This window comes from Desulfitobacterium sp. THU1 (genome assembly GCF_038181555.1).
GTDB lineage: Bacteria > Bacillota > Desulfitobacteriia > Desulfitobacteriales > Desulfitobacteriaceae > Desulfitobacterium.
Genome location: NZ_JBBWUA010000026.1, coordinates 1 through 43,397, shown reverse-complemented (window position 1 = coordinate 43,397; position 43,397 = coordinate 1). Strand labels below are relative to the sequence as shown.

General features: G+C 43.2%; 40 protein-coding genes. 33 read left to right on the top strand and 7 right to left on the bottom strand.

Going from position 1 to position 43,397, the window contains the following annotated elements; genetic code table 11:
* The first annotated feature begins 233 nt into the window (after nt 1–233).
* From AAC978_RS15150 to AAC978_RS15120, 7 genes are all read left to right on the top strand, one after another.
* Nucleotides 234–977 carry an ABC transporter ATP-binding protein gene (locus tag AAC978_RS15150; protein WP_341548903.1) on the top strand — a complete coding sequence of 248 codons (744 nt, stop codon included), beginning with the start codon at nt 234–236 and terminating at the stop codon, nt 975–977.
* Nucleotides 946–1,698, top strand: coding sequence for an ABC transporter permease (locus AAC978_RS15145; RefSeq protein WP_341548902.1), 753 nt, complete (start codon nt 946–948; stop codon nt 1,696–1,698). The genes AAC978_RS15150 and AAC978_RS15145 overlap by 32 nt, the downstream gene beginning before the upstream one ends.
* Before the next feature lie 8 nt (nt 1,699–1,706).
* Complete coding sequence (locus AAC978_RS15140) at nt 1,707–3,161, top strand: sensor histidine kinase (RefSeq protein ID WP_341548901.1); 1,455 nt, start codon at nt 1,707–1,709, stop codon at nt 3,159–3,161.
* On the top strand, nt 3,158–3,856 hold the full coding sequence (locus AAC978_RS15135; protein ID WP_341548900.1) for a response regulator transcription factor: 699 nt from the start codon (nt 3,158–3,160) through the stop codon (nt 3,854–3,856). Before AAC978_RS15140 ends, AAC978_RS15135 begins: the two co-directional genes overlap by 4 nt.
* Before the next feature lie 194 nt (nt 3,857–4,050).
* Nucleotides 4,051–4,818 carry a nickel pincer cofactor biosynthesis protein LarB gene (gene larB / locus AAC978_RS15130; RefSeq protein ID WP_341548899.1) on the top strand — a complete coding sequence of 256 codons (768 nt, stop codon included), beginning with the start codon at nt 4,051–4,053 and terminating at the stop codon, nt 4,816–4,818.
* Between the two features lie 252 nt (nt 4,819–5,070).
* Entirely contained in the window at nt 5,071–6,039 is a 969-nt protein-coding gene (locus AAC978_RS15125; protein ID WP_341548908.1) for a (Fe-S)-binding protein, read from the top strand.
* Entirely contained in the window at nt 6,036–7,265 is a 1,230-nt protein-coding gene (locus AAC978_RS15120; protein ID WP_341548898.1) for a lactate utilization protein B, read from the top strand. The genes AAC978_RS15125 and AAC978_RS15120 overlap by 4 nt, the downstream gene beginning before the upstream one ends.
* A gap of 86 nt (nt 7,266–7,351) precedes the next feature.
* Here the strand turns inward: AAC978_RS15120 and AAC978_RS15115 are convergent, their stop codons facing one another.
* The gene (locus tag AAC978_RS15115) at nt 7,352–8,710 is read right to left on the bottom strand and encodes an MATE family efflux transporter (protein WP_341548897.1); all 1,359 of its coding nucleotides are present in this window, start codon (nt 8,708–8,710) and stop codon (nt 7,352–7,354) included.
* 111 nt (nt 8,711–8,821) lie between these two features.
* On the bottom strand, nt 8,822–9,418 hold the full coding sequence (locus AAC978_RS15110; RefSeq protein WP_341548896.1) for a hypothetical protein: 597 nt from the start codon (nt 9,416–9,418) through the stop codon (nt 8,822–8,824).
* 168 nt (nt 9,419–9,586) lie between these two features.
* On the opposite strand from AAC978_RS15110, the gene trkA reads away from it, so the two are divergent.
* The 3 genes from trkA to AAC978_RS15095 are packed head-to-tail and all read left to right on the top strand — an operon-like array spanning nt 9,587 to nt 13,890.
* On the top strand, nt 9,587–10,939 hold the full coding sequence (trkA, locus tag AAC978_RS15105; RefSeq protein ID WP_341548895.1) for a Trk system potassium transporter TrkA: 1,353 nt from the start codon (nt 9,587–9,589) through the stop codon (nt 10,937–10,939).
* Between the two features lies 1 nt (nt 10,940).
* The gene (locus tag AAC978_RS15100) at nt 10,941–12,398 is read left to right on the top strand and encodes a TrkH family potassium uptake protein (protein WP_341548894.1); all 1,458 of its coding nucleotides are present in this window, start codon (nt 10,941–10,943) and stop codon (nt 12,396–12,398) included.
* 34 nt (nt 12,399–12,432) lie between these two features.
* Complete coding sequence (locus AAC978_RS15095) at nt 12,433–13,890, top strand: TrkH family potassium uptake protein (RefSeq protein ID WP_341548893.1); 1,458 nt, start codon at nt 12,433–12,435, stop codon at nt 13,888–13,890.
* Between the two features lie 499 nt (nt 13,891–14,389).
* Here the strand turns inward: AAC978_RS15095 and AAC978_RS15090 are convergent, their stop codons facing one another.
* A complete protein-coding gene (locus tag AAC978_RS15090) occupies nt 14,390–15,226 on the bottom strand; it encodes a CvfB family protein (RefSeq protein WP_341548907.1) in 837 nt (278 codons plus the stop codon).
* 12 nt (nt 15,227–15,238) lie between these two features.
* Nucleotides 15,239–16,468, bottom strand: a complete 1,230-nt coding sequence (locus tag AAC978_RS15085) for an aminopeptidase (RefSeq protein WP_341548892.1) — start codon at nt 16,466–16,468, stop codon at nt 15,239–15,241.
* A 339-nt stretch (nt 16,469–16,807) separates the two neighbouring features.
* Between AAC978_RS15085 and AAC978_RS15080 the strand changes: the two genes are divergently transcribed.
* The 20 genes from AAC978_RS15080 (at nt 16,808) to AAC978_RS14985 (ending at nt 40,120) form a co-directional block, all read left to right on the top strand.
* Nucleotides 16,808–17,398 (top strand): DUF1836 domain-containing protein, encoded by a 591-nt coding sequence (locus AAC978_RS15080; protein ID WP_341548891.1) that lies wholly within the window; start codon nt 16,808–16,810, stop codon nt 17,396–17,398.
* Nucleotides 17,399–17,443: 45 nt separating this feature from the next.
* On the top strand, nt 17,444–17,920 hold the full coding sequence (locus AAC978_RS15075; RefSeq protein ID WP_341548890.1) for an NfeD family protein: 477 nt from the start codon (nt 17,444–17,446) through the stop codon (nt 17,918–17,920).
* A gap of 47 nt (nt 17,921–17,967) precedes the next feature.
* Nucleotides 17,968–18,963, top strand: coding sequence for a flotillin-like protein FloA (gene floA, locus AAC978_RS15070; RefSeq protein WP_341548889.1), 996 nt, complete (start codon nt 17,968–17,970; stop codon nt 18,961–18,963).
* A gap of 15 nt (nt 18,964–18,978) precedes the next feature.
* Nucleotides 18,979–19,638 carry a hypothetical protein gene (locus AAC978_RS15065; RefSeq protein WP_341548888.1) on the top strand — a complete coding sequence of 220 codons (660 nt, stop codon included), beginning with the start codon at nt 18,979–18,981 and terminating at the stop codon, nt 19,636–19,638.
* Nucleotides 19,639–19,909: 271 nt separating this feature from the next.
* Nucleotides 19,910–20,992, top strand: a complete 1,083-nt coding sequence (gene rsgA, locus AAC978_RS15060) for a ribosome small subunit-dependent GTPase A (RefSeq protein ID WP_445900317.1) — start codon at nt 19,910–19,912, stop codon at nt 20,990–20,992.
* A gap of 146 nt (nt 20,993–21,138) precedes the next feature.
* The gene (locus AAC978_RS15055) at nt 21,139–22,011 is read left to right on the top strand and encodes a DUF6544 family protein (RefSeq protein WP_341548887.1); all 873 of its coding nucleotides are present in this window, start codon (nt 21,139–21,141) and stop codon (nt 22,009–22,011) included.
* 202 nt (nt 22,012–22,213) lie between these two features.
* Nucleotides 22,214–23,563: a D-serine ammonia-lyase gene (locus AAC978_RS15050; RefSeq protein ID WP_341548886.1), complete on the top strand. Its 1,350-nt coding sequence runs from the start codon at nt 22,214–22,216 to the stop codon at nt 23,561–23,563.
* Nucleotides 23,564–23,594: 31 nt separating this feature from the next.
* Nucleotides 23,595–24,602, top strand: a complete 1,008-nt coding sequence (locus AAC978_RS15045; RefSeq protein WP_341548885.1) for a lipoate--protein ligase — start codon at nt 23,595–23,597, stop codon at nt 24,600–24,602.
* A 386-nt stretch (nt 24,603–24,988) separates the two neighbouring features.
* Complete coding sequence (locus AAC978_RS15040) at nt 24,989–27,100, top strand: sigma 54-interacting transcriptional regulator (RefSeq protein ID WP_341548884.1); 2,112 nt, start codon at nt 24,989–24,991, stop codon at nt 27,098–27,100.
* A 455-nt stretch (nt 27,101–27,555) separates the two neighbouring features.
* Nucleotides 27,556–28,395: a 3-hydroxybutyryl-CoA dehydrogenase gene (locus AAC978_RS15035; RefSeq protein WP_341548883.1), complete on the top strand. Its 840-nt coding sequence runs from the start codon at nt 27,556–27,558 to the stop codon at nt 28,393–28,395.
* A 42-nt stretch (nt 28,396–28,437) separates the two neighbouring features.
* The gene (locus AAC978_RS15030) at nt 28,438–29,580 is read left to right on the top strand and encodes an acyl-CoA dehydrogenase (RefSeq protein ID WP_341548882.1); all 1,143 of its coding nucleotides are present in this window, start codon (nt 28,438–28,440) and stop codon (nt 29,578–29,580) included.
* 57 nt (nt 29,581–29,637) lie between these two features.
* A complete protein-coding gene (locus AAC978_RS15025; protein ID WP_341548881.1) occupies nt 29,638–30,411 on the top strand; it encodes an electron transfer flavoprotein subunit beta/FixA family protein in 774 nt (257 codons plus the stop codon).
* 33 nt (nt 30,412–30,444) lie between these two features.
* Nucleotides 30,445–31,434, top strand: coding sequence for an electron transfer flavoprotein subunit alpha/FixB family protein (locus AAC978_RS15020; RefSeq protein ID WP_341548880.1), 990 nt, complete (start codon nt 30,445–30,447; stop codon nt 31,432–31,434).
* 237 nt (nt 31,435–31,671) lie between these two features.
* Complete coding sequence (locus tag AAC978_RS15015; RefSeq protein ID WP_341548879.1) at nt 31,672–33,729, top strand: heterodisulfide reductase-related iron-sulfur binding cluster; 2,058 nt, start codon at nt 31,672–31,674, stop codon at nt 33,727–33,729.
* A gap of 259 nt (nt 33,730–33,988) precedes the next feature.
* Nucleotides 33,989–34,618 carry an acetate uptake transporter family protein gene (locus AAC978_RS15010; protein ID WP_341548905.1) on the top strand — a complete coding sequence of 210 codons (630 nt, stop codon included), beginning with the start codon at nt 33,989–33,991 and terminating at the stop codon, nt 34,616–34,618.
* Nucleotides 34,619–34,677: 59 nt separating this feature from the next.
* Nucleotides 34,678–36,018, top strand: coding sequence for an acetyl-CoA hydrolase/transferase family protein (locus AAC978_RS15005; protein ID WP_341548878.1), 1,341 nt, complete (start codon nt 34,678–34,680; stop codon nt 36,016–36,018).
* A gap of 29 nt (nt 36,019–36,047) precedes the next feature.
* Nucleotides 36,048–37,232, top strand: coding sequence for an acetyl-CoA C-acetyltransferase (locus AAC978_RS15000; protein WP_341548877.1), 1,185 nt, complete (start codon nt 36,048–36,050; stop codon nt 37,230–37,232).
* Between the two features lie 4 nt (nt 37,233–37,236).
* Entirely contained in the window at nt 37,237–38,019 is a 783-nt protein-coding gene (locus AAC978_RS14995; protein ID WP_341548876.1) for an enoyl-CoA hydratase-related protein, read from the top strand.
* Nucleotides 38,020–38,185: 166 nt separating this feature from the next.
* Entirely contained in the window at nt 38,186–39,325 is a 1,140-nt protein-coding gene (locus AAC978_RS14990; protein WP_341548875.1) for an FUSC family protein, read from the top strand.
* Nucleotides 39,326–39,730: 405 nt separating this feature from the next.
* Entirely contained in the window at nt 39,731–40,120 is a 390-nt protein-coding gene (locus AAC978_RS14985) for a rhodanese-like domain-containing protein (RefSeq protein ID WP_341548874.1), read from the top strand.
* Nucleotides 40,121–40,134: 14 nt separating this feature from the next.
* On the opposite strand, the gene AAC978_RS14980 is transcribed toward AAC978_RS14985, so the two are convergent.
* Nucleotides 40,135–40,419, bottom strand: a complete 285-nt coding sequence (locus tag AAC978_RS14980; RefSeq protein ID WP_341548873.1) for a DUF1294 domain-containing protein — start codon at nt 40,417–40,419, stop codon at nt 40,135–40,137.
* Nucleotides 40,420–40,423: 4 nt separating this feature from the next.
* Nucleotides 40,424–40,726, bottom strand: a complete 303-nt coding sequence (locus AAC978_RS14975; protein WP_341548872.1) for a carboxymuconolactone decarboxylase family protein — start codon at nt 40,724–40,726, stop codon at nt 40,424–40,426.
* Between the two features lie 175 nt (nt 40,727–40,901).
* Here AAC978_RS14975 and AAC978_RS14970 point away from each other — a divergent pair, with 175 nt between their 5' ends.
* The 3 genes from AAC978_RS14970 (at nt 40,902) to AAC978_RS14960 (ending at nt 43,292) form a co-directional block, all read left to right on the top strand.
* On the top strand, nt 40,902–41,039 hold the full coding sequence (locus tag AAC978_RS14970; protein WP_341548871.1) for a hypothetical protein: 138 nt from the start codon (nt 40,902–40,904) through the stop codon (nt 41,037–41,039).
* A 271-nt stretch (nt 41,040–41,310) separates the two neighbouring features.
* Nucleotides 41,311–43,095, top strand: a complete 1,785-nt coding sequence (locus AAC978_RS14965) for an ABC transporter transmembrane domain-containing protein (protein ID WP_341548870.1) — start codon at nt 41,311–41,313, stop codon at nt 43,093–43,095.
* On the top strand, nt 43,092–43,292 hold the full coding sequence (locus tag AAC978_RS14960; RefSeq protein ID WP_341548909.1) for a hypothetical protein: 201 nt from the start codon (nt 43,092–43,094) through the stop codon (nt 43,290–43,292). Before AAC978_RS14965 ends, AAC978_RS14960 begins: the two co-directional genes overlap by 4 nt.
* A 17-nt stretch (nt 43,293–43,309) precedes the next feature.
* Here AAC978_RS14960 and AAC978_RS14955 read toward each other — a convergent pair whose 3' ends face one another.
* A complete protein-coding gene (locus AAC978_RS14955; protein ID WP_341548904.1) occupies nt 43,310–43,387 on the bottom strand; it encodes a hypothetical protein in 78 nt (25 codons plus the stop codon).
* Between the last annotated feature and the right edge of the window lie 10 nt (nt 43,388–43,397).

The following is a 43,397-nucleotide window of genomic DNA, read 5'->3' as shown; positions in this document are numbered from 1 at the left end:
CCGATCCACACTGGCTGTAATTCGGAATCATGTCAAATTCCTTGGCGATTGAGATGGCAATCTGATTATCTTTACCCAAGTTAGACACAATACATTGGCTGTGAACGTCGCAATTTTGTTCTGAGCTGTGTATCAATTGCCTAGAATAGAACAAATAAGCTTTCCACTATGATAAGGCTGCCGGGGGTTACTCCGGCAGCTCCTTTTAAGACTTTTAGATGGAGGATCATCCAATGGAAAAAGTCATCGAGATTCAGAATCTCACAAAACTCTATAAAAATGGACGTGGTGTTAACGATTTGACCCTCGATATCTACCGTGGGGAAATTTTTGGCTTCCTCGGGCCCAACGGAGCGGGTAAGACAACGGCTATGAAGATTATGACTGGATTAATTTCCGCCGATCGGGGAGATGTGAAGATATTTGGTCATAGTATTCGTGACGAGTATGAGAAGGCGATGGCCCAGGTGGGATGTATCATCGAAGTTCCGGAATCCTATCCTTATCTAACAGCCTACGAAAACTTAAGGCAGCTTGCTCGTTTTTATCCTGAGATTGATAAAAAGAGAATCGAGGAAGTTTTAGAGTTAACAGGCATGCTCCGCTACAAAAATGAGAAGCCACAGCGTTTTTCCCTAGGCATGAAACAACGCTTAGGAATCTCGGCCGCCATTTTGGCGCGTCCCCAAGTCGTCATCCTCGATGAGCCCTTAAATGGACTCGATGTGGAAGGAATGATTGATATCCGCAAGCTTATTTTACATTTAGCTGAAACGGAGAAAACCACCTTCTTTATCTCCAGTCACTTAATTCACGATGTGGAGCTTACCTGTAATAAAATTGGGGTCATCTATAATAGTATGCTTCTCAATGTCCAGAGTAGAGAGGAGATCCTCAAGGATTATGCCACCTTGGAAAATTATTTTGTGAGTGAGGTAGAACGAAATGGCCGTCTTTCAAGCAGCCTTTATCAATGAGCTGGAAAAGCTCTGTAAAAAGAAAAAAGCTGTCGTAGCCATCATCCTTTCCTTGCTAATTATCGTCGTCGGACAGTTGATGGTCCTCGGAGTAAGGACAGGGTTTGGTATACGCGGTGCTGGCAGTATGGATTTCCCCATGTTGGTTCTGTCAGTTGCGATCAACACCGTCATTCCTTTGTTTACAGCTTTGGTTGCTATCGACAGCTTTTCCGGAGAATTCGCTCAAAATACCATGCGGATAACTCTTACGAGACCTGTAAGCCGTTTTAAGCTGTTCACGGCCAAGGTATCGGCAATCGGACTTTTTGTCTTAGCTAATCTTGCCCTGCTGCTGGTCTTCTCTGTGCTCGCCGGATTACTTTTTAGTGGGGATGCGATGACCTGGGGCGGATTTTTTAAGACGATCGTAGCCTATGGAGTCAGCTTTCTGCCAATGTTTATCCTTGCTTTGGGCATCGTTCTTTTGGCAAATATTTTAAAAAGCGGAATCTCGGTCTTTTTTGTAACGATCTTACTCGTTCTTGTCTGCAAGGGGCTAGGATTGTTTTTTAGTCAATACTCAGGCCTTTTGATCACGACCTATTTTGATTGGTATAGCCTTTGGTTGGCGAATTCCGTTCCCTTACTGAAAATTCTCCGCCAGTTTTTCTTTATGCTGGGCTATGGCATGATGTTTTTTACTGGGGCCTTTTATCTGTTTGATAAAAAAGAATTCTAGGTGGTAGCATGAATCTGCAACGAAGACTTATTTTTGCCAACGCTTTAACCGTAATCATTCCTTTATTGATTACGGTTCTTTGCGCGTGGACTTATATATACGTGACCGGGAAGATTGTCGGTACGGAACAATCTCTCAAAAATACCCAGGAGATCACCCAGCTGACATTTGACCTTGTAGGCAGTGAGCAAAGCATTCTTCGTAAATATCCGGAGAGAATCGAGGATCCCGGTTTTCAGAGTCAGATCATCAATCGCATAGCCGCTGTTGATGGAGAAGTGGCTGCCCTTCAAGGAGACACAGTATTATTTTCCTCACATAATCTGACGAAGATTGATGTGGTAAGGTTGTTAGGAAGCTCAGGATGGTTTAAAAAGGATACCATAACCCTCGGTAGCGAAACCTATAGTGTTCAGCCTATTGACTTAAGCTTAGCCACAGATAATCAGGAAAGCACAATTCTGTTTTTTTTAGTACCCTTTGACCCGGCTTCTTTTAACCTTACGAACTTCATCACCTTTTGTGCCATTATTTTTGTTCTTACTTTTATTGCAGCTAATGTCTATATGTCCCGTTATTTCTCTCGTGGCATTATCTTTCCCCTGAATAATCTGCGTAAGGCTGCTAAGGAAATTACCTTGGGCAATCTTAATCATGAGATTGTCAGTGAGGGAGATAAGGAACTGCGTGAGCTCTGCTACGACCTTGAGCGGATGCGCATCCAATTGAAAAACTCAGTCCATAACCAGCTAAAATATGAAGATAATCGCAAAATGATGATCACCAGCATATCTCATGATTTAAAGACTCCGGTCACCTCCATCAAAGGGTATGTCGAGGGGTTATTAGATGGCATCGCTAATTCGCCGGAAAAGAAAGAGAAATATCTACGGACAATCTATCGTAAGGCGGAACAGATGGATACGATGATTGATGATCTGCTGCTTTATGCAAAATTGGATCTCAATCAAATCCCCTTTAATTTGCAAATTACCAATGTAGAAGAATTTCTTAGGGATGGGTTCCGAGAAATTGAACCGGAGATGGAACGCAACGGAATCATCATGCACTTTAATAGTGAACTCAAAGAAGCGTGTGCAATTCCTCTGGACCGGGAACGCATGATGCGTGTTATAATGAACATTATCGATAACTCGCGTAAATATATGAATAAGGAAGAGGGAAGGATTACTCTTTCTGTTCGCGAAACCCATTCCAGTGTCATCATCGAAGTTCAAGACAATGGTAGTGGTATTCCTGATCTAGAAGTGAAACAAATTTTTGAACGTTTTTATCGGACAGATCGAGCACGCAGTGAGATAAAGGGCAGTGGTCTGGGGTTAGCCATTGCCAAGCAAATTGTGGAAGGTCATGAGGGACGTATTTGGGCTATCAGCAGGTTGGGAGAAGGGACCAGTATAGTTATCTCTCTTCCAAACACAATCAGGGGGGCAGATTCATGAAACGAATTCTCATTGTTGAAGATGACTCCAGCATTGCCGAGTTAGAAAGAGATTATTTAGAGGTGGCGGGCTTTGCGGTCTCTGTTGCCACGGATGGTGTTGACGGTCTGCGGGCGATTCAGAATAATGAATACGATCTTATCATTCTTGATATTATGTTGCCAGGATTAGATGGACTAGAAATTCTTAAAAGCATGAAGGAAGATAAAGACATCCCGGTACTCTTAGTTTCAGCCAAGAAAGAAGAAATCGATAAAATTAAAGGATTAAGCCTAGGGGCTGATGACTATATTACCAAACCATTTAGCCCGGGGGAACTCGTTGCTAGAGTTAAGGCCCATATCGAAAACTATGAACGTATCAAGGAACGGTTTAATGCCGGAATGAAAAAGCGCCAATCGATAACGATTCGCGGGCTTAAAATTGAAAAGGATTCCCGCAGGGTCTTTGTCAATAATCAAGAGGTTAACCTCGCTCAAAAGGAATTTGATTTGCTAATCTACTTAGCTCAAAATCCCAATCGTGTCTTTGGTAGGGAAGAGCTCTTTGAAAGAATCTGGGGACTCGAATCCTTAGGAGATTCGGCAACCGTAACGGTTCACATCGCGAGAATCCGAGAAAAGATTGAGATCGATCCCTCCAAACCACAATATATTGAGACCGTTTGGGGGGCAGGCTATCGTTTCCGAGTGTAAATTCCATTTAATCTATGATGGTCCTTTCAATAAGGAGAGTGGACAAGGCTAGTGTTTTCTGCTCTCCTTATCTATGTTCATTAAACTTGTACTTTGCCAAAATTTAAAGTGTTTGGATAATCTTATTGATTTTAATGCCATAACTATTGTGCTATAATCTACAATTATGTGTTATGGAAGTTATGGAGGAAAGAATGAACCAAGAGCAGTTGTTGGCCTTACTTCAAGGAGTAAAAGAGGGATCTATTTCTCTTGATAGCGCCTTGAATGAACTGAAAAGCTTACCTTATGAAGATTTAGGCTTTGCTAAAGTGGATCATCATCGAACCATCCGCAATGGTTTCCCGGAAGTCGTTTTTTGTCACGGAAAGACTAAAGAGCAGATCGTGCAAATTTTGATGAATCTTGCAAAGTACGATAATAATATCTTAGCAACACGGGCAACCCCAGATGACTTTGCTAGTGTTAAAGAAGCGATTCCCGAGGCGGTCTATTCTGAGCTTGCTCGTGTGATTACAATAATTAAGAAACCCCTTCTCAAGCGAGGGAAGGTCCTCATCCTTAGCGCCGGGACAGCCGATTTACCGGTAGCTGAAGAGGCGGCAATGACCGCAGATATCATGGGCTGTCAGGTCGAGCGACTCTATGATGTGGGTGTAGCGGGGATTCACCGTTTACTCGATAATACTGACCGCTTTAAAGATGCTCAGGTGCTTATCGTGGTCGCCGGTATGGAGGGTGCCTTAGCCAGTGTCGTAGGCGGGCTGACGGATAAACCGATTATTGCCGTGCCTACAAGTGTTGGTTATGGTGCTAGTTTTGGTGGTCTTGCTGCTTTATTGGCTATGCTAAATAGTTGCTCCGCAGGCATTGGTGTTGTCAATATAGATAATGGCTTTGGCGCAGGGGTCTTAGCTAATACAATCATTAAAGCGATTCACGCTGCGAAGTATGATGAATAATTAATTGAATAAGATATACTTATTGGTTGAAAAGAGCTAATCAGCATAGTATAATTCTCCTTGTGTCCTTTTTCTCTCACATTATGTAGGTATTAGTACGGCATACTTTAAAAATAATACATAATACATTGAGAAATTGTGTTTACAAGGATATCTTTTATTCAGTAATCTATAATTATACGTATTTCGAAAAAGGCGGTGAATTTTGTGGCAATCAACCCTATTGACAAGCTAACTACAGTGGAACGCAAGATGCCACCTGTATTAGAATTAATTCGCGGAAATATTATTAAGTATGGTAATCCTTTAGCACTTAAGGGCAGTGAAATATCTGCTTGGGCCAAAGGACTTAATCTGCCTAAAACTGGAGATCTTCTTTTTTACACAGGCGGGGAATATCAACTTCTTCCTTTTATTGATTCCTTAGTGAAAACTATGACCGTCATGGATCCTAACAGTGCCACATTCTCAGCACTGCTCGGGATACGCAATATTGTTAACAGGACAGGTCTTGCACCGGAAAAGATTTATGCCTCTCTATTAGCTCAAGACAAGGATCGCTTTAATGCCGTTTCCTATAAAGCAGCGCGGATTCTCCAAAGCTTGGGTTATGATTTTTGTTATTCTGGGGAGGATGAATTATATAGCGGTGCCCTACTTTATGAACTGGGATACTGGGATGACCTCGCTGAATACGGAAAAAGAGTGGCTAAGGTTTTTCAGGAGAGTCAAGCCAAGACCATCGTCTGTCTTTCGCCACATGCCGCGGAAGTTATTAAAATCATCTACCCCAAATTTGGCATTCACCATGATCTAGAGGTTAAGACCTTTGTGCAACTCGTATGGGAACAAAGAGACAAATTACCTAAGCTCAATACGAAGGAATCTGTGGTTATCCATGATTCTTGTCGTCTTGCTCGTGATTTGGGTATCACAGAAGAGATTCGTGAGATCCTGATGGCGATGGGGGTTGAATTTAAAGAACCTTATCGTAATCGTGCCTGGACGACCTGCTGTGGTGGGCCCAATAAATTTATGTTCCCAGAGCTATCCCATACCATCGCTGAGAGACGCGTTGGCGAACTTCAGGACACAGGCGCAGATCTTATTCTTACCTCCTGTCCCTATTGCCTTTCTTCCTTGAAGGGCGGAATCAAGAGCAAGGACAAGGATGGGATTGCTGACTTAATTGAATTCTTATATAAGGGGATAGTGGGATGAGTGAAAAATCAACCTCAAAGGTACAAAAGGAGTTTAAAACATACTCCAAAGAAATAGATCGTTCACAGCATGATGAAAATATCCGCAAAGCCATTACCAGGGCAGTGAAAGCTTATCGTGAGACCACGGATGCCACGATGGAACGTTTTCCCCATACTCCGGAGCTGGCGGCTGAAGTGCGTGAAATCAAGCGCCGTTCCGTAGAGCAGAGAAAAGAGCTGCTTGCTCAAGCTATGGAGTCCGTAGAACGGAACAAGGGCAAAGCCTTTTTTGCCAAGGACCGGCATGAGGCCTTGGTCATGGCCAGTGAAATTATCGGCAAAGGAAAAACTATCGTTAAAGGGAAAAGTATGTTAGGTGAAGAGCTTCATCTTCGGGAATATCTAGAAGAAGAGGGGAACCAAGTTTGGGAAACCGATCTGGGAGAATTCATCCTTCAACTTAAAAAAGATCGCCCCATGCATATTCTTTCCCCGGCTATTCATGTACCGCGGGAGAAAGTGGCGGAGATCTTTACCGAATTTTTCGGTAAGGAGATCGAGCCGGATATTGCCAAAGAAGTGGCGGTCGTTCGCGATTTTATGAGGGAAAAGTATTTTACAGCCGATGTTGGAATCAGCTCCGCAAACGTGGTGGCTGCCGATACAGGGGCCTTTGTTATTATTGAAAATGAAGGAAATGTCCGACTTTGTACAGCTGCTCCTCCGGTTCACCTCTTGATTGTCGGAACAGAGAAACTTGTCCCTACCTTCCAGGAGGCCATGAAAGTGGCTGAAGTGACATGGCGTTATGCTCAGTACGGTGTTCCTTCCTATGTAAATATAGTCACCGGCCCTAGTAAAACCGGGGATATTGAGAAAGTCACGACCTATGGTGCCCATGGCCCTAAAGAGTTCTATGTGATTTTCGTAGATAATGGACGGTCAGAGATGGAGGCTGATGATGATTTCAAGCAAGCTTCCCACTGTATGCGTTGCGGAGGCTGTATGTATGAATGTCCTGTCTTCCAAATCACTGCAGGGAGTTTCGGTGAAACCTATCTTGGCGGTATCGGCACCATCTGGAATGTCTTTACCTCGGGAGGCCTAGAAGCTACAGCCCCGCAAATTCATACCTGTCTTCGTTGCGGACGTTGTGTAGAACGCTGCCCGATGCAGATTGACGTGCCCAATATGGTGGGTGAGCTAAGAAAGCGGTTGGCCAACGGAGAAGTTATGGATAAGTAAGTTTTTGATAAGTAATAGAAGAGCGCCCCTTGGTTTATGGAATTTTCCATTGCCGAGGGGCGCTTTTACTTTTGCATGTCAGACTTTTAACCAGAAGATAGTGCCGCTTGCTTTCCTTGTATGAATTTTAGCCTGAACAATAAGCAGAAGGCATTAAGGGTTATGCCGGTGATTAAGCCAAGCCAGAATCCAAAGGCGCCTAAGGAAGTCGTGGTTGCTAGGAAGTAACCCGTGGGAAGGGCGACCAACCAATAGGAGACGAGGGCCGTAATGAAGGGCATATTAACATCTTTATACCCTCGCAAAATTCCTTGAATAGGAGTGGCAAGGGAATCTGAGAATTGAAAGAAGATAGCATAGATGAGAAAGTGTTGGGCAAGCTGAATGACGTCTTGTTCTTTTGAATAAAGTCCGGCAACTTGCTCTCTAAAGAGATAGAGGAGAAAGGCGGTGAGCAGAGCCATACTGAAGGAGAAGCCAAGACCAATGAATGAATAGTGACGGGCATCGCGATATCTTCGGGCACCTACCTCAAAGCCCACCAAAATGGTTAAAGAAATTGAAAAACTCAGGGGCACCATATAGATCATGGAAGCAAAATTCATAGCGCTCTGATGAGCAGCAATGGTCAAGGTATTAAAGCTACTCATCAACAGGGTTACTGCGGAAAAAATACTTGTTTCAAGAAAAATTGAAAGGCCAATGGGAATACCCATGGTCAAATGTTCCCGCCAAGCTCGCCAGGAGTAGGTAGGGAAGTGGCTAAAGAGTTTGTATTCTGAAAAATAAGGATGACGATGAAGGGTGAATATAGCAATAATCGTCAAGCAATAATAGGTTATGGAAGAAGCAATACCAGCACCAATTCCGCCTAAGCTAGGGAAGCCCAGTTTACCAAATATTAATACGTAATTAAGACCAATATGGATCGGCAAGGAAAGGAGGGTGATGACCATGGTAATGCGAGTGTGTCCCAGTGCATCGATAAAACCTCTTAGTACTTGATAGATAAAATAGGGGGGAATTCCAAAGGCAATGGCCATTAGATATCCACGAGCAATATAAACAACTTGAGCTTCTAGATTCATTCTTGAAAAGATCCATTCTAAGCTATGCATTCCCATGAAGATAAGCAGCCCAGAGATGGTCAATGCCAAATAAATGCCTTGCATGACTTTCCCAGAAATTTCGGATTTGCGCTGGGCCCCAATTAAGTGCCCGACAATGGGGGTTATCGCAATCAATATTCCCCCGATACCTGTGCTGATGGGCGCCCATAGATTACCACCAATAGCTACACCGGCAAGATCAAGGGAGCTGGCTTGTCCGGACATCATGGTATCAAAAAACGTCATCGAGAATAATGCCACTTGAGAGATCAATATGGGAAAGAGAATACGGATAAATAGCTGGATTTTCTGTCTGATTGAATGGGTTTGTTTCATAATAATCCCTTCGCAGATGGATTTTCTACCGCATGTTGAATATCTTATCAGATGCAGGGTGAAAATCAAGGTCTCTGCGACACCAAATTAACAAGAGAATTTTGCAATTACCTAATCAAGGGGAGCTAGATTTCTTTCTTTAATGTATTGGATCACCCGATCTTTTTCGCCTGCTTCCATGTGAATCAAGGGCTGGACTCGCTCTTGATAGACACCAGGCCATTTAATGAAAATCGTTTGAGCAAAGGAATCTTTGAGGATCGGATCCCAATAATCCAAGCGAATGACGATATAGTAAGCATCTAAATCCGGATAATTGGCATCAACATCATTGGCATCAACATCATTGGCATCAAGATAGAGGAGAAGGCTCGCTGCCGTATCGCGAGGAATATCATTGACGACACGATAAGTATCAATTAAAATTGGATTTTCAGTTAAATTCTCATGAAAAACCATGGTTTTACTAGTGAGTTCAGTGGCAGGATGGGTGCCGACGTTAAAAAATCTAAACTCTAGACTTACTTCATCCGCTAATTCAATACGCGGGGATTCTTTAAAAGTAAAATAGGGTCGTGATGCCTCACGCTGAGTTTGCCAAGTGTTAATGGTGATAAAAACACTGATCAAGGAGATGATAGCAAAAACTGCTGTTGATCCGGATACTAAAAATGTGGACAAGGTTATTTTTTTCATTTTTTCTAACATAGTCCCCCCAAAAGAAATTGCTGCAATAAAATTTATGAGCACAAAGGCGGAATCATTCATAGTACGGGGAATTTACCACCTATAAAAGTTTCAGCTTGATTGAAATATAACATTGTACTATGATGGTATGAAGGAAAAAAGAGTTGTTAGGCTTTGGAGGTAATACAAGTGCGTGTTGTAATCGTTGGGGCTGGTAAAGTGGGTTATAGTTTAGCTCAATATCTGACCCAGGAAGAACATGAAGTTATCGTCATTGAACAAGATGAAGAGCGTCGCAGTATTGTTCAAAATACCTTGGACGTGATGACGATATCGGGGAATGGTGCCAGTCCAGGTATGCTTTTGGATCCCGAAATCCGTAAAGCAGATCTCATGATCGCTGTCACGGATATGGATGAGGTCAATATGATTGCCTGTATGGCAGCTAAGCAAGCTGGTATACAACGAACGATTGCCCGCGTTCGCAACCAAGAATATGCCGAAAAGGATAAAGTGAAATTTAATGAGGCTTTAGGCATCGACTTAACGATTAATCCGGAGATGGTTACCGCTCTTGAAATCAAGCGTATCCTCCTGACTCCTGCCGCCTTAGATGTGGAGGATTTTGCTGACGATCGGGTAAGGATGATTGAAGTCAAGATTCCGGCGGATTCTAAACTAACTAACATCCCTTTGAAAAGATTGGATTTACCCTCCCATACTTTAGTAGCGGGAATTCTCCGCAATGATCGGATGCTTATCCCTCATGGAATAGATATGATTTTGCCTAATGATTGTGTCTTTTTTGTCGGCGAGTTTTCTTCCATAAAAAAGATCGAAGAGCATTTCACGGTTCGCAAGTCCAAGATTGAACGGGTGTTAATTATTGGGGCCGGAAGAATTGGTAGGCATTTAGCAATTATGCTGGAGAAAGTCGGTATCTCAGTTAAGGTCATCGATAAAGATATGGAACGATGCCAAGAATTGGCCGAAATTCTGGATGAGGGACTGGTTCTCTGTGGCGAAGGAACCGATATTGACTTATTGACAGAGGAGGGGGTAGGTGAAGCTGATGCAGTCATGTGTCTTACCGATGATGATAAGCTGAATTTACTTATTGCTCTTCTTGCTAAACACCTAGGTGCGCCGAAGACCTTTGTTCGTGTCGGGCGCTCCGATTATATATCCCTGATGGAGAAGGTCGGAGTTGATGTGGTGCTCTCGCCGCGTATCCTGACGGCAGGGGTTATACTACGCCAGGTCCGCCGCTCTGATGTGGTATCAGTCTCCCTGCTTGAGGGAGCAAAGGCCGAAGCCATGGAGATCATTGTTCCCGCTTCCAGTCCTGTGGCCAATAAGAAACTCAAGGATGCGAAGCTACCAAATAATTCACTGATCGGTAGTATCGTACGGGGCGCTGAAATCATCATTCCGAATGGTGATACAGTACTGATACCGGAAGACCGGGTTATTGTTTTTGCACTGCCGGATACAGTTCCCACTGTTGTTCGGTTGTTCGAGAATAAATTAGGGAGCAAATAAGATGAACATTCCCGTAATTTTGGGGTTGCTCGGAAGACTTCTCATCGTATATGCCGGTGCCATGAGTATTCCCTTGGTGTTGGCACTTGCCCTGGAGGAATGGAGTAGACTTGCCTTCCTCCTTTCTGTATTTCTTACCTTATTGACGGGATTAGTCTTTGCCCGACAGGCCAAGCTAACTGAGATGAAAATTGGGGTGCGTGAAGCTTTTGGATCTGTGGTGGGAGCTTGGATTCTTGCCTCTTTATTTGGGGCGTTGCCCTTTCAATTTGCTGATGTGGTGCCAACTTATATCGATGCGGTTTTTGAGACTGTATCAGGACTTACGACCACAGGCGCCAGCGTCATTCCCGATGTGGAGAGCTTGCCACAATCAATTCTGTTGTGGCGGAGTCTTACCCATTGGCTAGGTGGCATGGGAATTATCGTACTCTTTATAGTTTTACTTCCCAAAACTGATTTAGGAACGGTGCTCCTTTTTAACGCCGAGGTACCTGGCCCCACCCATGATCGTGTGATGCCGAGAATTCGTGATACGGCGATTACCCTGTGGAAAATTTACCTCATCTTTACGGCCATTTGCACACTACTCCTTTGGTCGGCGGGGATGACCTTTCTGGATGCGGTGAACAACTCTTTTGCGACAATTGCTACCGGGGGGTTCTCGACAAAAAACACGAGCATTATGTTTTATGATAGCCTAGCCATCGAGATGATTCTATCGTTCTTTATGATTGTCTCCGGAGCGAACTTCGTTATTTATCTGACGATTTGGCGCAAAAAAAGTCTTAAACCCTTCCGCAATACAGAACTAATAACCTATCTACTCATCATACTAGGTTCGACCTTGGTGATTGCGGGCAGCTTGTGGTTTAATATCGGCGAGTCGCCTTTATTGGCCGTGCGGCATGCCTTATTCCAAGTATCCTCAATTATTACGACTACTGGTTATGCCTCAGCAGATTTTGACCTATGGCCTTCGATGACGAAAATCATCTTATTTCTCCTCATGTTTATCGGCGGTAGTGCCGGATCAACTTCAGGAGGTATTAAGGTTTCTCGAATCATCCTGTTGGCAAAAAAGACTTGGGCTGAACTCAAAAGGGGAATTCATCCCCGAGTTATTTCCGGAATTAAACTCGATGGCAAGGTTATTGACACAGAGACCCTGAATCGTGTGGGGATTTTCTTTTTCCTTTATATCGTGACCTTTGCCGGAGCCAGCATTCTGATTGCCGGAACGGGATTAAAGCCCTTTGATGCGATGAGCGCTGTAGCCGCCACTCTCGGTAATGTGGGCCCCGGCTTTGGATTTGTCGGACCGACGACAACCTTTGCCGGTATTAACCTTTTCGGGAAAGCCGTCCTGACCGTTTGTATGCTAGTGGGACGTTTAGAATTCTTTACTTTGCTGATAATTTTCCGTCGTGAATTTTGGCGAAGACAAAAAACTTGGTAAGAGACTGGTATCATGAACGAGGAGCAAATCAAAGATGAATTATTCGCTGGTGCGAGGGATAGTAGGAAGACTTCTGATCGGCTATGCCTTGACAATGCTCATTCCCTTTATTCTTGCGGTTTTTAACAGAGAAAGCAGTAGTAGTGCGTTTTTATTATCCCTCACGATTACTGCTGTTCTTGGCTTTTTGATGTATCGGTTACGGGAATCAACTGAAGGAAAAATGGGAATACGCGAGAGCTTTGTCATTGTTGCCGGAGCATGGTTCTTCACGTCTCTTCTCGGTGCCTTGCCCTTTTGGATATCAGGCAGTGTCCCTACTTATATCGATGCCCTTTTTGAAGCCGTATCGGGCTTAACAACAACGGGTTCAAGTGTTATTGATGATGTTGAGATATTGCCCATGTCAATACTACTTTGGCGCAGTATCACCCATTGGCTGGGCGGCATGGGGATTATTGTCCTCTTCATTATTTTGTTGCCCAATACCGGCTTTGGGGCTGTGCAGCTTTTTAATGCGGAGGTTCCGGGTCCTTTAAGCAAGCGGATCATGCCCCGCATTCGAGATACAGCCATATCTCTTTGGCGGATCTATACATTTTTTACTTTAGTATTGATCGGGTTGCTCTTAGCCGCAGGATTGGATCTATTTGACGCTGTCAACAATGCTTTTTCGACGGTATCAGCCGGAGGATTTTCAACGAAAAACGCCAGCATTATGCACTACAACAGCCTAGCTATTGAAGGTATCATTATTGTATTTATTATTATTGCTGGGGGAAACTACCGCCTTTATCTCGAGGCCTGGACAAAGAAAAGCTTGAAACCCTTTAGGAATACCGAGTTTATTACTTATCTCAGCATTATTTGTGTCAGTACCGTGCTCATCATGGGAGGATTGTGGCTGACGCACGATAAGCCACCGGATTATGCCCTGCGTCACGGACTATTCCAAGTGGTCTCCATGGTTACGGGAACGGGTTTCGTTTCTACTGATTATGATCTGTGGCCGGCAATAACAAAGTTAATTTTGTTTGTGCTGATGTTTATTGGGGGATGCGCCGGATCAACAACCGGAGGCATAAAAATTGCTCGAATTATGCTTCTCACTAAACATACTTGGTCAATGCTGACGCGAGGATTACATCCTCAGGCAGTATCGAGTATTAAATTAGATGGGAAGCCGATTAATGCTGCAGCGGTCAATATGGTCAGTTTATTCTTCTTTCTTTATGTAGGGATTTTTGCTATAGCCACTATTCTAGTTGCCGGAACAGGGCTTGAGCCGATGGATGCAATGAGCGCTGTAGCAGCCTCCCTGGGTAATGTTGGACCCGGTTTTGGAATTGTCGGGCCGACGACTACTTTTGCCAGTGTCACTATATTTGGAAAGTCCGTTTTGATACTTTGCATGTTGCTTGGTCGATTGGAGCTTTTTACTTTGCTGATTTTATTGCGGCCTGAGTTTTGGAAGACGAAGAATAGATGGTAATTGGAAAAGGGGGCGTGAAATTAAGATTTCACACCCCCATTGCATATTCTTGAAAGATTGGGGTCGGGTAGCTTCTCACACATCGCTCACTCAGTAAGCTGCGCGCACCCGTTCTAACGCTCAAGCACTTCCTCCGTCGGGTGCTTTTCGCGAAGAACGGGTAGCTGCTCGCTTAAAATCGTTCACTATTGTGTGAGAAGCTACACTAATGGGTCTTTGCAAGTTGGATTTATTATATTTGAAAAGGTGCTGTGAAATCGTAATTTCACAGCACCTTTTACTTAAGTCTATTCAATTAATATTACTCTGTTCACTGAAATTTCTATAAAGCAACTCATACTTTCTGGTATCTAGTATAAATCTCTATGTCAAATTTGGCACTGGTGCAAAATTTGACATGCTAACTCGTCCAAGTAGCCTTGTTTCATACTCTTCAAAAAAGGAACAATGGGGTAGTGTTTTTACACTGAACCCCTTATTGATTTTATGGAAGTTAAACTTAAGGGAGCCTTAATTCGTCTCCCGACTTTTTGATGCGGCCGTTCTTTAGCAATACACCTACGGCGCGTTTAAAGGCGGCCTTGCTCATATGGAAGGTTTTTTCAATTTCATCCGGATCGGATTTTTCATTAAGAGGTAAGACGCCCCCATGAGCATTCAGGGCATTGATGAGAAGCTCGGCATCCACATTCATTTGTTGATGGGAAAGGTTACGTGGGGAGAGGTCTAGCTTGCCATCTTCGCGAACACGAATCACACGAGTCTGAACCCGATCACCCCACCGGAGATCTGAGTAGTTTTCTGAACGAGGAATGAGGCCCATATATTGGTTGTCTACGGCTACAAATACCCCGATTTCCGGATTGATTTGGTAGACTGTGCCCATGACATTATCGTTTTTCTGATAAGGAGAATCGGAGCGGAGAAGGCTATAGATATCTGTGGTGGCAGATATCCGTCCGCTCTTATCGAGATAAAGATAAACAAGATAGCTATGATCTATCTCAAGAGGGTGCTTTTGTTCGCGGAAGGGGAGAAAAAGGCCCCTTTCAATACCGAAGTCAAGATAAGCACCGAATTTTGTCTTGGCAGTCACCTTTAAGTAGGCAATTTCCCCCACTAAGGCTAAAGGTTTTTGGCGGGTAGCAATCAAACGATTTTCTGAATCATGATAGACAAATACTTCAAAAAGATCACCTTCTTGGACATTGTCGGGGCATTCATTGCCCGGTAGGAGCACATTGTCTTGGCGATTACCCGTCTCCGCATCAAGATAGGCTCCAAAAGAGGCTAGATTAGCGACCTTCAGTTGATTTATTTTTCCAACCTGGATGATGGTAAACCCTCCCTAAAACGCAAAATTTCCTTGGCTAAAAACTGGAACCTCATCACCTGAAGAGGTAATTCCGGTAATCTTTAAATCAGGTGTACCAATCATAAAATCTTCATGGACCATGGATTCATTCACACCGGCGGTTGTTAATTCACTTTCACTGAGCTTATCGCCGTTTTCGAGGCAGACAGGATAGGCTTTCCCGATTGCTAAGTGGCAAGCAGCGTTTTCATCAAAAAGGGTATTATAGAAAAGGATTTTCGAATTAGAGATGGGAGAATTGTCGGGAACTAGGGCTACTTCGCCTAGATAATGAGATCCTTCGTCAGTGTTAATTAAGGCCGCTAAACTCTCTAGCCCTTCTTCAGCACTAAAATCGATAATTCGACCGTCTTTAAAGGTCAGAGAAAAATTCTTGATGAGGCTGCCGTTGTAATTTAAGGGTAAAGAACTAAAAACTTTTCCATTCACCCCGGCCCTTTTAGGAAGGGTGAAGACCTCTTCGGTAGGCATATTAGCTATGAACTCGATACCTTCAGGTGTAATGTCTGCCCCCGCTACCCATAGATGACCCTCGGGCAACTCAATCCATAGATCTGTACCGAGGGAATTTTCAAAATGTAAGGTCCGGAATCGATGAGTGTTTAGGATATTCATGGAGCGATTTAAGTTCTCTTTGTGGATTTGCCAAGCCTTAACAGGATCTTCCTGATCAGCTCGAACTGATTTAAATATGGCGTCCCAAAGTTTGTCCATAGCTTCATTTATACTGACATTCGGGAAGACTTTCTTTGCCCAAGCCTGAGTAGGCACAGAAACAACGCACCAAGGATTATGATTGCTCATCAAGCGATCGCGGTATTCTTTGAGAGCGGTAGAGGATGCTCTTTGTGCTCTGACAATGCGGTCTGGATTGACCTCTTTCATTAGTTCGGGATCGGAGGCTGAGATGCTTAAAAAGGCCGCCCCTTGACGAGAATAGTCCAGATAAAAGGCTTTCTGCCATTCCGGAAATTCATCAAAGATGGCATCCGGTGCTTGCAGAAAACGTATTTTCGACATCAGTTCATCCTTCCAAAAAATCGCTACATCCTTGGCGCCTACTTGGTAGGCGATCCCTGCAATTTTCCGTGTAAACTCAGCGCACTCAAGAGGAGAGTTTATAACGAGTATCTGATTAGGTTGGAGATTGACTCCGGATTTAACAATAAGTTGAGCATATTTTTCAAGTAATTGATCATTCATTAGCGAGCAACTCCTTTACAAACCGATTAGTGTATTAATTACCCTCTAAAGATAAATTATAGCATAGCGGAGCCTTGGAGATAAAGCATGGGCTATACCATTAGTTATTCGCTAAAAAATATGTGAAGAAAAGCTAAAAATACATTGACATATGATCAAAGTGAACATATAATAAAATCATAAAGAATATATAAAGTAATTCTATGAATGCTGTGATATGTTCTAAAGGATGCCATGATGCCTTGACTTTGATAGGCTATCCCATATTAAAAATCGAAGGACAACACCCGATTTAAGTTTAACAGTGAAAAGCGAAATAATAAAAAGGAGGTGATATTCATGAATTCTTATCTCAAGGAAATTAGCGAGATTGCAAATCGCTATGAACCCAAAAAGAAGGCTTTACCTTATTTAGAGCTGGATTCCATGATGTTATCCCAAGTCGTCGAGGTCGCTCAACGAGTGAGTCATAATGATATAAATAACACGCATATTCAAAATTGGGTAAGAAGAGAATATTTGCCGCACCCTCAGAAAAAAAAGTATACCCGGGAGCAGGTTGCCAATATCCTCTTGTTGAATGATTTAAGAAACATCCTTTCCTTAGAGGATGCCTCTCAGTTATTAAGGTTTGTTAATTTAGACCTTAGTGATAATACAGATGACCGGATTAATCCGGCGAAGTTATATCGCTATTACAGCGAAATCTTTGATCTTACTCAAGCGGATTGGGTGACTTCCCTCGAGCAATTACCGGAAGAAGTTAATGAGGCACTATCTGGCGAAGAACTTAACCCGGAGGATAGAGATAAGGTAGCGGCTACCTTGGTTATTCTCAATCTTCTAGCGCGGGCTAATCTATATAAACAGATTGCCCAGGAGTGGTTGAAAAATATTCCTCAGCCAAACAATCCTCAGGAGAAGTCTTGATTAAATAGCATCTGCATTATAATAGAGGAGAGGAGGGAAGAATTTATGGTGACAAGTGGGATTGTGGCTCTGGTTATTTTAGGTTTGTCCTTTTTATTTCTAGAAATATTTATCCCCGGTGGAATTCTGGGAATAGTAGGATTGATCCTTTTGTCGGCAGGGATATTCCTGACCGCAGATTCGGTACTTCAAGGTGTTGCTTATGTGAGCAGTATGTTTCTCATCTTAGGTGTTCTCGTCGCTTTAAGCTTTCGCATTCCCCGTACAAGACGCTTTTGGCAACGTTTTTCATTAAACACCAAACAATCGAATCAAGAAGGCTATGTAGCCCCCACCGCAGATCTGGAAAACTATGTAGGGTGTGAAGGGGTTGCTCTTAGTCCCTTGCGTCCTGCTGGTACAGCTGAGGTCAATGGCCACAGACTGGATGTGGTTACGGAAGGGGGATTTATCGAAGTTAACCACCGTGTAAAAATTATCGCTGTCGAAGGAACTCGCGTCATAGTTCGGCAAATTTCCTAAATCAAATAATATAATTCGGGAGGTGGAGCCCCTAGGGGCGAATAAAAATGCTAATTGGAAACTTAATACCCATCATTCTTCTGGCGATAGCCTTTATCGTAATCAGTATACTGTTGACCTTTATTCCGGTAGGCCTCTGGATTTCTGCGCTGGCAGCTGGTGTAAATGTAGGAATCTTTACATTAATCGGGATGCGGTTAAGAAGGGTTACTCCTGCCAAGATTGTTAATCCCTTAATTAAAGCTCATAAAGCAGGTTTAAACGTAACAACGGCAAAACTAGAGGCCCATTATCTTGCGGGTGGTAACGTCGACAAAGTCATCAATGCTTTGATTGCAGCAGAGCGCGCAGCAATTCCTCTTCAGTTTGAAAGAGCTGCAGCCATCGACTTAGCTGGCCGTGATGTACTGCAAGCGGTCCAAATGTCCGTAAACCCAAAGGTTATTGAAACACCGATTGTTTCTGCGGTGGCTAAAAACGGAATTGAGCTTCGTGTAAAAGCACGGGTAACGGTTCGTGCTAACCTCGACCGTCTTGTCGGGGGAGCGGGGGAAGAAACCATCATTGCCCGTGTCGGGGAAGGTATCGTAACTAGTATCGGTTCGTCTCAATCCCATGAGCAAGTTTTGGAAAATCCCGACATGGTATCTCGTACTGTATTATCTAAAGGGCTTGACTCAGGAACAGCTTTTGAAATTCTTTCCATCGACATCGCCGATGTGGATGTAGGTAAGAATATCGGTGCCCAACTTCAAACAGATCAGGCAGAAGCAGACAAACGCATTGCCCAAGCAAAAGCAGAAGAGCGTCGTGCTATGGCTGTAGCTAGAGAGCAAGAGATGGTTGCTTATGTTCAAGAGATGCGTGCGAAGGTTGTTGAAGCGGAATCCGAAGTACCTAGAGCGTTATCGGAAGCTTTAAAAGAGGGAAAATTGGGAGTCATGGATTATTACAATATGCAAAATATTATGGCTGATACAAGTATGCGCGAAAACATTGCACGTACGGGCAATTCACAACAAGACCCCAACCCGAAAAAGTAGGGCGGTGAGGACTTAATGGATTTTTTTTCTTGGTTACCCATTATCATATTCATCTACGCAGCATCCACGATCTTTGGCACGAACCAGAAGAAACCACAAAACCGCCGTCCACCCTATAATCGACCACAGAACGGTCCCCAAAATAGTCGTCCTACCTCCTCTCAGCAGGAAACCAAGCAAAGCCGCCCACAATGGCGAGAGATGTTTGAGGAATTAGAACGAGAATTATTCCCTAAGGAAGTGCAAACAGACACCTCCTCCCGAACCTCTACGACCAAGCGTTATCCAACCTCCTCCCAAAGGTATGATAGTGAAGGAACTTCCGGGACAGAGGGATACGGCACCGAAGGTAGACCCAGTGAGGATTACTTGAGTGCTGAAGGTTCATGGGGTGTCGAGGGAACAAGTGGCAATGAAGGCAGTACCAGTAGGGAAGGTGCTTTAGGTAATGAGGGAACAAGCGGTAGAGAGGGTAACTTGGGCGTCGCTGGGGCAAAGAAGCCACAACTTGAATTGGTAGGCAAGCAAATATCCAATGTCGGCTATCCTCAACAACAGGCTGGATTTGCTTTTCCTAGCCAGGCTGTAAACCCACTGATCCAGGGTGTTATCTGGGCTGAAGTGCTGGGCAAACCCCGGGCACATAGCAAATTGGCCTATAAAAGAAGAGCCTAATAGAAAAGCATTCTAAATAGCAAGGTAATCGCCAGAGTCGTAAGAAACTCTGGCGATTTTTTATGGTTGATTTTGTTACCAACAATTGTATAATATGTGTAGATTACAGATTGAGAGGTGTTGAATTATGGAAAATAAAGAGTCGGTCATTGTAGCTAGATTAATTCAATTTTGTCAACGTCACGAAAGACCTATGTTTAGTTGACACTCTCATCTAAAACGGGACTTCCGTGACACACTACGTCAAGGAGGGTTCCATCTGATTTGTAAATTGGATCTTAAAGAACTTGGTTGGAATGATTGTCTGCAAGAACAATTCCAACCCTATTTAGCAAACGGCTTCCAAGCAGGCCGTGTATTAGCAGAGTATCGCAATCGATTTAAGGTAGGGATACCATCGGGTGAAGTATGGGCAAGTGTATCAGGAAAAATGCGTTATTCAGCCATGGAGCGTCGCGATTTTCCGGCCGTAGGGGATTGGGTTATCCTTGGTTCTCCGGAGACATCTGCATCCATAGGCTCCGAAGAAGCACTGATTCAAGGTATACTGCCTAGAAAGAGTAAATTCTCCCGTAAGGTTGCCGGCAAGACCACAGATGAACAGATTATCGCCACGAATATTGATAAAGTTTTTCTCGTCAATGCTCTAAATATGGATTTTAATGTGCGAAGAATCGAACGCTATCTTACCCTAGCTTGGGAAAGTGGAGCAACTCCAGTTTTGGTTTTGAGTAAGACGGATCTATGTAATGATGTTCAAAGCAAAATCCGTCAAGTAGAAGAGGCGGCCCCGGGGGTAACTATTTTCTCGATAAGTTGTTTAACGGGAGATGGGATCGAGGAAATAACAGACTATGTACGACCGGGTGATACGATTGCCTTGCTCGGATCGTCCGGAGCTGGGAAGTCAACACTTGTTAATCATCTCTTAGGGCAAGAGGTGCAGGAAACCCAAACGGTTCGAGAAAATGATAGTCGAGGACGCCACACAACCACTTCACGAGAACTTTTCCTTTTACCTCAGGGAGGGGTATTGATTGATACCCCGGGTATGCGTGAGCTTCAACTCTATGGTACAGGAGAAGGTTTAAGTGAAGCCTTTGAAGATATCTTTGGTTATGCTGAGCGCTGTCGATTTTCTGATTGCCAACATGATGGAGAACCGGGCTGTGCGATACTACAAGCCATCAGCGCTGGTAGCCTAAGTCAAGAGCGCTACACTAGCTTCAAAAAGCTGCAACGAGAGTCTCAGTATATCGTGCGTAAAACCAATCTCTATGAGCGGCTTGAAGAAAAGAAGAAATGGAAGAAAATCAATCAACAGATCAAAGAGCACTATCGGAATAAATATTGATTTAAAGTGTTTAGGGTAAGTGGCACAAAGCCGCTTACCCTCCATAGCTTGTGATTATTTGAGCATGTTTGCCAATTTGCTGATTAAGCGCTGACTCATATGCGAGATTAAGCTTGAAGCCAATAGTAAGGGAGGTAGACTCCGCAGTGGGAAAAGTATTAATGATAATTTTACTGGTGATAGTGCTTATTGTGGCCGTTTTTGCTGTCATTACAGTCATTGCCAAAATTCAGTTTAAGCAAATGGTTTCGGAAGAAGTCACTCAGTTTTATGAGGGGATAGAGAACCCAGGTGGGACAGTACAACCTTCGGATCTAGAAGGACTCCCCCTGCCTGTACAGAATTGGCTTCGGCAATCCCATATTGTCGGTAAAGAACGAGCTATCGCTACGAGAACAAGGCAGGACATAACCTTAAGGCTCAAGCAAGAACAGGCATGGATGAAGGGTCAGGTAGAACAATACTTTAGAATCGATGATCCTGGGTTTATTTGGTATGCTGATATAAAAATGGCGCCCTTCTTCCACATATCCGGAAGAGATCTATATATCGATGGTCGTGGACATATGCTTATTAAAGCGCTTTCTTTGTTTACTGTAGCTGATGGCCGAGGGAAAGAAATTGATCAAGGGACGCTGTTACGATATCTTGCTGAGATAATGTGGTCTCCCTCGGCTGCTTTAAATGACTATATCCAATGGGAAGAAATCAATGATACTTCGGCTAAAGCCACCATGACCTATGGAGGAGTCACGGCTTCCGGGATCTTTACCTTCAATGAGCAAGGAGAGCCCCTTAACTTTGAAGCCAAACGTTATGGCGAGTTTGAAGGTGAATACCGTTTAGAGACTTGGTCATGCGTTATCCAAGAATATCAAGAGTTCAATGGAATCAAGGTACCCTCACGAGGGGAACTCATCTGGAAGCTTGATACGGGTGATTTTCATTGGTACCATTTTGAGGTAAAAGAGTTAGAATATAATATGCCTGAAAAGTATAAGAAGATAAAATCTATATAGTAAAGAATATATGCGTGCCTGAGTTGAAGCAGATTAGGGTATAAACCTAGTCTGTTTTTATTGTTCCAGGCTTTGCTGTGACTTTATGAGTCGTAATTTTCCATAGCGAAAAAACAAATCTCTTTTGCTATAATATAGTGTGACTGATTAAGGTGCATTCAAGGAAAAACAGGTGCGTACACGTACCAAGGAGGCAGTTAGTTTGCGTAAGCAAGGACCTGGTACCAAAGACTCTGATCTCCTGTGCCATATTCCTATTATGCAAGATTTAATGGCAGCTCGTGAGACTTTTTGGATCAATACGCAATATGGAACAGCCCAGAATAATCGTAGTCGACAAGCTATGATGTCTGCCAAGGAAATCCTTGCTGCGGAGAAAAGGCTACAGCGTTTTGCACCCTATCTTGCTAAAGTTTTTCCCGAGACTAGGCCAAATGGGGGCTTAATCGAGTCCAGTCTTGTTCCAATTGAAAACATGCAGAGATATTTAGAATCCCGTTTTGGCGTTCAGATCCGGGGTAATCTATGGCTTAAATGTGACAGTCATCTGCCGATTTCCGGATCCATCAAGGCACGAGGTGGGATATATGAAGTCCTTAAGCTTGCGGAAGAACTCACCCTAAAAGAAGGGCTACTCACCACAGAAAACGATTATTCTATCTTAGCTGATCCTTCTTTTAGGGAGTTTTTTTCCACCCATACGATTGCTGTGGGCTCCACAGGAAATCTTGGATTAAGTATCGGGGTGATGGGTTCTAAACTGGGCTTTAAAGTCACAGTCCATATGTCTGCCGATGCTAAGGAATGGAAAAAAGAACGTTTGCGTTCTGAAGGTGTTGAGGTTATTGAATACGCTTTTGATTATAGTAAGGCGGTAGAAGAAGGTCGCAAGCAAGCTAAAGAAGACCCCTGTTGCCATTTTGTTGATGATGAGTGCTCCAAGGACTTATTTTTAGGCTATGCAGTTGCTGGGCGGAGGCTTAAGCACCAGCTCGAAGAATTAAACCTTTGGGTAGATTCTAATCATCCCCTTTTTGTTTATTTGCCCTGCGGGGTGGGCGGTGGACCGGGAGGAATAGCTTTTGGCTTAAAGGAAGCTTTTGGAGAAAATGTCCACTGTTTCTTTGCTGAACCGACCCATTCTCCCTGTATGCTTTTAGGGTTGGCGACAGGGCGGCACGATCAAATTGCTGTTCAAGACATCGGACTGGATAACAAGACCGAAGCTGATGGATTGGCTGTAGGCAGAGCTTCTCGTTTCGTGGGTAAGCTGATGGAAGTCTTACTCAGCGGAGCTTACACAATCCAAGATGATGAGCTTTTTTGTCTGCTACAGGCTCTTCATGATACTCAAGGCATACAATGTGAACCCTCGGCTTTGGCCGGAATGGCTGGTCCGGCTCGGCTCTTGCAGAGTACCGTAGGTATGCAATATCTTAAAGATCATCACCTGGAGGATAAGCTAAAAAAAGCTACCCATATTATTTGGGCGACAGGTGGCAATCTTGTCCCAGAAGAAGTAATGAGGGGTTATCTCACGCGAGGGAAATAGGATAAATTTACTAAAAGAGAGGATGGTACCCATGTCCCACCAATCCCCGAAGACGCAAATCGTGTTCTCCGACTCCTTTGATCCTTGGCATAATTTAGCCTTAGAAGAATATCTTCTGCATAAAGTAGAGAAAAACCAAATTATTCTCTATCTTTGGCAAAACCAAAATACTGTGGTGATCGGGAGAAATCAAAACCCTTGGAAAGAATGTCGCTGCACAGCTCTAGAAGAAGATGGAGGAAAGCTTGCTCGCCGCCTTTCCGGAGGAGGTGCCGTTTTCCATGACCTGGGCAATCTCAACTTTACTTTTATTATGGACCGTGACCTTTATGATTTACATAAGCAACTGCAAGTGATTCTAGAGGGAGTCAAAGGTCTGGGTATACAGGCCGAGTTCACCGGTCGTAATGATTTGACCGTCGATGGGAAGAAATTCTCCGGCAATGCCTTTTATTTTGAAAAAGACAAAGCCTATCATCATGGTACCGTTCTCGTCCATGTCGATGGTGAGAAAGTAGGAAAATACCTGCAAGTATCTAAGGAGAAAATGGCCGCAAAAGGGGTGGAATCTGTCCAGTCTCGGATCACCAACCTGCGCAACTATGTGCCGGATCTATCCATCGATCAAATGAAAGGAAAACTTTGCGAAAGCTTCCAAGGCCTTTATGGGGAATGTTCAGAACCTGTATTGGTTAAAGATACGGATATTGATCTAATGTCACTCTATGAAAAGTACGCTTCATGGGAATGGCGCTATGGGAAAACACCGCAATTTGATTTAGTTATTGAAACTCGTTTTCCTTGGGGCGGCATCGAACTGGGCTTAAGACTAAACAAGGGGTGTATCACGGAGTCTACAATTTACTCCGATGCTATGAATGCTGCGCTTATTCAGGAAATCAGTGATTGTTTCCTTGGCAAATCTTTTAACGGCGAGGAACTAGCCCTTACCTTAGAGGCGGTCATGGTCCAAGGGTCAGATCAATCGGTTATCGAAGATATGAAGAATTGGCTTAAGGATAAAGTTAAGGCTGTTTAAGTGCTATAGGGAAGGGGTAGACAGAAACGCTAAACCAAGCCTTTCCGGCTCCTACCAGAAAAACATATTTTGATATTTTGTAACCGGTATTTTTTCGCACAAAAGAAATTCCATAAAAGATGTATTGCTACTGCTTATATCGTTTAAGCAGTAGTTTATTTTTATTTAAAGATAATATTTGAGAAAGATGCCCTTTGCACTCGCCGGATATTATGCAGGGGACAAACACGGGACAATCTGAAGCAAAAAAGGCTAAGGGCCAGATTATAAATATTTATTATAAGATGAAAAGCAGGATTTTGCGTTTGAATACAGAAAATTTAGACAATACGAACTATTGCCAATAAATACAGAATAATTCAGGGTAGCAAATTGTGAGGTGCAGCATGATGAAAGGCTTTGTTTCAAGTGGACTTTCATTAATAGAAAGTCAAAAGTTAATTATTTCCCCTTTTTCTCTTCGAGAAGGAACTTTAATGAATGAAGCTCTTGCGCTTTTTCTAAACGAAGGCCATAGTCGTATTGCAATTGTCAACGATGAAGGATATATGCAAGGAGTTCTTGAGGCTGCGGACATTCTTGATTCCTTTGCCAAGGGTGTTTATGACCCTGACGCTTCCGTAGACTCCCTGATTAGACAAACAGAGTGGTTGCTCTTTGAAGAAAATGGTCTTCTCTTCAATCTTGGTCATGTCATCAGTAAACAATGGCCTGCTGCTTATGTGATTCGCCAAGATGGACAATTTCGAGGGGAATTAAAATTACAGGACAACTTGAATATAATGCTCGATCTATTAAAAGACCTAGACTATTATATTAACCAGATCATTCAATTGGTTCATAACGCCGTTGTGGCCATTGATGCTAATGGACGAATAATTTTTTACAATCCATCAGCAGAAAAGACCTTGAGTTTCCATGCTGAAGAAGTGCTTGGCAAACCCATCAAGGACTTTTTCCCTGAATCCTTAACCTATCAAGCACTGGTATCGGGCCGAGAGCATCGAGGTGTCCGCTTGACATATGGAGAGCTGAACACAAATGCGGATTTTTTACCCATCATCCTTGGGGAGAAAGTACTTGGAGCAGTCGCTGTATTCAAAGACATCACAGAGCTGGAAGCAGTAACACATCGTTTAAGCTCCAACGAAAAACTTATGGCAACCTTAGAAGCCGTTGTTGAGAATTCCTACGAAGGAATGGTCGTTATTGATGATCAGGAAACGGTCATTTTGATGAATCAATTCTTCTTAGATGTCATGGGGCTAGAAGCAAAGGAAGTCATTGGCAAGAAAATACAAGCTATTAGTCAGAACTCCAATCTTCCGCAAATTTTAAAATCAGGTAAGGCTCAATTTGCGGAAACCTGGCACATTAACGATCGCGATTTCATTATTATGAGTGTTCCCATCGAACGGGAGGGTAAAGTTGTCGGTGCCTTGGCAAAAACCTTATTTAAGAACATGGAGATTGCCAAAACATTTGCCAAGAAAGTCATGAGACTCGAAGAAAATTTAGCCTACTACAAAGAAGAATTCGGCAAGCTTCATTCCTCCAAATTTGCTTTTGATGACATCATTGGTGAGAGTCAAGCCATGAAAAAGGCAAAAGCCTTAGCCAAACGAGCATCGCAAACGACCTCGACAATACTTATCCTTGGTGAAAGCGGCACAGGGAAAGAAGTTTTTTCCCACGCCATCCATAAATCAAGCAGTCGCAGTAAAGGACCCTATATAAAAGTCAATTGTGCAGCCTTGCCGGAAAATCTTCTTGAATCAGAGCTATTTGGCTACGAAGAGGGCGCATTTACCGGGGCGCGCAAGGGTGGTAAACCAGGTAAATTTGAACTTGCAGACAAAGGGACGATTTTCCTCGATGAGATCGGCGATATGTCCATAGTCATGCAGGCCAAACTCTTACGGGTATTGCAAGAACGAGAATTAGAACGTTTAGGTGGGACTGAGCCGATCAAAGTTGATGTCCGGATTATTGCGGCTACGAATAGAGATCTCCGGAGAATGGTCATGGAACACGAATTTCGGCTTGATCTCTATTATCGACTTAATGTCTTATCAATTGAGCTGCCGCCTTTAAGAGAGCGCAAGGAAGACATCGGGTTAATTTCCAATAGCCTAATTGAAAAGGTGAATAAACGACTGGGAACAGACATTCAAGGTTACACTCCCGAAAGTCTTGCTCATTTATGTTCTTATGATTGGCCAGGCAACATTCGAGAGCTGGAAAATATCTTAGAACGAGCGATTGTCATTTGTGATGAACCCTTGATTCAGCCTAAGCATCTTGCTTTGCCTGGTTTCGTAGACTCGTTGTCCTTCAAAGAAGAACATACCTTAGAATATACTTTACAGGAGGCTGAACGAGAAATTATCCAGAAGACTTTGATTAGTGTTCAGGGAAACAAAGTTCATGCGGCTCGAATACTAGGAATTCACCGTTCAGTTCTTTACAAAAAGCTTGCTAAGTATAATATCAAATAGCTTGCTAAGTATAATAGCAAATTGCTTACGCAAACACAGCATCTCTGCCCAGAGATGCTGTGTTTTTTTGAGACAGTGTCTCTAAAAGAGACACCTGAACCAAAAATGGACGAATTAAGCTGTTAAGCATTTTTATAAAAAATAACTGTCTCTATCTAGAGACACAAAACCTAATGCCCACAAGTACATAATATACTCACAATTAAGATAATTCAGAAAATTCGTGACGATATAAGGGTTTCTAGAAGCAAATCCCTATACGCTTGGGAATTTGGCATGATATTTGCATGAATAATATGATAAGTAAACAATTCATAAGATTGCGACTATAAGTCTAGGTGCAAAATTCATGCGACCTGTAGCTCGTAATTCTATGAGGATAAATCATATTTTAGAGAATTGCTCTTTTTAAAACTAAAAGAAATATGATTTAAGTTTAAAGGGGGAGAGTGTTTATGAAAACTATTATGGTGATCGGAGCGGGTCAGATGGGTTCCGGAATTGCCCAAGTGGCAGCTCAAGCTGGGTACACAATCATTCTCAATGATATTAAGGAGGAATTCGTTGAACGTGGCCTTAAAAGCATCGAGAAGACCCTAGCCCGCAATGTAGAAAAGGGAAAATTAGCTCCTGAAGAAAAAGTGAGTATTTTGGGTAGATTCCAAAAAAGCTCAAACCTTGAGGATGCTAAAAATGCTGATTTAGTCATCGAGGCAGCCATAGAAAATATGGCTATCAAAGGGGAAATCTTTAAAAAGCTAGATGAGGTTTGTCCAGAACATACTATCTTAGCCACTAACACTTCGTCATTACCTATTACTGAAGTGGGAGCCTGTACGAAGCGACCCGACAAAGTAATTGGTATGCATTTTATGAATCCGGTTCCTGTCATGAAGCTAGTAGAAATTATTCGGGGCTTGGCTACCAGTGATGAAGTCTATACCCAAATTGAAAGCTTAAGCATCGCGATGGGTAAAACTCCAGTAGAAGTCAATGATGCTCCCGGGTTTGTTGCCAACCGGATTTTAATCCCTATGATCAATGAAGCGATCTGGACTTTGAATGAAGGCATTGCCAAGCCAGAAGCCATTGATAATGTAATGATGCTGGGAGCTAATCATCCCATGGGGCCTTTGGCTTTAGCGGATTTAATCGGCCTTGATACAGTACTTGCTATCTGTGACGTGCTCCATGAGGGACTCGGGGACAAATATCGTCCTTGCCCATTGTTAAGAAAGTATGTTAAAGCAGGCTGGTTGGGTCGCAAAACAGGCAGAGGTTTCTATACCTATTAAGGTTAGAGATAGATAAAAAAGAATTGAGAGGAGTCGAAAACTATGATGTTTGAATTAAGTGAAGACCATGTCATGATGAGGAAAATGGTGCGCGATTTTGCTGAGAATGAGTGTGCAGCGGGTGCTGAAGAACGGGATGAGAAAGAAGAGTTTCCCAGTGAGATATGGCATAAGCTGGCCGAGTTAGGTCTTGCAGGAATTACCTTCCCGGAAAAGTACGGTGGTGTAGAAGCAGATTATCTATCCTATGCGATTGCTGTTGAAGAATTATCGAGAGTTGACGCTTCTGTAGGCGTTACAGTTTCTGCTCATTCCAGTCTCTGTGCAAACCCTATCTATCTTTTCGGAACTGAAGAGCAAAAGCAAAAATATTTGGTGCCTTTGGCCAGTGGAGAAAAGATTGGGGCTTTCGGTTTAACAGAACCTATGGCCGGTTCCGATGCTTCAGGAACCAGAACTACAGCAGTAAAAGATGGCAATGACTATATCATCAACGGTTCTAAAATCTTTATCACCAATGCTTATGAAGCAGATACCTACGTGGTAACAGCTCAAATGGATAAAAGCAAAGGAAACAAAGGTATTGCAGCTTTCATTTTAGAGAAGGGAATGCCCGGTTTTACCTTTGGAAAGAAAGAAAAGAAAATGGGTATTCGTTCTTCTGCTACTTACGAATTGGTCTTCGATAATGTTCGAGTTCCTGGCGAGAATCTTTTAGGTGAAGAAGGTCAAGGATTTAAGATTGCTATGATCACCTTAGACTTTGGTCGAATCGGCATCGCTTCACAAGCATTAGGTATTGCCCAAGGTGCTTATGAACAGGCCAAGAACTATGCAAAGGAAAGAGTGCAGTTCGGTCAGCCGATCGCGCAATTCCAAGCAAACCAGTTCAAATTAGCTGATATGGCAACTCAAATCGAAGCAGCACGTCTCTTAGTTTATCAATCAGCTTATCTTGCTACACAACATAAGCCTGTTTCTAAAGCTTCCGCTATGGCAAAACTCCACGCTTCCGAAACAGCGATGTGGGTAACCACTCAAGCTGTGCAAATGCATGGAGGTTATGGATATACACGCGAATATCCTGTTGAGCGCATGATGAGAGACGCTAAGATTACTGAGATTTATGAAGGAACCAGCGAAGTACAAAGAATCGTCATTGCTAGCCATATTTTAAAGGAATAACAAAACTGGTATCAAGAGAATGGAGTAACACAGGGAAATCCAACAAGGGGGTACCTTATGAACATCGTTGTATTAATGAAACAAACGGTAGATACTGAAGCAAAAATTGTCTTAAATAGTGATGGGAAAATTGACACCAATGGAGTCACTTTAGTCATCAACCCCTTGGACGAATACGCCATTGAAGAAGCGTTACGTATCAAGGAGAGATTAGGTGGCGAAGTAACCATTGTTACTCTGGGGGGAGACCAAGCTACAGCCGCTGTTCGCAGTGCCTTAGCTATGGGAGCGGACAAAGCCGTTCAAATCAATGACCCTGCCTTGGGTGAAGTGGATGAAGGCATGGCCGCTACTATCCTTGCCAAAGCGGTACAAACCTTACCCCATGACATCGTCCTCGCCGGAGTAATGGATACAGATAATGGCTCAGCTCAAGTAGCTGTACGTATGGCGGAGAAAATGGAGCTACCTTCCATCAGCAGTGTCACTAAACTCGATATTGACGAAAGTCTTGCCACTGCTAAGCGGGTCATCGACGGTGGACTAGCAACACTTGAAGTAACGCTACCAGCTGTAATCACTGTAGTGCAAGGAATTAATGAAGTCCGTTATCCATCGGTCGCCGGAATTATGAAAGCGAAAAAGAAACCCTTAACTGTACTAAAACTGAGCGATTTGGGACTAGATGCTTCTAATCTGGCAGTTCAGGCGAAGGTCTTGAAATTTACTTTGCCCATCCCTAGACAAGGGGGCAAAAAGCTTCCTGGAGAACCTGCAGAAGCAGCAAGTCTCCTAGCACGCTTACTGCGTGAAGAAGCAAAAGTTCTCTAATCGGATGACGAACAAAGTAAAGGAGCGAGTACTATGCCAAAGGGAATATGGATATTTGTTGAACAAGCAGCCGGAAAAATTCGCAAGATATCCTTTGAATTATTAAGTCAAGGTCGCAAAATTGCTGATCAAACAGGAGAGCCGCTGGTAGCTGTCATCATCGGTGAGAAGGTTGCCAATCTAGCGAAGGAAGCAGCCGAGTATGGAGCGGATAAAGTTTACCTGCTGGACTCACCACAACTAGCACAATATACGACAGGTGCTTATACCTCAGTGCTAACCAAGCTACTTCGCAATGAAGAGCCCCAAGCTTTCTTGATGGGTCATACAGCGTTAGCTAAAGATCTAGCACCACGTTTAGCTCAACGGTTAGGAGTGGGTCTAGCCTCTGATATCATCGACATCGAAGTGAATCAAGAGAAATTCCTTCTGTTCAAGCGTCCGGTCTTCACCGGAAGTGCCTTTAGTTTTGTAGAAATTCTAACCAAGCCACTTCTTGCTACTGTTCGGGCAAAATCCTTTGTCGCTTCTGAACCGGATCCTACCCGACAAGCTGAGGTCATAGAAGTAGCTGCGGAAATTGATCCTGGGGATTTAAAAGTCATTTTGAAGGATGTGGCCCTCATCGTCACCAGCCGTCCTGCACTGACGGAAGCAGATATTGTTATCTCCGGTGGCCGTGGCATGAAAGCTAAAGAGAATTTCACAATTCTCGAGGATTTAGCTGATGTAGTGGGAGCAGCTGTAGGGGCCTCTAGAGCAGCAGTAGATTCTGGATGGATCGATAATCAATTCCAAGTCGGGCAAACAGGTAGCATTGTAGCACCGACCCTATATATTGCCTGTGGAATTAGTGGAGCCATCCAACATATTGCCGGCATGGGAGCTTCCAAAGTCATTATTGCAATCAACAAAGATCCTGATGCCCCCATTTTCAATGTTGCTGACTACGGGATTGTCGGGGATTTGTTTGAAGTTGTGCCACTTCTTACCGAAGAATTCAAGAAATTAGTCAACGAATAAGGCCTGCATATAGCGGAACTCACCCCCTCAAGCAGCGTGTAAGCGGGAGTTCACCTTAACCAGCAGGGAATAAATCAAATAGGGTAGGGTGCTGTCGAACGACAGTACCCTAGGCCATTAAATATCCAGAAAATTGCGAATATATAAATTTAGTGGATATATTGAGGGTTAATGCTTCGGGTTGGAAGTTTGAGGTACCGATACGGAATTAGAGATATGGGAAGGGGAGTAAAGGATATGGCGACTCGGGAGCTTTACTGGAACATAGAAAACCATTGGCTGATATACCCCATGTTAGTCATAGCTCTCGGTTTTTTCTGTTATGGTTTTTATCAGCGCTTAAAATTATGGCGTTTAGGACAATCAGAGAACCGTTGGCAAAATCTCGGAAAGAGAATTGGTGATGTCATTGTCTATGGAATAGGCCATAAAAGGATCATAAAAGATGGTTTTCCGGGAGTGATGCATCTTTCCATCTTCTGGGGTTTTCTTCTTTTGATGTTTGCGACAACGATTGTCGCCCTACAGGCTGATTTCGGCGTCAATGTCTTTAACGGCGGTTTATATATCTTCATCAAAATTACCGCCAATGCTTTTGGATTACTGGCCATCTTTGGTATTCTTATGGCTATTTGGCGACGTTATGTACAACGCCCGGATCGACTTGACAATAAAAAGGACGACGCTATCGTTTTAGTGCTGATCTTAACCATTTTGGTTACCGGTTTCGTTATCCAGGCTGTGCGTATGGCGGCTGCTACCGATCCGTGGGGGGTCTATGCCTTCGTTGGCTATGCTATGGCACCGTTTTTCCAAGGCTTTAGTGTAGAAACCTTAGAGGGAATCCATAGTTTCCTGTGGTGGTTTCATTTTATCCTGGTCATGGTCTTTTTCGGGTATTTTCCATATTCAAAGCTTTCCCATATTTTACTCGGACCAGCTAATCAATTCCTACGTAAGCATGGACCGATTGGGGTACCTGAAAAGATCGACTTTGAGGATGAGAGCCTAGAAACCTATGGTAAAAGTAAGCTTAGCGAATTTAGCTGGAAGACACTTTTTAACACGGATGCTTGTTTGCGTTGCGGTAGATGCCAAGATAATTGTCCGGCTTATTTAAGTGGCAAGCACCTGAACCCCAAACAGGTGATCCAAGATATGGGTGCTTATATGGGGGAAATGGGTAAGGCCTTAAAGGAACACAATAATGCCAAACCTGCCCTAGCAGGAGCTCATGAGACGACAGAGGAAGTCGCTGTTGCAGCAGAAGTACCTAGTGAAGAGGAATTAGGACTACGTCAGCTCATCGGCGAAGTAATAGCCGAGGATGACCTTTGGGCTTGTACTACCTGTCGCTCCTGTGAACAACAATGTCCCATCTTTATTGAGCATGTGGATAAAACCATTGATATGCGTCGTAACCTAGTGCTCATGGAAAGTCGTTTCCCTTCAGAAGCCCAGCTGGCCTTTAAGAATATGGAGAATAACGGGAACCCTTGGGGGATTGGCTGGAGCAACCGTGCTGAATTCCTAACAAGCCTAGGGGTCAAGACTCTAGAAGAGAATCCAGAGGCAGAAATCCTTTATTGGCCGGGTTGTTCGGGAGCCTTTGATACTCGTAATCAAAAAGTAGCGGCGGCCTTCGTGAAGCTCCTGCAAAAAGCCAACGTTAATTTTGCGATCCTAGGCAATGAGGAAAAATGCTGTGGAGATTCCGCACGTCGTTTAGGAAACGAATACCTTTTCTACTCGTTAGCTTCCGAGAATATTGAAGTCATGAATGGTTACGGAGTTAAGAAAATTGTTACCCAATGTCCACACTGTTTCAATGTCTTAAAGCAGGATTATCCCGAGTTCGGGGGTCAATACGAGGTAGTCCATCATACCCAATACTTAAATGAGCTTATGCAAGCGGGAAGACTGCAATTTGATAAAAAAGCAGGACAAACTGTCACCTACCATGATTCCTGTTATCTGGGACGTTACCATGAAATCTATCAGGAGCCACGTACCCTACTTCAGGCTGCGGGATTTACTATGTTGGAAATGTCTCGTCATCATGAGAAGAGCTTCTGCTGTGGAGCAGGTGGTGGAAGAATGTGGCTAGAGGAGCATGAGGGAGAACGAATCAATGTAATGCGGACCGACGAGGCTTTAGCGACGGGCTCAAACTTAGTGAGCACGGCATGTCCTTTCTGTCTGACCATGATCAATGACGGAGTAGCAACTCGCGAAGCAGAAGATCAAATTAAAGTGCAGGATATTGCTGAGATTCTCGCTGGGAGAATATCCTAAATCATTGAATGGAGGGATGAAAAGATAGTTGACAATATACCTTCTTAAGCTATCTCGCAAATTCACTGTCCGCAAATTAAAAATAAAATCAAAAAACAAAAAAGAAATTTTAGCCTGTGATTTTACATCTGACAACAAGGTTTTTTGCAACAGACTGACATTGAATTCTATCAGGATAGTATCAATCTCATAAAAAATGATAAAGAAGTCCAAAAAATGAGCTTCTAAAATTGAGGTTATGATTGAGAGGGGAAAGCATATGTCAAATAATCAAGGAGGATGGGCGAACCCATCGCCTGCGGGTCTTGTCGCTCTAGGTGTTGCCTGTTTCACCTTTTTCGCTTTGTTAAGCGGAAAGGTAACTGCGGGGGCTATGCCATTAATGGCATGTTGGCTAATCGGTGGTTTTGTCGTACAAGTCATCGTTGGCGTTATTGAGTTGAAAGAAGGCCAGATCGTTGGTGGAAACGTATTTCTTTACTTTTCGGCATTCTTTATGCTTGTTGGCGGGCTAGAGTTTTTCGTCAAGTATTTTGCTGCGATTCAACAATGGTCGATACCCTTAGATACTCACATTGATGGTTGGGCTTGGTTAGTCCTTTCATTCTGCTTAGTGATGTGGACTCCTGCTTACTTTAAATCAACTAGTATCTTATCGCTGGCAGTTGTTCTGGTTGATATTGCAGTTGTACAAGTAGCCTTTTTAGACTTGGGAATTCTTGACCCTTCCTTTAAACCAATCGCTGGATATGCTCTTCTCTTCGCCGGTATTCTGGCTATGTATCTTTCATCAGCCCTCGTTGTAAATACGGCCTATGGCAAAACGATTTTTCCCATAACTAAGCCATGGGTAACCGAGAAACCCACAATCATTCAAGCTAAAATGTAAAAAATCAATGTCAGATGTAAAAAATCACAGGCTAAAAAGAAAAGCAGGAGGGGTTAGATATGGATATTTATGCAGAGTACCAAAAGAAACTTACTACACCCGAGAAGGCCGTAGGCGTTGTCAAGTCAGGAGACTGGGTAGAGTATGGCTCATTTACCGGTCAGGTAGTTGCCTTAGACAAAGCTCTAGCGGCGCGTAAGGATGAACTTACAGATGTCAAGATACGAGCAACTACTTCAACAAGAATGCCCGAGGTAGTCAAGGCGGATCCGGAAGCAAAGCATTTTATCTTAAATAATTGGCATTTTAGTGGTCTTGATAGAAAGCTTCATGATCAAGGGGCATGTTGGTATATTCCTATGCTTTATAATGAGTTGCCAAGCTATTATCGTAAGTTTCTCGATGTTGATGTAGCAATGCTTCCGGTGACTCCCATGGACGAAAAGGGCTATTTTAACTTTGGCCCCCAAGTCTCACACAGCAAAGCAATCTGTGAAAAGGCTAAAAAGATTATTCTTGAAGTTAATCCAAGTATTCCGCGCTGTTTGGGTGGTAGAGAAGAAGGTATCCACATTTCCGAGGTGGATCATGTTATCGAAACAGAATGGCCAATGCCCCAGGTTGGATCGGTGCCCCCTACGGAAAATGATAACAAAATTGCCGGGTTTATTATGCCTGAACTTGTTGATGGAAGTTGTATTCAACTTGGAATTGGCGGTATGCCGAATGCCATGGGGAAGATTATCGCCCAATCGGACCTTAAGGATCTGGGAATTCACACCGAGATGATGACAGAATCCATCGTCGAGATGATGGAAGCTGGTCGAGTAACTGGAGCTCGCAAGCGTTTCGATACTTATAAGGCAGTCTATACTTTTTGCATGGGAACCCAGAAAACCTACGATTATCTTAATAATAACCCGAGCTGTGCAATCTATCCGGTAGACTATGTAAATAATCCTTTTGTAATTTCTCAACACGATAATTTTATTGCTATCAATAATTGCGTAGAGCTTGATTTATTTGGTCAAGTATGTTCAGAATCTTCAGGCACCCGCAATATTAGCGGTACTGGAGGTCAAGTCGACTTTACCTTAGGGGCATACCATTCTAAAGGGGGTAAATCATTTATTTGCTTGGAGTCCACATATCAGAAAAAGGATGGCGAGTTGTGTTCACGCATTAAACCTACCTTAACTCCGGGAGCCATTGTGACGACACATCGTGCCATGGTCAACTATATCGTCACTGAGTATGGCATTGTAAATCTGAAGGGAAAGACCACCTGGGAACGTGCGGAAGCCCTGATATCAGTTGCCCATCCCGATTTCCGCGAGGATTTGATAAAAGAAGCAGAACAAATGGGAATTTGGAAAAGAACCCATAAGCTTGCTCTATAGGGGAAAACAGTATTTTTAGGAGGAGAATCATGAAAGAAGTTGTAATTGTCAGTGCAGCGAGAACACCTGTCGGTTCTTTTGGTGGTGCATTAGAGAGCTTTAGTGGAGCGGAGCTTGGAGCAATCGCGATTAAAGAAGCCATAAAACGAGCCCAGCTGCAACCAAGTGATGTTCAAGAAGTTATTATGGGAAATGTTCTTAGTGCAGCGGCAGGGCAAAATCCTGCCCGCCAAGCATCCATGAAAGCAGGAATTCCTCAAGAAGTTCCTGCCTGGACCGTAAATAAGGTGTGTGGCTCAGGACTTAAATCCGTTATCTGTGCTGCTCAAGCTATTATCTCAGGAGATGCAGATATTATTGTTGCCGGTGGTATGGAATGCATGTCTTCTTCTTCCTATGCATTGCCTAAAGCTAGAAAAGGATATCGAATGGGAAATGGCAGCGTAGTGGATACCATGATTGTCGATGGCTTAACTGATGCCTTTCATGATATCCATATGGGATTGACAGCGGAAAACATCGCAGAACAATTTAACATTACTAGAGAGGACCAGGATCAACTTGCTTTGCGTAGTCAAACCAGAGCTGAGGAGGCTATCCTATCAGGAAGATTCATTGAAGAAATCATTCCCGTGGAAATTCCCCAAAAGAAGGGTGATCCCCTTGTATTTAATCAAGATGAGTTCCCACGTTTTGGGGCAACAGCAGAAAGTTTAGCGAAGCTACGCCCAGCATTTAAAAAGGATGGCACAGTGACAGCGGGAAATGCCTCGGGAATCAATGATGGAGCCGCGGCCATTGTAGTAATGTCTCGAGAAAAAGCCGAGGAAATGGGATTACCCATCCTTGCCAAAATTACTTCTTGGGCTTCAGCCGGGGTCGATCCCCTCATCATGGGTACCGGACCTATTCCGGCTACTCGTAAAGCATTGGCGAAGGCCGGTTTAACAATTCAAGACATTGATCTGGTCGAGGCCAATGAGGCTTTCGCATCCCAAGCAGCTATCGTTACACAGGAGCTTGGCTTAGAGAGTGAAAAAACGAATGTCAATGGCGGCTCGATAGCCATTGGTCATCCGATTGGAGCCTCTGGCACCCGTATCCTTGTAACTTTATTACACGAATTAAAACGGCGTAAGGTCCGCCGTGGGCTTGCCACATTATGTATCGGAGGTGGCCAAGGAATCAGCCTCATAGTTGAAAGGCAGGGATGAGGATATGACCTATGAAAACATACTCATTGATTATCAGGACCAGATAGCAATAATTACTATCAACCGGCCCAAGGCATTGAATGCACTAAATTCGGCAACGATACAGGAGCTCACCCATGGATTTCATGAGTTAGCGGCTGATTCAAACATTCGAGCCGTCATCCTGACAGGAAGTGGCGAGAAGTCTTTCGTGGCTGGGGCGGATATTGCGGAGATGAGTGAAAAGAGCCCAATTGAGGCAAGGCATTTTAGTCAATTAGGGCATAAATTGATGAACCTCATCGAAACCCTTCCACAGCCCGTTATTGCTGCCGTTAATGGTTTTGCCTTGGGGGGTGGCTTGGAATTAGCTATGGCCTGTGATATTCGTCTAGCGAGCACAAACGCCAAATTCGGCCAACCGGAAGTGGGCCTTGGAATCTTGGCAGGCTTCGGCGGTACACAAAGGCTCCCGCGTTTAGTAGGTAGTGGCCGCGCCAGTGAGCTTCTATTGACAACTGACATAATTAACGCTGAGGAAGCTTTTCGCATGGGTTTAGTGAACCGAATATATCCCAAAGAAGAGCTACTAGGACAGGCAATTGACATGGCAAAAAAGATTTCGTCCAAAGCACCGATTGCAGTCCAATTAACAAAGAGTGCTATTGTCAAAGGAGAAAACTTAGATTTATTAAGCGGTCAGGCCTATGAAGCCGAGGTCTTTGCTCAAACCTTTAGTACGGAGGACCAAAAGAACGGGTGCAAGGCTTTTCTCGCAAAAACGACCACTGATTATCAAGGCCGTTAATGATGTTCAATTCGACTAACCCAGGATCTAATCCTGGGTTAGCTTTTTTTACCAAGATTCCAGAATTATGAAGAGCTCTTGTCAAAGTTTCTTCTCAGGACTATACTCAAGATACATATATCGCATCTTCACTAGCATACTATATGCTAATTACATAGAAGGAAGGGTGGTTCTCCTGTTTTCTACCCTAAGAAAATGGTTTGGTCCCCGAATTCTGAAGACGGGCTTGGGCGTAACCATTGCCCTACTGATTTGTCAGCTTTTTTCCGTGGAACCAGCAAACTTTGCGGCTATTACAGTAGCTATAAATATGCAGCCTTCGGTGAGTAAGGCCTTAACCAACGCCTGGGAGCAGGTCTTGATTAACATTATTGCCATTGCACTAGCCATCGTGCTTGGCCTAACCTTGGGAACGAATCCATATATTATTGGTCTAGCCGTCATTTTAATGATTGCCATTTCCAATCGTATGGGCTGGAGTGGCGTAAATCCTGGAATTGTCTCCATCATCTTTATTCTTGATGCGCCTTATGAGCAATTTTTGGAGCACGCACTTTCACGCTCTTTGTCTATATTTATCGGGCTTGCTGTAGCCCTTATAATTAACCGTGTTCTTGCGCCACCACGTTATAAGAGAAATTTTAAAGAAAAGCTATTTTCTCTTTTTTATGATTCCTCGATTTATTTTTTAAATAGTCTCGTACACTACGTAGAATCTACGACACTGAGTAATTATGAAAAGCCAAAACCAACTCATCTCGAAGAGAGATTGGAACAGGTTACAAACCTCTATGAGCATGCTCGAGAGGAATTCAACACCCAAGACAAAATGCAACTGATGGAACGGCTCTTGGAGCTTTGTCGAGGCTTTATCGAACGCGGCGAGAATATCGAAGAAATGACCCGTCAAAGGGTTAAGAGGCGCCAGGCGCCGGATGCTCCCCCACAAATGGGTACTCACATTACTCAGGAATTCCAAAGCCTTTTGGATTACATTCTCGTTGGCAAAGATAATTTAGCAGCTCTAAGGGATCAGCTCTATCTCAGCTTTACATACCCACCGGCTACGCCACTTAGAACCCTTGATCAAGCCTATTGGAGTGAATTTGATCAAGTAATGGACTTATGGCAAAAGAATTTTAGTGGGGTCTACTTTCTGCGTGCTACGATGGAAATTGGTGTGGTGGCAACAGAAATGCGTTGGGCATCCAAACGCATGCGAAGCTGTTATGAACTAAGCCAAAAAAAGAAGGATAAGAATTCGATATATCCAATACCATCCGATTTGGCAAAAGATCCCGAATAGACTGAAATATTGAGTGTGAAATATAGCATGTCCCAAATACGAATGCGCCTTCGTATTTGGGACATGCTTTGTATGTAATGAAGTTAAAGCAATTCCTGAAGTTCACATAAAACCAATGACAAGACTAGTTTTATTGACTTCCCAACGAATGTCATTATTTTGCACTTGCATTATACCCCCTTGGGGTATATGATATATATCATACAAATTGATCTCAAATTCTTAAAAAGATGAAGCGTCTAGAAATAGTCTACAAGCAAGGAACAAAAAACGAACAAGGAACAGAGGACAAAAAACCAAATACTCAAAAACCCAAAGAAGATAAAGAACTAAGAGCAAGAAACTAAAAAACAAAAAAATGAATCTGAAGAAGTAAGAACTAAGAAGTAAGAAGGGGTGGATTAAATGGATAATCTTTATCTGATCATTGCAGCGGTCATTATTGTATTTTTGTTTCTGCGCAGATTCTCAACAGCCAATAATAAAGCGATCAAAAACTTAACGGCAGAAGAAGCGTATGAATTAATTAAATCGAACAAAGATGTCGTCATCATCGATGTACGCACGAAAGATGAATATATGAAAGGGCATATCTCAGGTTCAAAATCCATTCCGGTTGGAGAATTATCCACTCGATTATCGGAACTACAAAAATATAAGGATAAGCCGGTTTTAGTTCATTGCGCTTCAGGTGGAAGAAGCCCTGCTGCCCTGCGAATACTTCTAAAAAATGATTTTAGTCAGATTTTACACCTGAAGCGAGGACTTATGGGTTGGAACTATGGTTTAAAATAGCAGTTTCCTCTACTTTATATGTACTTCCATATCTCGTAGATCACTACTATGTTCCATATCAAAAGAAGCGGAATTCCCCAAGTAAAGAGCTTATGTTTGGTTTTATGCCGGAAAACGCGCATTCCCAGTAAAGTTCCCAAAGCACCGCCCAAAAAAGCTAAAGTAAAGAACCACTTCTCAGGAATTCGCCAGCGGTTTCTACGAGCAAGATATTTATCTCGTCCCATGAGGAAAAAGCCCAGGCAATTCAATAATACATATAGAGCTCCTAAGGGCCAAAGATCTTGTGCGATACTCATATCCTTACTCCTTTTTTTCGAAGGCTGCAAAGGAAGTCGTCAGAGTTGAACAGCCTGAAGTAAAGTATGCTAAACGCAATGTGTCCGCAATTTCTTGATCAGAGACTCCCAATCTACGAGCTTGACCGGCTAAATTAGCTACCCCTTCTGAGGCCCCTAAGGCAGCATCCAGGGCAAGAGTTATTAAAATTCTTGTTCTTTCATCCAGAGTGCTTTTTTGAAAGGAAAGGGAAACAATTTTCTCTATTTCCTGAGCAAGGATGGGATCATAAGCTTCCAAGGGTCGTAAAAAAGGTGGTAAAGCCATACAAAAACCTCCGATTCATTTTCAATGGTATTATCTTAAGATCATAGATTAGTTAAGACATTATAATTCTAATTTATATCTAAACTACCAATAGTGCAAAATATATTTCTAAAATAATTTTAATTTCTTAGGGTACTCTAACCACAAGGATAACTCAAAACAAAGGAGGAACACCATGTCAAAGCCAAAAGAAAGAAACAAAATTGTTCAAGTCATCCATAAAAAGGACTTAAATCCTGGCGATAAGATTCCGCCATTTGATGCTCATGACAATGATAAGATTGGCAAGGCAAATTCGAAAGAGCGAACCTAGAATTATCAACCAACTCAATACTCTTCGCCTTGACAAAACACTACAGTAAGAGTAAACTGAATCACGAGCTGACATTGAGACGCACTTTTTAAGTGCATGCGAACAATGGAAAAACACCTGCTTATGGACGGCAGGTGTTTTTATTTATTTTTAATAGGAATTATAACTAATAATGGGACTTGTATCTAAAATATGTTATTATATTTTCGAATCTCAATCATACGATTGATTCAATGTTAGGTATTAATAGCGTCAGCGCTTGAGGTGCATTATGCGTTTATTCTTAGATTTAATGTGGTTCTTTATAAAGGAAAAAACAAGCTATATTACTGGCATCATTATATTAGTCATTGTCGCCGCAATTAATCTTTACCCACCCTATATCGTCGGCAAAATAGTCGATGGGGTTACCCATCAGACCTTAACCCGTGAAGTCCTTTGGCCTTGGTTATTTACACTATTGGGTCTAGGAGTTCTCGGTTACCTCCTCCGTTATAGCTGGCGCATCTTGATTTTTGGGGCAGCTGCACGTCTTAGCCGTATGCTGCGCAAACAGCTTTTCGAGCACTTTACACGAATGTCGCCAAGCTTCTATCAAAAGCAGCGAACTGGGGATTTAATGGCTCATGCTACTAATGATATTCAAGCGATTGAAATCACAGCGGGGATGGGAGTGTTGACCCTCGTCGATTCTCTTGTGACTGGAAGTTTTGTTGTATTTTCGATGGTCATGTTTATCAGCTGGAAGTTGACGTTAATAACCCTATTGCCCATGCCTATAATGGCTTGGGTCTCTAGCTATTACGGAACATTGCTTCATGATCGATTTTTTAAAGCACAAGAAGCCTTCGGCGATCTTAATGATAAAGTTCAGGAGAATATCTCTGGAGTTCGTGTGGTGAAGGCCTTCGGCCAAGAAGAAGCAGAAATCGAAAGCTTTCGTAACATTTCCGATGACGTGGTAAAAAAGAATCAAGCAGTAGCTGTGGTTGACTCGCTTTATGATCCAACAATTATGATGATTGTCGGAATCTCTTTTTTTCTTGCTGTATCCTTTGGGTCCTATGAAGTAGTTCAGCAGCAACTGACCCTTGGCCAGCTCACCCAATTTACCCTATATTTAGGACAGTTTATTTGGCCGATGCTGGCCTTTGGTTGGTTATTTAATATTATGGAACGGGGAAGAGCCTCATATGATCGGGTCAGTGCTTTGCTTAAGGTTGAATCAGAAGTCAAAGACTGCGCAGTTGAGAACTCAGGTCTAGAGGGTGATCTTCACTCAACACCCATTCTCAGTGGTGAGATTATCTTTGAACTCGAGCGATTTACATATCCATCTCAATTGAATCCTGAGCTGAAGAATATCCACTTCACCTTAAAGGAAGGGCAGACCCTTGGCGTAGTAGGTAAAACGGGAAGTGGTAAAACGACACTTTTTAGGGTATTATTGCGTGAATTTGCTGGGATAGAAGGAGATATTTTCATAGGTGGGGTCTCTAGCCAAGACATATCTTTGGACACCTTGCGTAGATCATTCGGCTATGTACCTCAGGAGCATTTTCTTTTCTCGACCACCATTGCTGAGAATATTGCCTTAGGAAAGCCGGATGCTAGTCTCGCGGAAATAACTCAAGCTGCTAAAATTGCCTGCATTCATGAAGATATCGAACGCTTTGAAGATCAATATGAGACACTTGTGGGAGATCGGGGAGTAACCTTGTCAGGGGGACAGAAACAACGAATTTCTATCGCACGAGCCCTACTTCTGCAACCGGAAATCCTAATTCTGGATGACTCCTTATCCGCTGTCGATGCAAAGACAGAAAAACAAATCCTTCAGCAACTAAAAAATAACCGCAGTCAAAAAACCACTCTGATCTCTACCCATCGCCTCAGTGCTGTTGAACATGCCGATCTCATCCTTGTTCTTCAAGAAGGGGAAATAAGTGAGCGAGGAACTCATGAACAACTGATGGAAAGGGAAGGGTGGTACGCGGAAACCTATCGGGCACAGCAACTTGAAAGCTTGATTAGCGAAGGGGGTCGGCAGGCATGAGTACCCTTATCTCAGATGATATGGAACCCCAAACTGACTTGAGCGGACAAGGAAGGACCATACTCAGGCTGCTTTACTATCTAAAGCCCCATAGGAAAACCTTGGTTTTCGCCTTTATTTTGCTCGTTTTGGCTACTGCTGCAGATGTGGCGGGCCCTATTTGTAACCGTCAAGTACTTTTGAACAAATTTCGTTAATTTATTTTGAACACTTTTTACCTAAAAATGGTCTGTCGATGCTTGATCCTATAACTATCACCACTTAGATTCAGCACTTCGCTTTTGTGAAGCACACGGTCTAAT

Bases quoted from the DNA above. Each gene is read 5' to 3' on its own strand.
- AAC978_RS14965 (WP_341548870.1), top strand. From the start codon at position 41,311: ATGCGTTTATTCTTAGATTTAATGTGGTTCTTTATAAAGGAAAAAACA.
- AAC978_RS15145 (WP_341548902.1), top strand. From the start codon at position 946: ATGGCCGTCTTTCAAGCAGCCTTTATCAATGAGCTGGAAAAGCTCTGT.
- AAC978_RS15005 (WP_341548878.1), top strand. From the start codon at position 34,678: ATGGATATTTATGCAGAGTACCAAAAGAAACTTACTACACCCGAGAAG.
- AAC978_RS14985 (WP_341548874.1), top strand. From the start codon at position 39,731: ATGGATAATCTTTATCTGATCATTGCAGCGGTCATTATTGTATTTTTG.
- AAC978_RS15020 (WP_341548880.1), top strand. From the start codon at position 30,445: ATGCCAAAGGGAATATGGATATTTGTTGAACAAGCAGCCGGAAAAATT.
- AAC978_RS15140 (WP_341548901.1), top strand. From the start codon at position 1,707: ATGAATCTGCAACGAAGACTTATTTTTGCCAACGCTTTAACCGTAATC.
- AAC978_RS15100 (WP_341548894.1), top strand. From the start codon at position 10,941: ATGAACATTCCCGTAATTTTGGGGTTGCTCGGAAGACTTCTCATCGTA.
- larB (WP_341548899.1), top strand. From the start codon at position 4,051: ATGAACCAAGAGCAGTTGTTGGCCTTACTTCAAGGAGTAAAAGAGGGA.
- AAC978_RS15120 (WP_341548898.1), top strand. From the start codon at position 6,036: ATGAGTGAAAAATCAACCTCAAAGGTACAAAAGGAGTTTAAAACATAC.
- AAC978_RS15080 (WP_341548891.1), top strand. From the start codon at position 16,808: ATGAATTCTTATCTCAAGGAAATTAGCGAGATTGCAAATCGCTATGAA.
- AAC978_RS15045 (WP_341548885.1), top strand. From the start codon at position 23,595: ATGTCCCACCAATCCCCGAAGACGCAAATCGTGTTCTCCGACTCCTTT.
- AAC978_RS15065 (WP_341548888.1), top strand. From the start codon at position 18,979: ATGGATTTTTTTTCTTGGTTACCCATTATCATATTCATCTACGCAGCA.
- AAC978_RS14960 (WP_341548909.1), top strand. From the start codon at position 43,092: ATGAGTACCCTTATCTCAGATGATATGGAACCCCAAACTGACTTGAGC.
- floA (WP_341548889.1), top strand. From the start codon at position 17,968: ATGCTAATTGGAAACTTAATACCCATCATTCTTCTGGCGATAGCCTTT.
- AAC978_RS15085 (WP_341548892.1), bottom strand. From the start codon at position 16,468: ATGAATGATCAATTACTTGAAAAATATGCTCAACTTATTGTTAAATCC.
- AAC978_RS15000 (WP_341548877.1), top strand. From the start codon at position 36,048: ATGAAAGAAGTTGTAATTGTCAGTGCAGCGAGAACACCTGTCGGTTCT.
- AAC978_RS15035 (WP_341548883.1), top strand. From the start codon at position 27,556: ATGAAAACTATTATGGTGATCGGAGCGGGTCAGATGGGTTCCGGAATT.
- AAC978_RS15125 (WP_341548908.1), top strand. From the start codon at position 5,071: ATGCCACCTGTATTAGAATTAATTCGCGGAAATATTATTAAGTATGGT.
- AAC978_RS15015 (WP_341548879.1), top strand. From the start codon at position 31,672: ATGGCGACTCGGGAGCTTTACTGGAACATAGAAAACCATTGGCTGATA.
- AAC978_RS15010 (WP_341548905.1), top strand. From the start codon at position 33,989: ATGTCAAATAATCAAGGAGGATGGGCGAACCCATCGCCTGCGGGTCTT.
- AAC978_RS15115 (WP_341548897.1), bottom strand. From the start codon at position 8,710: ATGAAACAAACCCATTCAATCAGACAGAAAATCCAGCTATTTATCCGT.
- AAC978_RS14970 (WP_341548871.1), top strand. From the start codon at position 40,902: ATGTCAAAGCCAAAAGAAAGAAACAAAATTGTTCAAGTCATCCATAAA.
- AAC978_RS15040 (WP_341548884.1), top strand. From the start codon at position 24,989: ATGATGAAAGGCTTTGTTTCAAGTGGACTTTCATTAATAGAAAGTCAA.
- AAC978_RS15095 (WP_341548893.1), top strand. From the start codon at position 12,433: ATGAATTATTCGCTGGTGCGAGGGATAGTAGGAAGACTTCTGATCGGC.
- AAC978_RS15135 (WP_341548900.1), top strand. From the start codon at position 3,158: ATGAAACGAATTCTCATTGTTGAAGATGACTCCAGCATTGCCGAGTTA.
- AAC978_RS14980 (WP_341548873.1), bottom strand. From the start codon at position 40,419: ATGAGTATCGCACAAGATCTTTGGCCCTTAGGAGCTCTATATGTATTA.
- AAC978_RS15150 (WP_341548903.1), top strand. From the start codon at position 234: ATGGAAAAAGTCATCGAGATTCAGAATCTCACAAAACTCTATAAAAAT.
- AAC978_RS15030 (WP_341548882.1), top strand. From the start codon at position 28,438: ATGATGTTTGAATTAAGTGAAGACCATGTCATGATGAGGAAAATGGTG.
- AAC978_RS14975 (WP_341548872.1), bottom strand. From the start codon at position 40,726: ATGGCTTTACCACCTTTTTTACGACCCTTGGAAGCTTATGATCCCATC.
- AAC978_RS15110 (WP_341548896.1), bottom strand. From the start codon at position 9,418: ATGTTAGAAAAAATGAAAAAAATAACCTTGTCCACATTTTTAGTATCC.
- AAC978_RS14995 (WP_341548876.1), top strand. From the start codon at position 37,237: ATGACCTATGAAAACATACTCATTGATTATCAGGACCAGATAGCAATA.
- AAC978_RS15075 (WP_341548890.1), top strand. From the start codon at position 17,444: ATGGTGACAAGTGGGATTGTGGCTCTGGTTATTTTAGGTTTGTCCTTT.
- AAC978_RS15025 (WP_341548881.1), top strand. From the start codon at position 29,638: ATGAACATCGTTGTATTAATGAAACAAACGGTAGATACTGAAGCAAAA.